A 57,671-nucleotide genomic window follows, 5' to 3' on the forward strand; every position below is an offset into this window, starting at 1 on the left:
AATACAGATGCATGAAATGCATGTGGCCGCGCACCCACCAGCGCGATTCATGGTCGCCGGGAAGCGCGCAGAGCCGGCTTGGCGCGCCATACACGCCGGGCAGTTTCTGCCGCTCGGTGCGGTAGCCGCCGTCGAGATAGCACGACAGCGTGTGATGGCCCGGCCGATCGTAGACGGTCTCGGCCTCGCGCGTTTCCCGGGTCCAGACAGCGGCCGCAAACTGGTCGCCGAGCCAGGCAAAGCGCTCCAGCGTCGCATTGGCCGCGCTCAGCGTGCGGCACACCGAGTGCAGGCCAAAGGGCGTCTCAGTGGGCGAGGGCGTGGGAAGCGACACCTGGGCGTTCATGGTCGGGGCGGCGGCTTGCAAGTCGGTAATCGGGGCGTCGAAGCGGGTTGTCGAGATGGGTTTTCAAAGTATACTCGCGCGCCCCGCTGACTACCGGCCACGGCAGGGCGCAGGCAAGAAATGCGCAATCCTGGACAAGTCCGCGCCGCGCGTGTGCGCCATAGTCGGGGCATCGACTCGATGTTCTTTCCGGCTATGAATCTTCTACTCTACGTACTGACCGTCCTGATCTGGGGCACCACCTGGATCGCGATCAAGTGGCAGCTTGGCGTGGTGCCCGCGCCCGTTTCGATCGCCTGGCGTTTCGGGCTCGCGGCGCTCCTCGTGTTCGCGCTGCTGGCCGCGATGCGCCGCCCGATTTGGCCGCCGCGCGCGGCATGGCGCTATCTCGTCGCCCAGGGGCTGGCGCTTTTCTGCCTCAATTTCCTGTGCTTTTACTATGCCGAGAGCGTCGTGCCGAGCGGGCTCGTCGCCGTGGTGTTCTCGACCGCGCCGCTCCTGAATTCGATCAACGGGCGCATCTTCCTGGGCCGGCCGCTGCAACCCACGGCCGTGGGCGGGGCTGCACTGGGCCTGATCGGGATCGTGTGCCTCTTTCTGCAGCAGATGGCCGGCCATATCGGCGATCAGACGGTATGGCTCGGCCTCGCGGTGGCGTTTCTCGGCACGCTGTGTTTTTCCACGGGCAATTTGCTGTCGAGCCGCATGCAGTCGATGGGGCTCAACCCGCTCGTGACGAATGGCTGGGCCATGCTGATCGGCACCGCGGTGCTCGTGGCCGGCAGCGCCGTGGCCGGATTGCCGTTCAAGCTCGAACTGGATGCGCGCTACCTCGGCGCGCTGGCCTGGCTCGTCGTGGCAGGGTCGGTGATCGGTTTCACGGCCTATCTGACGCTGGTTGGCCGGATCGGTCCCGAGCGCGCGGCGTATTGCACGGTCTTGTTCCCGATCGTGGCGCTGGCGGTTTCGACGGTCTACGAGGGATACCGCTGGTCCTTGCTTGCGGTTGTGGGCCTTCTGCTGGTCGTCTCGGGCAACCTCGTTGCCTTCGACCTGACACGGCGCCTGTTCACGCGGCGCGTGGCGGTATCGTGAGCGGCTTCAGCGGTCGAGGCTAGCCCTCACGGCCCTCGCGTAGCGCCGGTACAGCCAGGAGAAACACGGCGCGGCAAGACAGAGCGAGCTGAAGGCGGCGAGTGCGTTGGCAGTCGTGCCGAACAGTGTCAAGCAGTACGAATCGTATGGCATGCGTGATGAGGAGCGTAAATACGGCGCGCTCCATCCATGCGAACACGCCCAGCGGGACGTAGGTGAGAAGCCTGGCCGCGGCATGCTGTCAGGGCGCAGCGGGTTCACGACGAACGTCGACAGCCACGCGTAGAGCACAAAGTGATCGACTCCATTCGAACCGCTTGCGCGCGTTGAGTGCCGCGCGCGCCTCGACCCGCCAGCCGGTCGTTTATGTGTTTTGCATCATCCAGCACTAGCCCGAGCGGCCGCGTCGGTCGTGACGAGGCGCGCTCAGCGCGCACTTGACTTAATCAACTGAATATCGAATGCCTTCATTTTTATTACAAAAAGGTGGCCGGCATAAATTCAGTAATTGCACTAAAGATTCATCTGAAGGTTGCCGATACCCTCGGATGAGCAGATAAATACGAATGCAAACAAGCGGCGTGCCAGCCGCTTTCGGGGTTACCGCGTCCGCCCGCGCCAGCGGGGATCGAAACGAATGCAAAGCCGATGGCCTGTCTACGCGTGCAGCACGCGCCTGCGCGCGCCGTTCTCCCTCCTGGCGAGCGCGCTCCCCACAGCGCTGTTCAGTTTCGCCGCGGCAATCAAGCCCGATGGCACGGCCACGACTCCAGCGGGTGGATAAGGGTATGGCATGGCAGACACTGCGAAATCCGTCCAGCGCGTCGCGTGATCTGCGCCGGGGACAACGACAAGACAAAGACGGGAGAGGCCAGTAATGAAGGTTCACGCTAGTGCGCTCACGCTGCTGCATTGGCTCGCGCAGCGCGAAAGCGCGTCGGTCAGCGAAATGACCGCGTCGGGCTTGATGAGTTCGCGCGAAGCCTCCGATGTCGTTCGCTACGCCATGCGCAACGGCGCCGCCGAGCGCATCAATACCGGCGCGAGTGCGCGGGGATCGGCGCGCTACCGGTCGACCGGCGTGCCTCTGCCGGAGCCACGGACGTCGCCGGCCGGCGCATCGTTCGAGGGCTTGTTGAGTGCATGGGGAATCACCCAGCAGCCCCCCGAGCTTCCCGCGGTGCGTACGCGCGTGTATCAGATCGAAGATAACGGTCAGGACACTCGCGGCGCGAATCGCCTCGCCAAACAAAAGCTCAATGATTGAAAGTCGCTGAGTGCGATCTGGAAAGAAGACAAATCAATACACCGTGCGGCGGACCGCATGGACCGCGTGGCCTTCCCGTTTGTCCCCGGGGTACTTCGCGTGAAGTGAAGTCCGTTTTTCACCGTTGACGTTCGCAAGAATGGCAACGGCAAACCTGCGCCGAAGAGCGCGATAAAACCAACCATAAAAAGGTTCTCTCCTGATGTCGAATCAGATCATGCGCGCCGCGCTTTGCGCGGCGTTCAGCTGCGCCGCGCTGAGTGCGGCGGCGCCTGCCGCTGCGGCACTCGGCGGCACGCCCACGCCAGCACCGGCGGGGGCTGTCTCCAGTTCGTTCAATCCGGCCGTCGTCCATGCGGCATCGGGCGTGGCCAGCACCGCGAGCGCCGCCTCGTACACGGTGACGCAAACCACGTTCGCCACCGGCACGGTCGTGCGTGAGTACATCTCGGCGGCGGGAACGGTATTTGGCATCGCCTGGAGCGGGCCGATCATGCCGAACCTCTCCGCGCTGCTCGGTACGTACTTCACGGACTATGACGGCGCGCGCGTCGCGCAGCGCACGGCCAATCCGGGCCGTGGTCCGCTGAGTATCGAGCTTCCGGGTCTGGTCGTCCATTCGGGCGGCCATCCGGGTGCGTTCTCGGGGCAGGCCTACCTGCCGCAATCGTTGCCGGCTGGCGTGAGCGCCACCGACATCCAATAACGAACGAGAACGAGGCGAACCATGTTGAGTATCAATGGTAAAACTGCCCGAATGCTGGCGGCATTCGGCTTGGCGGCGTTTGTCGCGCTCGTCGCGGGGTGTGGCGGCGGTGGCGGATCGAGCAATGCCTCTTCGAACACGTCGACCGGCAGCGGCGGGAGCACCGGCGGCACGGGGAGCACCAATGGCACCGCGGTCCTCACTGCGGGCACGCCGGTATCGAGCTTGCCCGCGACGCTGGCGACCAACCAGGTCGCGGTGACGGTGGCGGCGGGCGTGAAAAACGCGCCGAACATTCCGACGGTCAGCGTCACGATCTGCGAACACGGCACGAGCACTTGCCAAACGATCGACAACGTCCAGGTCGATACGGGGTCGTGGGGATTGCGGATCCCGTTGGATGCGCTGAACAGCAACATGCAGAGCGCGTTGCCCGTCGAGACGGCGAGCGGCAAATCCGTTGCCGAGTGCTTCGGTTTCGCCGACGGCAACGCCTGGGGCTCCGTTCGCACGGCGGATGTCACGATCGGCGGTGAAACAGCGACGAGCGTGCCCATCCACGTGATGGGCGACCTGCCGCAGTCGGCAGCGGGCGGCACGAACAACGGCTGCTCGGTCGGCTCGCTCAACGACACGTCGTCGTCAATCGCCGCTCACGGCATTCTCGGCATCGGCCCGGCGAAGTACGACTGCGGCAGCGGTTGCGCGACGACGCCGAACGGCGTCTACTACGGCTGCACGGGGTCGGGCAGTTCGACGAGCTGCACGGACCTGGCGGTAGCGGTCGGGCAGCAAGTGACGAATCCGGTCCGGATGTTCACTACCGACAACACCGGCGTGATCTTGAACATGCCGGCGGTAACGTCGTCGGGATCGACGAACGCGATGGGGTTCCTGACCTTCGGCATTGGCACGCAATCGAACAACGCGTTGCCGACTTCCGGCATTCAGAAGCTCACAACCGACCACTATGGCAACGTGCAAAGTGCTTCGCTGAGCGGTACGAGCGTAACAGGGGCATTCTTCGATACAGGCTCGAACGGGCTGTTCTTCCCCGACAGCTCGTTGACGCCGACGTTGTGCACGCGCGCGATCGGCTTCTACTGCCCCACGACGACGGTCTCGCGCACGCCTAGCGTCACCGGGTTCAACGGCACCACTGTTTCGCCTGCGCTTAGCATCGCCAATGCGCTGAACCTGTTCCTGGACGGTGGCTTCGCCTACTCGAACGTCGGCGGGATCATGACGGGCGTGAGCTTCGACTTCGGCATGCCGTTCTTCTATGGCCGCACGGTGTACGTCAACTACGATCCGAACACCGACGGCAATTCAGGCGTCGCAACGTCGGCCTACGTCGCGTTCTAACGCGTAGCGCCGTATCTGCCACGCATCTGCGAGCGGCCTCACCGCCGCTCGCGGATGTTTCAGAGGCATTGCGGGCCCGCTCGGCCTGCGTCATAGCTCCTGTGCAGCTTGCTAACGCGCCAGCCGCTCCCGGAGAAACTCGATGAAGCGCTGCGTCTTCGCGGGCAGCAGACGCGTTTCCGTCATCGCGTAGACCGGCGTGGGCGCGCCATGCCACTGCGGCAAAATCCGCCGCAACGTCCCACTGGCCACTTCGTCTGCGACGATTTCCTCCGGCAACAGCACGATGCCCATATCGAGGGTGGCAAGGCGGCGGATCATCCCGACGCTGTTGAGCGTGAACCGTCCACCCACTGCAACCGTGGCCGTGCGCTTTGCGTCATGCAAGGTCCACGTGCCTGTCTTCAGGATTCCCAGGCATTCGTGCTGCTCCAGATCAAGCGGTTTGACTGGTTCGCCCGCGCGTTCGAGATAGCCCGGCGAGGCATACAGGTAAGGCGTGAGCGACGCCAGCAGACGCGCAACGAGTTGCGAGCTTTCGGACTCCCCCATGCGGATTGCCACGTCGAACGGGTCGCTCACCAGATCGACACGCCGCGGATTCAGTTCGAAATCGAACGTGATGGCGGGGTACAGAGCGGCGAATTCGGCGATCAAGGGTGCGAGGTAGGTGACGGCGAAATCGACCGGAAACGAGGCCCGCAGCACGCCGCTGGGCTGCGCGACCATGTCGCCCAGGTGCTCGTGCGCGAGGCGGGCTTCATCGACAATGCGCTTGCAGCGCTCGAAGTAGACCTGGCCCGCTTCGGTCAATTCGATCTTGCGCGTCGTGCGGTGCAAGAGGCGCAGGCCGATGGCTTTTTCCAGGCCGCTGATGCGGCGCGAGAGCGTGGAGTTCGGCATGCCCGTCGCCTCGGCGGCACTGCGAAACCCCTTGGCTTTGACGACCTCCACGAACAAGGCCATGTCGTTCAGTAGCTCCACCCTGAGTGCTCCATTTGTGGATCAATGTAATCCAAATTACCATATTTATCCCAATCGTGAAGCAGGCGATGATGCTCGCATCCAAACCAGTCGAGGTGATCATCATGAGCAAGCTTTTCGATTCCGTGCGCGTTGGGCGCTACACGCTGTCAAACCGCCTGGTCATGGCGCCCATGACGCGTTCGCGCGCGCAGGCCGACGGCACGCCCGGCGAACTGGCTGCCGAGTATTACGCACAGCGCGCGAGCGTTGGATTGATCGTGAGTGAAGGCACACAGCCTTCGGAAGACGGGCAGGGCTACCTCACCACCCCTGGCATTTATCACGACGCCCATACAGCCGGGTGGAAAAAGGTCACCTCGGCTGTCCATGCGCGAGGCGGCCATCTCTTCATTCAGTTGATGCACGCCGGCCGCATGTCGCATCCCGACAATACGCGGCATCATCGCGTGGGCGTCGCGCCTTCGGCAATCGCGCCGGGCACGGCCATGTTCACGGCGAGCGGCATGCAGGACATTCCTGTACCGCGTGCCCTGAGCACCGTGGAAATCCGCCAGACGGTGCAGGACTTCCGCGCTGCGGCCCGCCGCGCAGTCGACGCCGGCGCCGACGGCGTCGAAATCCACGGTGCGAACGCTTATCTGGTTCAGCAGTTCTTCGCGCCGAGCGCCAATACGCGCACCGACGAATACGGCGGCTCGATTGAAAACCGGGCCCGTTTTGCGCTCGAGGTCGTGGCCGCCATTGCCGCGGAAATCGGCGCGGACCGCACGGCTATCCGGCTCTCGCCTGGCACGACCCTGTGGGGCATCGACGAAGGCCCGCAGGGCCCCGATCTCAACCGCTATCTGGTCGCCGAACTCGACAAGCTGGGTCTCGCTTATCTGCACATCGCGCATCAGGGCGACGAAGCGTTGCTGGCGGACATTCGCAAGCTGTGGAAGGGCACGTTGATCGTGAACCGGGCTGGCCGCCCGCGCGAGCAGATCGGCGCCGATGTAGCCAGTGGGCTCGCGGATCTGGAGTCCTACGGCCAGATGGTGCTGGCGAATCCGGATTTCGTGACCCGCCTGCAGCGCAACGCGGCGATGAACGCGGCGGATCGCAACGGCTTCTTCGGGGGCGCAGCGCAAGGCTATACGGATTATCCGAGCTTGAGCGAAACGGCTGACGCCTGACGCGGCGAGCAAGGCGGGGGCCAGCGAGTCATTGGCCGTGCCGGCGCGCAACCGCCTCCCTTGTGCGGTCTCGAATGGCTCACGCGAGCGGTCCCGCGAGGGCGCGCCGGTACCACGCATGGAAATGCCGCATGCCGTCCTCAAGCGGCGACTGATACGGCCCGGCGTCGCTGATGCCGCGCCGATTCAGCCGCAGACGTCCTGCGTCCATGCGCTCGGCGATCTCGTCGTCCTCGATCATCGTTTCCAGATACGCGGCGCGCTGCGCCTCGATGAATTCGCGCTCGAAGGCCGCGATCTCCTCGGGGTAGTAAAACTCCACCACGTTGAGCGTTTCCTGCGGGCCCTTCGGATAGAGCGTCGAGACCACGAGCACGTGCGGGTAAAGCTCGATCATCTGAGTGGGGAAATACGCGAGCCAGATGGCGCCGAACTCGGGCGCCGCGCCGCCGCGATACTCGAGCAGCCTGTCGTGCCACGCGCGATAGATCTCGGAACCCGGCTGCGCGAGCGCGGCGTGCACGCCCACGCGCTGCATGCTGTACGTATCGGCGAAATCCCAGTCGAGCGTGTCGCAGGTCACGAAGCGCCCGAGCCCAGGGTGGAACGGCGCAACGTGATAATCCTCCAGATACACTTCGATAAAGGTCTTCCAGTTGTACCGGCAGGTATGCGTTTCGATATGATCGAGCACGTAGCCGGAGAAGTCGAACTCCGGGCGCGCAAATACGCGCGCCATGTCGCGCGCGGGCTCGCGTGGACCCTCATAGAGCAGCCCATGACAATTTCGGAGTTCGAAGCGTTCGAGATTACGGCACGGTTTGCGCTCGAATTCGGGTGCGCCGATCAGCTCGCCGCCAGGGGCGTAGGTCCAGCGATGCAAGGGACACACGATGTTGCCGCCGCTCGCGGCCAGATTGCCTTGAGCAGGGGTGCTGACATTGCCGGCCATCCCGCCCAGCATGAGCGCCTGCCGATGGCGGCACACATTCGAAAGCAATTGCACGCCGTGCTCACCGCGCACCAGCACGCGGCCGCCTTCGTCCTGCGGCAGGTGCCGCCAGTCGCCGCGCTCGGGCACCGACTGTTCGTGGCCCACATATAGCGCCGAATGCGCGAAGATACGCGCCATCTCGCGCTCGAACAGCCCCTCGTCGAAATAGGCGCTCGCGGGCAACTGGTCGTGTGCCGCCTCGGTATCGGGCGGCAGCGCGAGATGCGCGAGGTCACTGATATCGTTCATCGGTCGGTTTTATCCTGTTTCGTGTTGCGCATTCAGGCGCACGATGCGTTCATGCTTGTCCAGCCGCGGACAGGTGCTGCAGAGTTCGCCGTCGCGGCGGCGGTAGTGGTAGCAGCAGGTGCGGCGCTCGAGCGCGAGTGCACGCGCGCCGTTCGTGCGCGAGAACGGGAAATAGCCTGAGTGACCCTCCAGACCGAGCGCCGCGAGCCACTGCCGCCCATGCCTCTCGACTTGCGCGTCGCTCCATTCGGGCTGGGCCTTGCGTGCCGCAAGGAGCGCGGCGAGCACGACGTCGGCTTGCGTGCCGCGCACCGATGCGGGGTTCAGACGGATCACCGGCATCAGTTCGTCGTGCATCTGCTCGCAGCACGAGACGATTTCGCGCGCGGCGTGAGCGATCAACGCATGCGTGTCGCCTTGCGCCGGTTCGTGATCGCGGATGTGGACCGCGCCGGTCCAGCCGTCGGCGATGGGCTGCGCAATGTCTCGCAGTGACAGCGACACGCCCGAAGCATGCACGCCGATCACGCTCAAATAGAGCGGTTGCCAGATCAGAATGCCCCAGCAGCGCGACGACCAGTAAGGGCGGCCCGCCTCGGGGTAGGTGCCCGACCAGTAGTCAAGCATCGCTTCGAGGGCGGTGCGATTAGACTCGATGCCGCCCGACGCCGGGCGCGTATGCACGATCGCCTCTGCAGGGCGCGTTGCCACCACGCCCTGCAACCCCGGCACGAGCCGCGCGGCGCGATGCAGCATGTCGTCGAGCGCGCGGTTCGCCACCATGCTTACGCCGCGACCGCTTCGGCGCTCATGCCGTTGAGCTGTGCGGCGCTTTGCAGCGCGCCACGCCTGCCCGCGAGCGGATTGCGCAGATTGCCCGCCATCTTCAGGTTGCCCGCGGGATCGGCGAGATTGACCATCTGCAGGTTGTTGCCCAGTTGCAGACGGTTCAGGCACGAGTGGAGGAACTCGGGCGCGAAGAGGTCGTATTCGGCGTATTTCCCTGCCAGTTGCGGGTGCGCTTCCTGATAGCGCGCGACGCAGCGCGCCACCGTGTCCCAGAACACATCTTCCGTGCAGCAACCGTGCTCGACGAGTACCTGGTTCACATAGCGGAAAAAGCCGTCGAACACGTCGATGAAGATCGCGAGCAGCTTGACGCGTTCGGGCACGTCCACGGCGAGGCGCTTGACGTTTTCCGGCAGCTGCGCGTCCTTGTTGAGGATAGCCGACTCTTCGGCGATGTCCTTCATGATCGCGCGCACGGGCACATGGTTTTCGAGCACGAGGATGAGATTTTCGCCGTGCGGCATGAACACGAGATCGTGCGCGTAGAAGCAGTGAACGAGCGGCGCGAGATACGCCTCCATATATCGCTCGAGCCACGCCTGCGCCGAGAGCCCCGAAGCCTCGATCAGCGCGGGCAGCAGCGCCACGCCGTGGCGGTCCGTATGCAGCAGCGCGGCCATGGTCATGAGCCGCTGGCTTTCTCCGGCGAGGTTCAGCGGATTCTCGCGCCAGAGCGCCGAGAACATCTTCTTGTAGGGGCTATCCGCCTGCACGGCCGCTTCGTAATAACGATTTCGAAAGCCGATGGATGCGACTTCCCGCAGGATAGTGAACCCTTGGTCCTGCAGATACGGGTCGCGCGCCACCAGGCCCTTGATGTAGTCGTTGATGGCGGGCGTGCCCGACATGTAGTACGGCGAGAGGCCGCGCATGAAGCCCATGTTGAGAATCGAGAGTGACGTTTTCACATAGCGCTTCGAACGATCCGAGAGATTGAAAAACGTGCGGATCGACTGCTGGGCCGAATAACGGTCGTCGCCGTAGCCGAGGCAAATGATGCGATGGGTCGCGACATAGCTTGCGAACGCGATCGAAAGCTTGTTGAACCACTGCCACGGGTGCGCCGGCATCAGCCGATAGTCGGCGAAGTCCACGCCGCGCGCTTCGACCGTCGCGCGAAAGCGCGCGATGGTTTCCGTGCCCAGTTCTTCTTCCATCAGCTGTTCGTAATCGAGGTCGGCGGCGCTGTGGAACGCGGCGTTCTCTTTGTGCACGGCGAGCCAGACGACCTGGACCGGCGAGCCTGCCTCGGGAGCGAACGCGCGATAGTCGCCTGCGTCGAAGCCGAGCCGGCCGTTATTGGCGACGAAGCCCGGATGGCCCTCGCTCATGGCGGTTTCGATCACCTGGAAGTCGGCGTTCAGGAGATCGGGCGTGTTCGGGCCATCCTTCTCGGCTTTGTAGGCCGCGCCATACAGCGTGCTGCTGATTTCATCAAGGTAGATGGGCAGCATTTCCTCTTTGATGCCAAGCCGCGCTTTCACGTCGAGAATGAAGGCGAGCGCGTCGAGCGGTTGAGGCGTGCCGTCCTGCGAACACACGATCGTTTCGGCGCGAATGCTCCAGTGGCGCAGCGCGAGCAGGCGCGCGTCGAACGTGTAGACGCGCGTGCCGTCGTCGGATTCGAGCGCATAGCGGGCGTAGTGCTCGCCGGGGGCGTCGCCTACGCGCTGCGGCTCGACGATCAACTCGTGCGCATACTCGGCCATGGCCTTGCGCACCAGCATGCGGTTTGCACGCTGCCAGACTTCGGGGGTGAGGTGGGCGGCGGCCTCGTGGGGCGTGAGGAGAATGTGCTGCATGGAAGCCTGAGCTGCGACGTGATTCATGATGCGATGTCCTTATTGAATTTAGTGATCCTGCATAATGGCTGCGTAAAAATCAGCGCGCGTGCAAAACGCGAGCGAGGCGATCTTTTCGCGGAACGCGACGTCCTTCGTGTAGACGAAGCCCATCGCACGATTCAGGGCGTGGATGCGTGCGTTGCGCGCATCGGGCTCGACAACGACGCGTTGGGCGTGAAGGCGTTCGAACAGAAACGCCATGAGCGTTTCGAACACGTGGCGCGTATAACCGGATCTGCGTATGGCGGCGGGCCCGACGAACAGGTGCATGCCGAGATCGCCCGTACGCACGTCGTAGTGACCGCCAATCTCTTCGTGCGCCGGGTCGTAGCTTTCGAACAGGAAGGCGGGCGCGCCATCGTGCAGCCCGAGCCAGGCGCGTGCGTGCCCCGAGTCCTCGATAGCCTGATAGAACGCGGCCACGTCCGCCACGCTCTTGTCGCGCATGTTCCAGAATGCCGCGCGTTCTTCGACGAACCAGCGGTGCAGCGTGGGCGCGTCGCGTTGCGCGTCGAGCGCCCGGATATGAAAGGCCTCTGGCCTGGCGATGCGTGCAGCCGCGACATGACGCAACGCGACTTCGTCGGCAACGATTTCAGTTCGCACGAGCGGTGACTCCTGTTTCGGCAATCGGGTTGGAGAGGGCGGCGCCTTGGGTGCGTGGCCGGGCGAGCAGCCAGACGCTCGCGAGCGCCGTGACAACGAGGCCTGCGGAGGCCACGAAGAACGGTGCGCGCAAGCCGGCTTCATCGACAATGGCGCCGGCCGCGAACGAGGCCAGCAGCACACCAAGGTTCTGGAAGAAGTTGATGACGCTGTAGTCGGCGGCATAGGAGGCGGGCGTGCTCAGTGCGAACATCGTCACGTCGAGCTTCACGACGATCTGGAACAGTGCCCAGCCGAACATCACGCGGCCCACGACGATCCACAGCGGCGCTTCCACGCCTTGCAGCAGCATGCCGGCGGTGCAGAGCAGCAGGTTCGCGAGCATGTGGTCGGGCACGCGCTTGCCCTGCGCGGCGAGCCGCCTGTTCAGGCGCAGCGCAACGAGCGCAACCATGCCGGGAATGGCGAACACGAGCCCCGGAACCAGCTCGCCGGGTGCATGGGTGACCGCCTGCCAGTACGACGCCATGAACGGGCGGATGAGATAGACACAGAAGTCGAAGGCGAGCATGAGCAGGGCGAGGCGCAGGATCGGCATGCGCGCACGCAGGCCCGGCTTTGACTGGGCATCAGCGGATTCGCCGGCAAACCGGCAGCGCCGCGCAATGCCATGCGTGCGGATCAGCGCAAGGCAGATCGCCATCTGCACGAAGTCGCCTGCGGCCATCGCGAAGATGCAGTGATGCGCGTCCCAGACCTGCATGACGAAGCCGCCCGCCACTGCACCCGCAATCGCGCCGAAATGTACGACCACGGAAAGCACGCCGATGGTATGCGCGTGCGATTCTTTCGCTTCGAGCCGCATCATGTACGGGTACATCAGCAGATAGCTGCTTTTGCACATGAACATGGCAAGCGAGAGCACCCAGAAGAGCGCCACCGTGGGCGCGAAATAGCTGGCCACCGAGAGCACGCCCGCGGCACATTGCGTGTAGACGAGCAGATGCATGGCGTCGAGCCGTTTCGCAATGCGCGCCCAGAGCGGCAGCGTGAGCATCACGACGATCGAGATGAACGCCACGTAAGCGCCCGCGTGCACTGGGCTCGTCACGCCATAGCGCGCCGCGAAGAATTGCGGGTAGAACGGAATCAGGATTGCGTCGCTGATAACGGCAAAGGTCGTCATCAGGATGATCGTGCTGCGCAGCTTCATTGCGCCTCCAGCGGCACTTTCACGAACGCTTCCGTGTCGGGCACCGAGAAGTCCTGCAGCGCGATGCGCCGCTCGATCTTGTAGTGTTCGACACCGGTTAGCTCGCGAAGAATGCAGGAGTTGCGATAGCAGCTCATGCCAAGGTCGGGGTTGGTCAGCCCGTGGCTGTAGAGCCCCGCGTTTTGCACGAAGATCTCGCGCCCGCTCACGTCGATCGCATAGTTGCGCGAGAGGCGGTAGCGCCCTTTGTCGTCCCAGCGAATGCGGGCGCGAATGCCGTCGATGAAGCCGGGCACATTTTGCCCATAGCCGGTCGCGAAGATCGCACCGTCGGTGACATGCGTGTATTGCACACCCTCGTCGCGCTGGACGAAGCGCAGGTGAAAGCGGTCGTCTACGCGGTCGTAGTGGCACGCGCTCAGCTCGGAATTGGTGATGAGGCGCGCGCTGTTGCTGCCGCGGCTGCGCCGGTCGTCGAGCAGGTCGTAGATCTGGTTGATGAGCGAGGCGTTGACGCCTTTGTAGAGACTGTCCTGCTTGGCGATGATGTTTTCGCGCACACCGACCGGCAGGTTGTAGAAGTAGTCGATGTAGTCGGGCGAGATCATTTCCAGCGTAAGCTTCGTGTTCTCCATCTGGAAGAAGCGTGGCGAGCGTGTGATCCACGTGAGCGAGTAGTCGTGCTCGTCGCTCTCCTTGAGCAGGTCGTAGAAGATCTCGGCGGCGCTCTGGCCGCTGCCGATCACGGCGATCGAACGCTTTTGCTGCAACTCGGTTTTGCGCGTGACGTAATGTGCGCTATGGATGCAGCGCTCGTGCAGCTCGCCGCAGCACGGCGGCAATTGCGGCACCGAGCCCACGCCGATCACGAGACGCAACGCGCGATGCGTGAACGGCTGCCCGGTGCGAGTGTGCCGCCCGCTCACCACGTAGTAGCCGTGCTGGGCATCGTATTCAACGTGCTCCACACTCGAGCCGAACGCGATGCTCGAAAGCTGGCTGATGGCCCATTTGCAGTAACGGTTATATTCGGCGCGGCTCAGATAAAAGCGCTCGCGAATGTAATACGCATAGAGCTTGCCTTCCTGCTTGCAGTAGTTGAGAAAACTGAACTTGCTTTTGGGGTCGGCGAGACTCACGAGGTCGGCGAGAAACGGGTTTTGCAGCGTGGTGTCGTCGATCAGCATGCCCGGATGCCAGTCGAAATCCTCGTTGCGTTCGAGGAACAGGCCGCGCAGATCGCGGATCGGGTCGGCCAGGCAGGCGAGGCTCAGGTTGAACGGCCCGAGGCCGATCGCCACGAAGTCGAGCACGCGCGAGGACGGACCCGGCTGGATATTAGTTGTACTCATGATTGAACTTTCACCTGGTGCGGAAAGGACCATGTCGAGTTACCTCATCGAAGGACGAATACGGCGAGAAAGCTCACGAGACGCAACCGCGCAACCGTTTGCGCGGGCGGGTGGTGTTCCGGTGCGAATGAGAGTGATTCGCGTTTGAGGATCATAGGAAAGTCGCCGCCCAATGGCAAGCGCGAAACGCATCCGGTCAGGATTCCAAACTATCGTGTCTGCCCAATACGCATCGCGGCCGGCCTGTGCGATCGGCGGCAAAGTCAGGCTGCACCGAGGCGCGCGCCGAATCGGCTGCGGTAAGGAAAGCGTAGGCTTCGCCGCTCCGGCGCCCCATTTTTGGCGTCAAATCATCCTGCGAAAGACCCTGTGCGTTGCAGGGGTTACATGCGCGCGGGGAATATTTCGGCTCTAATCGCGCGCGATTCGCCTGTGCGAGGCCACGAGCTTTGGGAAATCGTGATGCGATGATCTCAAACGTCCACGTGCGCTACGCGCTCACGCAGGTTTGCGCGGCGGCGGGCTATGCCGTGCGAGGAATCGATCGAGCTGCCCGGCGAACGTCTTGCTATCACGCGCGCTGAACGGCGCCGGACCGCCCGTTTCAATGCCTGCATTGCGCAGTTGATCCATCACGTCGCGCATCGTCAGCCGTTCCTGAATATTTTCGCGTGTGAACCAGTTGCCGCGCGGATCGAGTGCCTGTGCGCTTTTGTCGAGCACGGCGGCGGCAAGCGGTATGTCCGCCGTGATCACGAGGTCGCCCGGCTCGACCAGTTCGACAATGCGGGCATCGGCCGCGTCGAATCCCGCCGGCACCTGAACCGACTTGATGAAGGGCGACGGCGGTGTGCGCAGATATTGGTTTGCAACCAGCGTTACCTGGACTTCGGCACGCCGCGCGGCCCGAAACAGCATGTCCTTGATGACGGCGGGGCAGGCGTCAGCGTCGACCAGCACTTGCATAGAGGGATTCCCGGCATAGTAAAGCGCGATCATATCGCACTGCGGGAGATGCGCCGCGCATTGCGCGACGTGTCCGGTAGCTTCGTGCGGCACTGCGTTTTCCTTGCAATTGCCTGCGTTCGTGCCAACAATGAGTTCGCAATGGAGCCGCATGCCCCGACCTGATACTGCGAAGACGGAGCGGATATGAGCGACGCTGCCCACGGATTCGATGCCGCTGGGGAACACAGGGACTCAAACGGGCTGCGGCTGGGCGCGCTTGTTGCCCTCGTCGTGGGGTCGATGATCGGCGGCGGCATATTTTCGTTGCCGCAGAATATGGCCGCTTCCGCAGGGGTGGGCGCCGTTCTGATTGGCTGGGTCATTACCGCCTTCGGCATGCTGGCGCTCGCGCTCGTGTTCCAGACACTCGCCAACCGCAAGCCGAATCTCGACGGCGGCGTCTACGCTTACGCCAAGGCCGGATTCGGCAATTACATGGGCTTCGCCTCGGCCTGGGGCTACTGGATCAGCGCGTGGCTTGGCAACGTTGGCTACTACGTGCTGCTCTTCAGTACGCTCGGGTATTTTTTCCCCGTATTCGGCGAGGGCAATACGCTGCCCGCTATCGCCTGCTCTTCAGTGCTGCTGTGGAGCGTGCATTTTCTGGTGCTGCGCGGCATCAAGGAAGCGAGTTTCATCAATCAGATCACGACGATTGCGAAGATCGTTCCGCTCGTTCTGTTCATTCTCATTTGCCTGCTTGCGTTCAGGCTGGATGTCTTTTCGGCAGATATCTGGGCGAGCACGAATCCGTCACTGGGCAGCGTGCTGGATCAGGTCCGCAACATGATGCTCGTCACGGTGTGGGTGTTCGTCGGCATAGAAGGGGCGACCGTTTTCTCGGCGCGCGCGGCGGACCGCAAGAGCGTTGGCAAGGCGACCGTCATCGGCTTTTTCATCGTTCTTCTTGTGCTGGTGCTCGTCAACGTGCTGGCACTCGGCATCATGAACCAGCGTCAACTCGCGGGACTGAAGAATCCGTCGATGGCAGGCGTGCTCGAACACGTTATCGGACATTGGGGCGTGGTGCTGGTGAGCGTGGGGCTGGCCATTTCGCTGGCCGGCGCGTTGCTGTCGTGGGTCATGCTGTGCGCGGAGATTTTGTTCTCGGCCGCGCGGGACCGCACGATGCCTGCGTTCCTGCGCAAGGAAAACGCGAGCCAGGTGCCGGCAAACGCGTTATGGCTCACCAACGGCATGGTGCAGGTGTTTTTGCTCATTACGCTGGTGTCGAAAGGCACGTACCTCTCGCTGATCTATCTCGCGACCTCGATGATTCTCGTGCCTTACTTCTGGTCGGCGATCTATGCGTTACTGCTCGCCATTCGTGGCGAGACCTACGAGCTGTCAAACAAGGACCGCCGCAGGGATTTGTTGATTGCCGCGGTTTCCGTGCTGTACGCGGCCTGGCTGCTGTATGCAGGCGGCGTGAAATACCTTCTGCTTTCGTCGCTGCTTTATGCGCCGAGCGTCATCTTGTTCGCCAAGGCGAGGCGCGAAGCCGGACAGCCAGTGTTTACTCATCTGGAGAAAGTCGTCTTTGCAGCCGTGCTCGTTGCCGCCGCCGTGGCCGGCTACGGTTTGTATCGCGGGCTGCTGAGTCTTTGATTGCCCGGCCGATAGCCGATACGCGCTTATACCGCTTACACCAGAAGACACCACAGCGCAAAGAGCGGGGTGGCCCCCGAACGCATGGCGTGCAGGCTGTTGGGTGTGTTGTGCAGGCCGCCGCCGATGCCCGGATCGAACCAGTCTCCTTCTCGTTGGCGGAATTCCCCCGCGCTGAGCAGCACATAGGCTTCTTCAGGGGGATGCCGATGATCGGGGTATCGCGTGTGAGGCGCGAGCAGCGAAAAGCCTAGCTGGACGTCGTAACGGCTCTCCATGCCACTCGGGCCGCAAATCATGCCGTGCACGTGTTTCTCGACATAGTCTTCGCTGCCATTCGATCCGGAAGTGCGCCGCTGCCAACCCATAGCGGGTTCGAGCAGCTTGATCGCGCGAGCCGCGTCGCCGAGTCCAGTGGTGTCGTCAAGCAGCGGCGCGAGCGCGGAGTCGAGGAGGGCACACGCGGGATAGCGTGTGCTGTTGCACCTGCCGTCGTCGGACGGCTGTTCAAGGCGCTCGAATACTTTCACGGCCAACTGGCGGCCCGCTTCCGGCAACGCTGCTGACTGAAACAGCGTTCGGGCGATGCGAATGAATTGCTCGAGGTTCTCATGTCGCTGATACACGGGGGCTCCTGTAATCTATCGATAGTGCTTACAAGGTCAGCGCGGCGCCGGGTCGCCTCGCAGCCACTCAATGAGCTGCATGATGACCGGCGTGATGGTCCGGCCGTGAGGCACCACGACGAACCAGGCATCGCTGGGGCGCAATGTTGCGACGTCGATGCGGACCAGCTCTCCGGAACGAAGCAGATCGTCGACGAGGCGGTTCCAGCCCAGTGTAATGCCCTGTCCATAGCGCACTGCCTGAATCGCGTCGGTGTAGAGGCTGCACCGCAGCACCGTATTCAAACGCGTGGGCCGATACCCGACGGCGCGAAACCATTCGCTCCACACCATCCATCCTTCGGACGTTGCATCCGACTCCACGAGCGCCATCTTCGCCAGTTCGTCGAGCGAGCGGGGCATGCCGTACTCCTGAAGAAACTGCGGCGAGCAAACCGGAAAGACTTCTGCATCGAACAGCAAGGTCGAGGTCCCGTCCGGCCAGTTGCCGTCACCATAGCGCACGGCGACGTCGACCTCGACATGCCGAAGGTCGGCCGTAAACATCTCGGTCGACAACCGCAGCTGCAACGGGGGATCGAGATTCTTCAGCTTTGCGAGCCGAGGCAAGAGCCGCAATTGCGAAAATGCGGCGGTCGATGCCAGCACCAGTTCTCTTTGCTCGGTTCCGCTCACCAGCCGATCGAACACGCCTGCGATCTTTTGCATGGACTCCGCGACGACCCGGTAGAGCGCTTCGCCTTCGCTCGTCAGATCGATCGAACGGTGCAGCCGGTGAAAGAGCGGCACGCCCAGTGTTGCTTCGAGGAACTTGACCTGTCTGCTCACGGCGGACTGCGTGACGCCCAGTTCGCTTGCCGCATAGGTGAAGCTCCCGAGCCGCGCTACGGCTTCGAACTCGACAAGGGCGGTCAGCGAGGGAACGATGCGGCGATAGCCTTTCGTAGCTTTGGTGGTTTTCATCCGCTCTCACATCTGTCGACGGGTAATCCTGGTCTGACAATTCGTGCCAAACGGCCCGCGAGGCGCATTGCGGGCACCTCGTTCCGGGCGCATTTTCGCATGATTTAAATGAATGTGAAGCAGCTTATAAAGCGCGTTGACGGTGGAATTCGGCGGTCCAATACTTCACGCCATACCAGCGTCCCACGCGCTACGAAGCGCGCTCATCATGAGGCTCACCATGTCCGAGGTTCAAGTTCAAACGCACCGTGAACTACTCAATAGCCGCAAGAAAGGGCACGGCATGCCCGGTGAATTGTTCGGGCGGCAGGACGTCTTCGAAACGGATGTCGAGGTGTTCTTTCACAAGCTGTGGATTCTGGTTGGCGTGACGGCCGACGTGCCGGAGCCGGGCGATGTTCACACGGTGGATATCGGCCGGGCGTCGATCATCATCGTGCGCGACGACGACGAGAACGTACGTGCTTATCGCAACGTGTGCCGCCATCGCGGCTCGCGCATCATGAAGAAGGCGGGCAAGGCGAGCGTGGGTAGGCTCGTGTGTCCGTACCATCAGTGGACGTACGATCTCGACGGGAGCCTCATGCATTCGACGCACATGGGCAAGGACTTCGACTCAGGCTGTCACAGCCTGATTCCGGTCCATGTGAAGACGGTCGGCGCGCATGTTTTCGTTTGCCTCGCCGACGTGCCACCCGCCGACTTCGAAAAGCTCGAAGCGGTCATGACGCCGCGCTTCGCGCCGTACGACCTCACGCGCACGAAGATCGCCCATGAAATGGAGATCGTGGAAAACGGCAACTGGAAGCTCGTCATGGAAAACAACCGCGAGTGCTATCACTGTGCGGGCACGCATCCGGAATTGACGAACTCGTTTCTTGCGGAGGACTTCGGCTTTTGCCCGGACGGCCAGAGCGACGAATCGCTGCAGGCCTATGACGGTTACCTGAAGCGCAATTCGGCATGCCAGGAGAACTGGGAAAAGGCCGGCTATGTTTGCGGCACGGTCGAAGCGCTCGACGAAAGCGTGGATACCAATTTCCGGACTCAGCGCCTCGTCATCTCGGGCGCAAACGAATCGCAGACGCTCGACACGAAAGTCGCCTGCACGAAGCTGCTCGGTGAGGTGCAACGGCGCGATCTCGGCGACGTGCACATGTGGGGCCATCATTCGTGGACGCACGTGATGAGCGACCATGCCGTGATTGCCTATGGCTTGCCGCTTGCGCCCGACAAGACGCTCGTGCGCACGGTCTGGTTAGTCCACGCCGACGCGGTTGAAGGCGTGGACTACGACCTGAAAAGGCTCACCGAAGTGTGGGTCGCAACGACGACCCAGGACGCCGAGCTCGTAGGGAACACGCATGCCGGAACGCAGGATCCTGCCTATATTCCGGGGCCTTTCTCGAACTTTACCGAGGCAGCGTTGGACCAGTTTTCGCGCTGGTACGACGCGAAGCTGAAGGCCCACGGAATTTGAGGTCGCCATGAGCGTAGCAGCAGATACCTGTTTCATCGCGCGGGGCGGGCAAATGGCCGATCGCTTTTGCAGTGCGAGCACGTGGGAGCGCGCAGACTCGCAGTGGCCGAGTCACGAGCGACGCACGCTCGCGTGCGCGCGTGTGTCAGCCGAGACCCATGACGTGCGCACGTTCGTGTTCGGCACACAGGATGGCCGGCTTTTCAGCTTCGAGCCGGGGCAATTCATTACCGTGTCCGCCGAGATCGACGGCAAGGAGGTCAGCCGTTGCTACACGATCTCTTCGCCGCCTACACGGCCCTATACGCTTTCCATCACGGTCAAGCGGGTACCGGGCGGCGTCATGTCGAACTGGCTGCACGAGAACATGAGAGAGGGCGTCGAATTGAAGGCGTTCGGGCCGTCTGGCGTATTCACGCCTGCTTCGGGGCCGGCTGCCAGGAGTCTTTATCTTTCTGCGGGGTCGGGTGTCACGCCGTTGATGTCGATGACGCGAGCCGCGCTCGACCTGGGACTGAACCGCGACATCGTGTTCATTCATAGCGCGCGAACACCGGAGGACATTATCTTCCGCCACGAGCTTGCGCATTTGTGCGCGCTCTCGGACAAGCTGCGGGTCGTCCACGTGTGCGAGGCGCACGGGGGCGAGCCGGCCTGGTCGGGTCCTGTGGGGCGTCTCAGTCTCGATCTGCTGATCGACCATGTGCCGGACTACCATGACCGCGAGGTGTTTGTCTGCGGCCCCGCCGGTTATATGGAAGCTTCCAGAAAGATGCTCGCGGAGGGTGGCCACGACCCCTCGCGCTACCACCAGGAAAGCTTCAACTTCGCGCAGACGGTGGAGTGCACTCAGGAGCCGGTTGCCGATCCGGCCGCTCAATCCGGCTTTACGGTGCAACTGGCGCGCTCGGGCCGCTCGTTCACCATGGACGCCTCGCAAACCGTGCTCGCCGCAGCGCGCAAGGCCGGCGTGCCCTTGCCGTCGTCATGCAGCCAGGGCATATGCGGGACCTGCAAGACGAAAGTGCTCGAAGGTGCCGTGGACATGAAACACTATGGCGGCATTCGCCCGCGCGAAATCGAGAAGGGTATGCGGTTAATGTGCTGCAGCCGCCCGACTTCAAACCTGGTTCTCGATTTGTAGCAGAAAGAGCGCGGTCTGAGCTGTTTCGACGGCTGCTTAGCCTGACCTGAAATGATCCTGTGCCCCGTAATGGGGCAATTCCTTTTTTGTCGTCTGAACTGTCGCCCCTTCCTCGCGGTTTTCGCGCATTTTCCTGGTAATTTCCCTGACTGAATCCCGCCAGGGCTTTCCCTTGTTCGACACGGTGGGCCCCGTCTGGCGAGGACTGGCCGGACGGCGCCGTTTCCGGCACTCAATTTCCTGCAAAGCCCCGGCCTATATGGCGAATGCGCACTACGTGCGTATTCGCTAAACATTTCATCGCCTTCTGCGTGCCTCGCACGCATTACCAAAGGTATGGGAAAGGGTCGAAAAAATGTAGCTGGAGCGCGCAATTTGGATTGCTACGCTGCAATCACTGCATCAGCGACTGCGCCGGAACCGGAATCAACAAAGAATTGGATTCGACGCCAGGCAGACGTTAATGCGAGCTGAATCGCCGCGCTAGAACTTCTGGTCGCAACGGAGTTCGCCAGCATCAATTTTCTGAACCAGCCAGTTGGGATGACAAATGGCCCCTCATCTGACGTTCGCACCGGGCGACGCAATGCCGCCAGGCGCAATCAACACAGCGGGTACGCCTTCGGTGGCCCGGCCCATTGCCCTATCAGGCACTGACATTCTCACGGTCAAGAACCTGTCGAAGATCTTCGGTCCGAAGCCCGAGATTGCCGCGCAACTGGTCAAGCAGGGGCTGGGCCGCGATGAAGTCTTCAAGCGCACCGGCAACATGGTGGCGGTCAACAACGTCAGCCTCAACGTGAAGGCCGGCGAGATCTTCGTCATCATGGGCCTCTCGGGTTCCGGTAAATCGACGCTTGTGCGCCTGCTTAACCGGCTCATTGAACCGACGTCCGGCCAGGTCGTGCTCGAAGGCCGCGATATCGCGCCCATGTCCACGCCGGAGCTGCGTGAAGTGCGCCGCAAGAAGATGGCGATGGTGTTCCAGTCGTTTGCGCTGCTGCCGAACCGCACGGTGCTCGACAACATTGCGTATGGCCTCGAAGTCGCGGGCATGAAAAAGTCCGAGCGCTATGCAATCGCTCGCGCCGCGCTCACGCGCGTGGGTCTTGGCTCGTACGAAAAGCTTTTGCCCGGCGAACTCTCGGGCGGTATGCAGCAACGGGTCGGTCTTGCGCGCGCCCTCGCGGTCAATCCTGCCGTGCTGCTGATGGACGAAGCTTTCTCGGCACTCGATCCGCTCATCCGCTTCGAAATGCAAAGCGAATTGCTGCGGCTTCAGAAGGAAGAGCAGCGAACCATCGTCTTCATTTCGCACGATATCGAAGAGGCCATCAAGATCGGAGGCCGTATCGGCATCATGAAAGACGGCTGCCTGATCCAGGTCGGCACGCCGGCTGAACTCATTCAGTCGCCGGCAGACGACTACGTGCGGGACTTTTTCCGTCACGTCGACGTTTCGCGCTTCCTCAAGGCCGACCGCCTGATGACCCGCGTCGAGCGTGGACTCATTGCCGGCGACGTCGGTGCGCCGGCCGAGCGTTACCTCAATCAACTGATCGACAGCGGCGCCGAGTGTGGCTATGTGTGCGATCAAGCCGGCCGCTACCAGGGCTGCGTCACGCCCGCTTCGCTGCACAAGGCGGGCGCCCAACCGCTGCGCGAAGCGCTGCTCAAGGACCTGAGCACGGTCTCGCTGGACACCGACCTGCACGAACTCAGCGCGATCGCATTGAGCCAGCAACACGACGTGCCGGTCACGGACGCGGCAGGCAAGCTCGCGGGCGTCGTGTCGTGCCGAACGATACTCAAACAGGTTATGGAGCGGAGGGCAGCATGAATTCGTCAGGCATCGGCAAGTTCGCAGAGAACGCCGTCAATTTTCTCTTCAATCACTTCCAGGGCGGGTTCAACGCGTTTTCCGCGGCGCTCGGCGCTGTCGTCAAACTGCTCGAGGACGGTCTGGGCGCCATCCCATTCCTCGCGATGCTGGTGTTTCTTGTGGCGTTTGCGTTGTGGCGCCGTGGCATCGCGTTCGCGGTGTTCGTCGGCGTCGCGCTGATGCTCATTCACTACATGGGGCTGTGGCCGCAAACCGTTGCGACGCTCGCGCTCGTCGTGGCCGCGACGGTGTTCAGTCTGATTGTCGGCGTGCCGCTCGGCATCTGGGGCGCGCGAAACAAGCGCGTGGAAATGATCCTGCGCTCACTGCTCGATTTCATGCAGACCATGCCGGCGTTCGTTTATCTGATCCCTGCCGTGATCCTGTTCGGGCTGGGCCGCGTGCCTGCCGTGATCGCAACGGTCGTGTTCGCCATGCCGCCTGTCGTGCGACTCACGACGCTCGGCATTCGCCAGGTGCGCGAGGAACTGCTGGAAGCGGGCCGCTCGTTCGGCAGCACGGACGCGCAACTGCTCTGGAAAATCCAGCTGCCGAATGCATTGCCGTCCATCATGGCCGGTGTGAACCAGACCATCATGATGTCGCTTTCGATGGTCGTGATCGCCTCGATGATCGGCGCGGGCGGCCTGGGTGAGTATGTGTTGAGCGGCATTCAGCGCCTCGACATCGGCATCGGCTTCGAAGGCGGGCTCGGTGTCGTGCTGCTCGCCATCGTGCTGGACCGCCTGACGGAGACGTTTGGCGCGAAGGCGAAGAAGAGGAGATCTGTCGCGAAAGTGAGCAAGGGCAGCACCACCGAAGCCGCGCATAGCTGACCAGCCGGTTACCTGCAAGTCACAGGCAGGTAACCGTGAAGGAACGGGTAGTTTCCACATCAATACGGAGTACTAACATGATTAGCGATGTTTTCAAATCACTCGTGACGAAGGTTGCGCTATCGACGGTTCTCGCCATCAGTGTCGGCGTCGGGTCTGCCGTGGCCGCGGAGCCGATCAAGATGGCGGTCACGGACTGGGCGGATGTACTCGCCACGGCCAATGTCGCCAAATACGTGCTCGAGACCAAACTGAACCAGCCGGTCAAGTTCGTCAATGCCGATATCGGCATTCAGTTTCAGGGCGTGGCGCGCGGCGATCTGGACATCATGGTGGGCGGCTGGCTGCCGGTGACGCACGCCGTGTACTACGCGAAGTACAAGAACGATCTGGACGATGTCGGCGTGATCTACACGGGCGGCAGAAACGGCTGGGCCGTGCCTGCATACGTGCCGGAGTCCCAGGTTTCGTCGATTTCCGATCTGAACAAGCCGGAAGTCAAGAGCAAGCTCGACGGCACGATTCAGGGCATTGGTCCGGGTGCGGGCCTGATGCAAGCCTCGCAGAAGTCGGTTGAGGCATACAACCTGAACGGCTACAACCTCCAGTCATCGAGCGAAGCCGGCATGCTCGCCGCCGTGTCGCGTGCGTATCAAACGAAGCAATGGGTCGTGGCCACGGTCTGGAGCCCGCACTGGCTTTGGCAGAAATGGCAGATGCGCTATTTGAAGGACCCTAAGGGCACGCTGGGCGGCGAAGAGCAGATTCACGCGTTCGCGTCCAAACAGTTCGCCACGAAGTTTCCCCGCGCCGATGTGTTCTTCAAGCATTTCAAGCTGACGCTGGCGGATGTCGAAGCGATCGAGCTCGAAGGCAACAGCACGAACGACTACGCGAGCGCTGCGAAGAAGTTCGTCGACGCCCACCCGGACAAGCTGAAAGCCTGGCTGCAGCAGTAAGCCGGCGATCCGTATTCAAGGGGCAGGAAGGGCCCGCTGCCCCAGCGATTTTCAAGTTCCAGCAGGGCCTGCAAGACACGATTACTTCCTGGAGTGACCCGTGAGCGAAAACTCGTGCTTCTTTTCTGAAACGCTCCAAAGCCGTGACCCGGTCATCGCATCCGAGATCGCGCTCGAATTGCGCCGCCAGCAAACGCAGATCGAATTGATCGCCTCCGAGAATATCGTTTCGGCGGCGGTGATGGAAGCGCAAGGGACGGTGCTGACCAACAAGTATGCCGAGGGCTACCCGTCGAAGCGCTATTACGGCGGCTGCGAACACGTGGACCGCGTCGAGGCGCTCGCCATCGACCGCGTGAAGGCGCTGTTCGACGCCGAGTACGCCAATGTGCAGCCGCATTCCGGCGCGCAGGCAAACGGTGCGGTCATGCTCGCCCTGGTGAAGCCCGGCGACACGGTGATGGGCATGTCGCTCGACGCGGGCGGCCACCTCACTCACGGCGCGCGACCGGCGCTTTCCGGCAAGTGGTTCAACGCGGTGCAGTATGGCGTGAGCCCGCAGACGTACCGTATCGACTACGACGCGGTGCGCAGGCAGGCGCAGGAGCACCGCCCGAAGCTCATGATCGCGGGCTATTCCGCGTATCCGCGCGCGCTCGACTTTGCGGCTTTCCGTGAAATCGCCGATAGCGTCGGTGCGCTGCTCATGGTCGACATGGCGCATATCGCGGGCATTGTCGCGGCCGGACGGCACGACAACCCGATCAAGTACGCGGACGTGGTGACGTCGACCACGCACAAGACGCTTCGTGGTCCGCGCGGCGGCTTCATCCTCACCAACAACCCCGACATCGCGAAGAAGATCAACTCCGCCGTGTTCCCCGGCCTGCAGGGTGGTCCGCTCATGCACGTCATTGCGGGCAAGGCGGTGGCGTTCGGCGAAGCGCTGCGTCCGGAGTTCGCGAGCTACATCGACCGCGTGCTGCGCAACGCCGCGGCGCTGGGCAACGTGCTGCAATCGGGCGGGCTTTCGCTCGTCACGGGCGGCACCGACAACCATCTGCTGCTCGTCGATCTTCGTTCCAAACGCATCACGGGCACGCAGGCCGAAAAAGCGCTCGAGCGCGCGGGCATCACCTGCAACAAGAACGGCATTCCGTTCGACACGGAGAACCCGACCGTGACCTCCGGCATCCGGCTCGGCACGCCTGCCGGCACGACACGCGGATTCGGCACGGCCCAGTTCGAGCAGATTGGCGAAATGATTCTTGAAGTGTTGGCGGGACTGGAGAGCGAGCCCGGCGGCGACGAGCAGGTCGAGCGCGCCGTGCGCAGCCGCGTGAGAGACCTGTGCCACCAGTTCCCGATTTATTCGCACGCCGACGCCCTGGCGTAAGCCAGGCGCTCAGGGCCGCGAATGCAGTAAATATCCGATTATCTGTTTGAAGATTATTGAAGAGAGGAATCAAAATGAGCTTCGAGGGCGTACATACTCCGCTGGTCACGCCGTTTAAAGAGGACGGTGAAATCGACCACGCTTTGCTCGGCAAGCATGCAGCGAATCTTGCAGGCCGCGTAGCGGGCCTTGGAATCGGCGGCACCACGGGCGAATACTATGCGTTGAGCTTCGAGGAACGCGTCAAGACGTTCAACACCGTTGCGGAGGCGGCGGGCGGCAAAACGTATCTGACCGCGGGCATCAACGCGACCACGACGAAGGAGGTGATTCGCCTGGGCCTGGAGGCGAAGCGCGCTGGTCTGTCGTCGCTGCTGGTTGCCGCGCCTTACTACGCGCAGCCGACGCAGGAGGAACTGCTCAGCCACATGCTGAAGGTGGACGACGCGCTCGACATGCCGATCATGCTGTACAACTTTCCGGCCCGCACGGGAACGGAGATCAGCGACGGCGTGCTGGCAACGCTGCTGGAGCGTCCGAACTTTATCGCCATGAAGGAAAGCACCGGCGATATTTCACATCTGCATCATCTCGTCACGCACTTCAAGGACCGCTTGGTGCTCAGTTGCGGCATGGACGACCAGGCGCTCGAATTCTTTGCGTGGGGCGCGAAGAGTTGGGTTGGCGGCGCATCGAACTTCCTGCCGGAAGCGCACACGGCGCTTTTCGACGCGTGCGTCAAACACAACGACTTCGTGCTGGGCCGCCAACTGATGTCGCAATTGCTGCCGGTGCTCGAACTGCTCGAGCGCAGCGGAAAATTCATCCAGTACGTGCGCTATGGTTGCGAACTGGTGGGGCTGCCGGTTGGCGTGGCGCGTGCACCGCTCGGTTCGCTCACGCAAGAGGAACGCAGCGCATTTGCGCAGCTTGTGAAACCGCTCATTCGCAACGCCCAGTAACAACAGAAAATGGTCTCGAACCTGGAATTCGCGCGCTTTCCTGCGCCAGACGGCGTCAACGGGTGGTGGGAAAGTCTCCCGCCAGCGCGGCCTGCCAAAACGGTGTCGGCTGAGCTTCGATACGACTGGGTCGTTGTGGGCGGCGGGATCACCGGGCTTTGTGCCGCGCGGCGGCTTGCCGAGTTGTCGCCCGATGCGTCGATCGCGCTGGTCGAGGCCGATCGCATTGGGCGCACGACGGCCGGACGCAATTCCGGATTCTTCGTCGATTTGCCGCACGACATCAGCAGTGAAAGCTATTCGCGCAGCGTCGCGGAGGACAAGGCCGACGTGCGTTTCCAGCGGCACGGCATCGACTACGTGCGCTCGATCGTACGCGCGCACAACATCGACTGCGATTGGCGCGACGACGGTAAATTCCACGCCAGCGTCAACAAGAAAGGGCTCGACGCGCTAAAGCATTTTGCGCAGGGGCTGACGCGCATTGACGAAGCATTCGAATGGCTCGATCAACCCGCCATTCGTGCGGTGACCGGCACGGACTTTTACCAGGGCGCGCTATTCACGCCGGGATGCAGCACGGTGCAGCCGGCGGCGCTCATGCGAGGACTGGCGGCTACGCAGCCGGAAAACGTCAAGGTGTTCGAAATGAGCGCGGTGACGCAGGTCGAGCAGCGCGGCAACGAGAAAGTCCTGCATTTCGCCCGGGGAAAGATCGTCGCCAAACAGGTGATTCTCTGCACGAACGCGTACGCGGCGACGTTCGGTATTCACCCCAATGGCTTGCTGCCCGTGTACACGTTTGCGTCGATGACTCGCGTCATGAATGCCGCTGAGGTTGAAAAGCTGGGCGGCACGCGATCGTGGTCGCTGATTCCGGCGGACCCCATGGGCACGACGGTGCGCCGTCTGGCCACGGACCGTATTTGCGTGCGCAACCATTTCGCGTTCAGGCCCGGGTTGCAGGTCTCGGAATCCGATCTCACGAAGGCGAAAGCGCTGCATCAACGCTCGTTCGACCGCCGGTTCCCCATGCTCAAGGGTGTCGAACTCGAGTACACGTGGGGCGGTCCGTTGTGTCTTTCGGCGAACAACGGCGCGCTATTCGGTCGCCGCGACGACGGCATCCTGGAAGCGGTGGGATGCAATGGCCTCGGGCTGAGCAGAGGCTCTTCGTCGGGCAAGCTGATCGCCGAATACGCGCTAGGCCAGACCAACGATCTGATCCAGCAGCTTCTGAAGCAGCCGCACCCGCGTTCGCTGCCGGTTCGGCCGATCGTCGACATGGCGGTGTCGGCGACGATCTGGGCGAAGGAAATGTCGGCGGGAGCCGAGCTTTAATTAACCAAGGACACGAGATGACGACGCATCAAGAGTGGAAGCAGAAAGCAGCGGCACTATCGCTCGACGGACGGGCATTCATTGCTGGAGAGCGGTGTGGATCGGCATCGAGCGAAACGTTCGCCACGCTCAATCCCGCATCGGGCCAGGTGCTCGCGGAAGTGGCGAAATGCGGCGAAAAGGATGTGGACCATGCTGTCGCGGCCGCGCGCAATGCATTCGAATCCGGCGTGTGGTCGAAGGCCGCGCCGGCGCATCGCAAGGCGGTGCTGCTTCGCCTCGCGCAACTGATCGAATCGCATACGGACGAACTGGCGCTGCTCGAAGCGCTGGAAGCGGGCAAGCCGATCAGCGAATGTCTCGCGCTTGATATTCCCGAGTCGGCAGCTTGTATTCGTTGGCATGCCGAAGTGACGGACAAGCGTTACGACGCGCTGTCGCCTTCCGGCGCGGATGTCGTCAGCATGATTACGCGCGAGCCGATAGGCGTAGTGGGCGCGGTGCTGCCGTGGAATTTCCCCGCGCTGATGCTGGCCTGGAAAATCGGGCCGGCTTTGTCGGTCGGCAATAGCGTGATCGTGAAGCCGGCGGAGCAAACGTCACTCTCTACGCTGCGCATTGCCGATCTCGCTCTCGAAGCGGGCGTGCCCGCGGGCGTATTCAGCGTCGTCACGGGCTTTGGGGAAAGCGCGGGACAGGCGCTGGGCCGCCATCCCGATGTTGACCTCGTTGCGTTCACCGGGTCGACGGCGACCGGCAAGCGCTTTCTGCATTATTCCGCGGATACCAATCTGAAGCGGGTGCTGCTCGAATGCGGCGGGAAGAACCCCCAGGTGATTCTGCCCGATGTCGCGAATCTCGATGCGGTCGCCGAACAGGCTGTTGCCGCGGCATTCTGGAACATGGGGGAAAACTGCAGCGCCGGCTCGCGCATTCTCGTGCCTTCGAGCAAGCGGGCGGAACTGGTGGAGAAAGTCCAGGCCGTACTGGCGGGCTGGAGGACCGGCGATCCGCTCGACCCCGACGTGAAGCTTGGCGCGCTGATCGAGCAGAAGCACTACGAGAAAGTGCTCGCGCACATCGAGAAAGCGAAGGAGCAGGGCGCGCGCGCGGTGTGCGGCGGGCGTGCCGCGCTAACCGAAACGGGCGGATGGTTCGTCGAGCCCACGATCTTCGATCAGGTCACGCCGGACATGGCCATCGCGCGGGAAGAAGTGTTCGGGCCTGTCGTGTGCTTTATCGAATACGACGACGTGGAAGACGCCATTCGCATCGCGAACGACACGTGCTACGGTCTGGCCGCTTCGTTGTGGACGGATAACGTGAACAGTGCGCATAAGGTCGCTTCGCGTATCCGCGCAGGCACGGTCACGGTAAACTGTTTCGGCGAAGGTGACCTTTCGACGCCATTCGGCGGATTCAAGCAATCGGGCTTTGGTGGGCGCGACAAGTCTGTCTATGCACACGACCAGTATTGCGAGCTAAAGACCACCTGGCTGAAGCTGGCGTGAATGGGTAGCGATAAAGCGGGAGAGCGGGCCGTCAGGCCCGTGCACACACGATGAAGGGGGAGCAGGTTGTTGGCGGAACGTAAGCCACGGTATGAACCACATCACTTGCCACCGGGAATACGGACTCGCACACTATTCTCATCCGAATCCCTTTATGGTTCGTGGCGCGCTTGAACGCGCCATGCGGGCACCCGTTTAAAGAGCGCAAGCCATGTTAAAGAAGCAGCTATTCGCAGACAGACTCCTCGCCCAGATGCCGTCGCTGCGGGCGCTCCGGTGCTTCGTGACCGCGGCGCGCTACGAAAGCTTCACCCAGGCGGCGGAGGTGCTTTGCGTCACGCAGGCCGCAATCAGCAGACAAATCAAGGAGCTGGAAGATTCGCTCGATGTCGCGCTGTTCGAGCGCACCGGCCGGCATATCGCGCTGACCGATGCGGGACGCATCCTGTACAACGCGTCGTACCTCTCCATCATGAATATCGCCGAGGCGGCGGAGGCAGTGCGCCGCACGGACCGGCACGCGTTGACGATTTGCGTCTCCCATACGTTCTCGGCCCTGTGGCTGTCGCAGCGCCTGCCGGCGTTTCGCGAGCGCTTTCCAGAGATCCAGCTGAATGTGATGGTCACCGAGCACTTCATGGAGTTGGACGAACTCATGGAGCCCGACATCATCATCACGAAGAATCCACCGCGTGAGCCGGAATACGAGGTGGAGCCGTTATTTCATGATGTCGTCTACCCGGTTTGCAGCCCGACGTTTTACGACCGGCATTTTCGCGGCAAGAAACTCAAGCCGCTCGATCTGCTTTCGCAACCCACGTTGAATCTTTCGTTGCTCGGGCGCGCCCAGGTTTGTGAACACGTGGACTGGCGCGTGTGGCGCAACTGGTTTCAGCAGGGCGACGGCACGGACATGCTGACTGAAAACAGACATCTGGAGAGCAACGACTATCGGCTTCTGGTCGCGCAGGCGGAAGCCGGCGAAGGCACGCTGCTGGGCTGGCACCACTTACTCCACCACCAGGTCGAGCAAGGCCGGCTGATACGGCCAGTGCCCGATGCGCTCGTCTTTAGAGACCGCTACCACTATTTGATTACGCACCGGAACGCGCGGCCACGCACCGAGTATCTGCAGTTTCGAAACTGGCTGACGGAAGAAGCCGGCACAATGATGCGCGACTGGCTCGACGCCGGCGTTGCGGTCACAGGCTAACGGGTAGCGGATAACAGGTTTCGACCGTATCGATTGTTTGATATGTATTTGCACAGGCGGCCCCATGGTTCACCCCACGATTGACAGCGAAGCCACGGCCACAAGGCGGCTGCGTTTCGGGATCGTGCTATTGCCCAACTTCACGTTGACCGCCTTTTCCGGCTTCGTCGACCTGCTCAGGCTCGCAAGCGACGAAGGCGACATGAGCCGGCCGGTGCGGTGCTCATGGACCATCGTCGGAGAAAATCTCGTGCCGGTTCGCGCGAGCTGCGGCATCCAGATCACGCCGTGGACGACTTTCGAGGAGGCCGAGCCGTTCGACTATGTCGTGATCGTCGGCGGCCTGCTGCATTCGGGGCCGCCTGCCAGCGACGCGACACTCGCCTTCATTCGCGCCATGGCCGAGACGCCGGCCACGCTCGTCGGACTCTGCACCGGGGCATTCGCGCTCGCGAGAGCCGGCGTGATGAACGGATATCGCATATGCGTGAGCTGGTTCCACTACTGGGATTTCGTGGAGCGCTTCCCGCAAGTCGATGAGCGTGACCTCGTTGCCGACCGGCTCTTTGTGATCGACAGAAGACGCATTACGTGTTCGGGCGGCCGTGCGTCGATCGACGTTGCCGCGGCTATTCTGCTGCGCCATGTCGAGGCCACCATCGTGCGCAAGGCGCTGCGTATTCTGCTCGTGGACGATGCGCAAAAAGGCAATGCGCCGCAACCGCATCCTCCGGGTCTCGAGCCCGCTACGCATCCCAAGGTCAGGCGCGCGATTCTGCTGATGGAGCAGCACGTGGGCCAGCCGCTGAGTCTGCCGGATCTGGCCCATCGGCTCGATGTTTCGGTGCGCCAGCTCGAACGCCTTTTCACGACGGAGACCGGCAAATCTCCGGGCGCATACGCGCGGCAGATTCGCCTGCGCATGGCGTCGTGGCTGTTGACGAGTTCGGACCGCACCGTTGCGGATATTGCGTCGTCATGCGGTTTTTCCGACGCTTCGCACCTCGGCCGCGAGTTCCGCAAGGAGTTTGGCGCGTCGCCCAACGAATATCGCACGACGCGGCTGCCGAGTTCGCATGAGGCGCTACTGGGCACGCCGGAGCCGGATACGCCGTTGCCTGCTGACTATGTCGAGGCACCCGCTCAGCAACTGGGCGCGCCGTAACAAGCGCGACGTGCGGCGCTGAATGCCGCACGTCGGGCCGGGCCCGCGTCAAGCCAACGCTTTGGCGTGATACGCCATATGCTCGCCGATAAAGCTGGCGATGAAGTAGTAGCTGTGGTCGTAGCCTTCGCGAACGTTGAGATGCAGCGGATGTCCCGCTTTCTCGCAGGCCGCCTGCAGCAGTTCCGGCCGCAACTGCGTGCTCAGGAAATCGTCGCCGCCGCCTTGCTCCACGAGCAGCGGCAGCTTTTCGCTCGCGCTTTTGCCCCCGTTAGCGACCAGATCCACGGCGTCATACTGCTGCCACGTTGCGCGGTCGTCGCCAAGATAGGCGGCAAGCGCCTTTTGTCCCCACGGCACCTGGCTTGGCGCGACGATTGGCGAGAACGCGGAGACGCTGCGATAACGGCCCGGATTGCGCAGCGCAACGACCAGTGCGCCGTGCCCGCCCATCGAGTGCCCGCTGATCGAGCGTGCGTCGCTTGCCGCAAACCCGGCCTCGACAACGGCCGGCAATTCGGTGACCACGTAGTCGTACATGCGGAAGTGCTTCGCCCACGGTTCGCGCGTGGCGTTCACGTAGAAGCCTGCACCCTGGCCGAGATCGTAGTCGGGTGAATCGGCCACGTCGCTGCCGCGCGGACTCGTATCTGGCGCGACGACGATGATCCCGTGTTGCGCCGCGTAACGTTGCACGCCGGCCTTGGTGATGAAGTTTTGTTCGGTGCAGGTGAGGCCCGAAAGCCAGTACAGCACGGGGCATTTCTGCCCGCGCAACGCGGCCTCGGGCAGATAGATACCAAACTTCATTTCGCCGCCGACGGTGGAGGAGGCGTGCTTCCACACCTCCTGGCTGCCGCCGTGGCTGACGTGTTTTTCAATGCGCTCCATAAGCGTTTCAGGCCTCCCGGTAAGTGCCTTTGGCCTTCGCGGCCTGGGTGGAGAGAAGATCCATGAGCGTGGGGCTCAGGCAGTCGTACGGCTCGAGGCCCTTGTCGCGCAGCGTTTGGCGCACGTCGGCCATGGCCGAAGGCGGCGTGCCGCTCTCGATGATCGAGGAGACGAAGGCCGCAAAGCCGGGGCCGTCCCAGCCCGCTTCCTTCGACAGCTCGGTGTGAATGAAGTCGAGCCCGTAGAACGCGTGGTCCTTGTTCTCGATGCGGCCATACAGATGCGTGCCGCAGCCGGTACAGGCATGGCGCCGGATCGTGGCCTTCTCGTCGACGACCTTCAGCTTTTCCCCGTGCGCCGTGACCGTCAACTTGTCGCGCGGCACGACGCCGACGACGGAAAACAGCGCGCCTGCGGGCTTCCAGCACTGGGTGCAGCCGCAGGCATGGTTGAACAGGACCTGCGAGTCAATGCGGACTTCGACCGGGTCTTGTGCGCACTGGCAGCGCAGCGTGCCGCCTGCGAAATTCTCGGCGCCTTTCTGAATGCCGCGATCAACCGTTGGGTGAATAGCTGAGGCCATGGTCTCTCTCCTTCCTTGCGTGTCAGTAATGAACGACGGTCCGGATCGATTTGCCCTCGTGCATCAAGTCGAACGCTTCGTTGATGCCCGAAAGCGGCTTTGTGTGCGTGACGAACGGCGCGAGCTGGATCTTGCCTGCCATCGCGTCTTCGACCATGCCCGGCAACTGCGAGCGGCCTTTCACGCCGCCAAAGGCCGTGCCCAGCCAGCGGCGGCCGGTCACGAGCTGGAACGGGCGCGTGGAGATCTCCTGACCCGCGCCCGCCACGCCGATCACGACCGACTGGCCCCAGCCGCGGTGCGCGCATTCGAGCGCCGCGCGCATGACGTTGACGTTGCCGATACATTCGAAGCTGTGATCCACGCCCCAGCCCGTCATGTCGACGATCACCTGCTGAATGGGCTTTTCGTGATCCTTGGGGTTCACGCAGTCGGTGGCGCCAAAGGCGCGCGCCAGATCGAATTTGCCCGGATTGGTGTCGACGGCGATGATGCGGCCGGCCTTGGCGAGCTTCGCGCCCTGGATAACCGCCAGTCCGATGCCGCCCAGACCGAATACGGCGACGGTATCGCCTTCCTGCACCTTGGCGGTGTTCTTCACCGCGCCCAAACCCGTGGTCACGCCGCAGCCGAGCAGGCACACCTGCTCGGGATTGGCTTGCGGGTTGATCTTGGCGAGCGACACTTCGGCCACCACGGTGTACTCGCTGAACGTGGAGCAGCCCATGTAGTGGTAGAGGGGCTGGCCGTTGTAGCTGAACCGGCTCGTGCCGTCGGGCATCACGCCCTTGCCCTGGGTCGCGCGCACGGACACGCACAGATTGGTCTTGCCGCTCTTGCAGAAGAGACACTCGCCGCATTCGGCGGTGTAGAGCGGGATCACGTGGTCGCCGGGCTTCACGCTGGTCACGCCTTCGCCCACTTCCACGACGATGCCGGCGCCCTCGTGGCCGAGCACGACGGGGAAGAGGCCTTCGGGGTCGTCGCCCGAGAGCGTGAAGGCGTCGGTGTGACAAACGCCGGTATGCGTGATCTTCACCAGCACCTCGCCCTTGCGGGGCGGTTCGACGTCGATCTCGACGATCTCGAGGGGCTTGCCCGGCGCAAACGCTACTGCAGCACGCGATTTCATAGTAGTCCTGTAAAAAAAGGGTTCAGCCAAATCGGGGCGGGAAAACCCGCGGTGAGTTAGCGTAAGTAGGTTCGAACGAGGGTCACGACGTCGTCGATCGATCCCGGAGATTCCGCTGATCCTGCAAGGTGGGTGAACTCTTCGCGCAGGTGGCTTTCGAGCACACCGGCCATCACGCCATTGATCGCGCCGCGAATCGCCGCCAGTTGCTGGAGCACGGGCGCGCAGTCGGCGCCTTCCTCCAGCGCGCGCTCGAGCGCGTCCAGCTGGCCGCGAACCCGGCGCACGCGCGTGAGCACGCGCTTCTTTTCTTCGGGGGAATGAGGCATGACCGCATCGATAATGGGGATACTGTGGGGCAGTATAGGGCAATACTGCTGGGGAGTATACGTTTGCATCGATTTTGCTGCTGGAATGCCGGTTGAATAGCGGGGCTGTTCCCGCAGGGCATGCGGCGCATAATGGACGCGCGTACCGCCCGAGGAGGCGACTCATGGCGACGAAGCGAACAAGAAGCCAGAAAAGAGAGCACGACCCTGCGGCGCCCAGGCAGATCGCGCTGGCGTTGCAGGGCGGCGGGATGCACGGCGCGTTCACATGGGGTGTGCTCGACCGCCTGCTCGAAGACGAACGGCTCGCGATCGAAGGCGTGAGCGCGACCAGCGCCGGCGCCATGAACGGCGCGGTGCTTGCGTATGGGCTCATGAAGGGCGGTGTGGGCGGCGCGCGCGAGGCGCTCGATCGCTTCTGGCATGCGGTTGCCGAGTCGGCCGAACGCTACAACCCGTTGCGCTGGGTGCCGTGGCTCAAGGGCTCGCACAGCTTTGGGCTCGATCATTCGCCGCTCTATGCGGTTGCCGACATGATGCTGCGCGTGTTTTCGCCTTATCAGTTCAATCCGGGCAACCTGAACCCGTTGCGCGAGGTGCTGGAAAGCCAGGTCGACTTTGCCGCGCTGCGCAAGGCCTGCCCCATTTTGCTGTACCTGTGCGCGACCAACGTGGAGACAGGCAAGATACGCCTCTTCACGGGTGAGGATATCTGCGCGGACGCCGTGCTCGCCTCCGCATGCGTGCCAACGCTGTTCCATGCCGTCACGGTCGCGGGCGAGCACTACTGGGACGGCGGCTATATGGGCAACCCGGCCATTTATCCGCTGATCTATCACTGCAAGACGCGCGACGTGGTGATCGTCCACATCAACCCGCTCGTGCGGCCAGGTGTGCCGGTCACGGCGGCGGACATTCTGAACCGCATCAGCGAAATCAGTTTCAACTCGTCGCTCATGCGCGAAATGCGTGCCATTGCCTTCGTGACGGAGTTGATCCAGCAACACAAACTCGCTCAGGACGAGATGAAGGAAATGCTGATCCATTCGATCCGCTCCGACGCCGCCATGTGTGCGCTCAGCGTGTCGAGCAAATACAACGCGGATTGGGATTTTCTGTGCGAGCTGCGCGACAACGGCCGCAAGGAAGCCGACGCGTGGCTCACGCAGCATTATGCGGATATCGGTCAGCGCTCGAGCATCGACATTCGCAAGGAATTTCTCTGAAAATCGCGCAGTGCGCAAAGGAGCAGCGGTGAACAGCACGCAGGAACGCTTCGTCGCGTTATGGTCGCGCAGTGGGGGCGCGAACGCGGAGCGCGTCTGCGCCGATCTCGTGCGCCGCTATGGGGAACCGGGGCGCCACTATCACACGTTGCAGCACGTGCGCCGTTGCCTGCGCGATTTCGATCTGGCGCGCGAGGTCATTGCGCATGGCGATCTCGTGGAACTCGCGTTGTGGTGCCACGATGTGATCTATGTTCCGGGCGCGAGAGATAACGAACAGCGCAGTGCGGACTGGCTTCGGCGCTGCGCCGCCAATCGCATTGCGGCATGCGAGCGCATTTGCGAGGCGATTCTCGCGACCTGCCATCACCGCGTTCCCGATGATCTCGATGCGTGCTTCGTTTGCGACATCGATCTCGCTTCACTCGGCGCGCCGCGCCGCCAGTTTTGCGACAACGGTGTGCGCTTGAGAGCCGAGCGCCCGGACCTCGACGAGCACGCGTACGCCATGCAGGAGCGAAAGTTGTTGCAAGGCCTGCTTGCGCGGCCGCGCATTTACCTGACCGATTACTTTCATTCACAGTGCGAGGCGGCGGCACGCGAGAATCTCACGTGGCGCCTCGCGCAGCCTCTGCCGGGCGCTGCGTTATGAAGTCAGGTACGCAATTCAGGATTTCCTGACCCAAAATTCAGCAAACCCCCGCGCCAATTTACGGCTTAATCGCATTTAGACGTGCCGCACCCATGCCGTTATGTCAGTCATGATGCAAACGAGCGAGAGCACCGTATGCGTATCCATCCTGCGAACCTGGAACACGTGTGATCATGACCGGTAGCAAAGACATGCTGAGCGTGCTCAGGTCGCAAGTGGCGGAAACGACCATCAAGATCTCGCAGCTCGCGGCCAGGTCGCTGGTCATGCAAAAATTCATCGAGCTGGCGTTGCCGAAACTGACACCGGCGCAATGCGGCGAGATCCAGGGGGCGCTCAGGCAAGTGCTCGAAGACGTCATGTCGGTGATGGACGATGTCGCGCTTCCCGGCGCCTATCACGCCGCGTTTCTCGACAAGACCAACGAGATGCTGCGTGCGCTCGAAAAGCGCCAGGCAGATGAGCCATAGCTACCTGAGTTCGTTGTCGGCGGGCAGGTCGCGGCTAACGACATCTTGCGTTTCGCTGAATACGATACGAACCCTCGAACCCGTTCCGTCCCGGCTTTCGATATGAAACTGCGCGCCGATCATTCGCGCGCGCTCCCGCATGCCCTGCAGCCCATACGAATTGCCGCGGATCGCGTTCGCCACATCGAACCCGTTTCCGTCGTCGTGAACCTCGAGTTCGAAATGATGGTGGGTGCAACGCAGGACGACTTCGGCACGCGAGGCCTGCGCGTGCCGGCTGACGTTGGTGAGCGCCTCCTGCACGATGCGGAAAACAGCGGTGGCGCGGTCGTCGCTCACGGAAGGTTCGCGGCCTTCGAGCCGGAACGTGCAAACCGTTGCATTGTGGCGGGTGAAGTCCTGAACGAGCCATTCGAGCGCGGAAAGGAGTCCGAAGTTCAGTGCGGCCGGCCGCAGGTGACTCGCGACGTTGCGCACGATGTCGATGGTCCGCTCGGCCAGGCTTCCGATATCGCCGACCTTTTGTTTCCACTCGGCGCCCTGACTCAGCGCGAGCTTGAGCAAAGCAACGTTGATCTTGATGGCGGTGAGCAATTGCCCCAGTTCGTCGTGGATGGTCATGGCGATCTGCCGCCGCTCTTCTTCGCGGATCGATTCCTGATGGGACGAGAGCTGCCGCAGCTGTTCGCGCGAATGCCGCAGCAACTGCTCGGTTCGCGTGCGTTCGCGAACTTCCTCCTCGAGTTGATCGCGATGGCGCGTGAGTATCTCCATTGCGTGCTTGCGCCCGGAGATATCGGTCAGCTGCCCTTCGAGGCATTGTGGTCCCGCTCCGTCGTAGCGTATGCCGCGGGCGTTGAGCTGGCACCACACCGTGGTGCCGTCGGCGCGAGTCAGTTCGATTTCCATCCCCGCGATCTTGCCGGCGATTTGCAGCATGGCGAACAGTTGCGTCGTGTTTTCGCCGGAGAATGACGACGGGGCATGCACCGCGCACGCGTTATCGCCAAGCGCTGCCTTCATGCCCTGAACGTCGCGATAGCCGAGCAGTTGAGCCATCGCGGGATTGGCGTCGCGCAGCTTGCCATGGCGATCGAGTACGAAGAAGCCTTCGAGTGAGTGCTCAATGATGCTGCGGTATTTGCGCTCGCTCTCTCTGAGCGATGCGGTCGAATCGCTCAGGCGTTCGGCCATCACGTTCACGCGCGCCGCCAGCCGGCCAAGTTCGGCACTGGATTCGATTGCGCACCGGCTGTCCAGATCGCCGCTTGCGATGCGGTCGACCATGTCCTCCAGGCGCCGGATGGGTTCGCGCACCAGGTGCTTGATCAGCAGAAAGGTCGTGGCGTACACCACGGCGAGCACGAGCGCGAGGGTGCCCAGCACCGCCGCGCGTGCGGTCGCGAATCCCCGGTCGGCAGCGGCTCTCGTCAATACCACGCGCACTTCGCCGATCTTTTCGGGCGGCGCGTTGCCGGGCGGCGTGAATTCGATCGGCCGCACGCGAACCACGCGCGCCCGCGGGTCGGGCATCGGCGCGTTGCTCGCGTCGGCGAGCACGCCATAATTGATCGCGGTAACGGTGAAGCTCACCACCTCGGGATTCGGTTTCAGCACGTTCAGTTGCCGCGCAATCGCCTCGCGATCGACATTCCATAGCGGCTGCGCAAGCGATTGACTCAGCAGATCGGCAATGCGGTTCGCGCGATCGTCGAGTTCCGCAATCCGGCGTTCGCGCGCATGCTCGAGCAGGAAGAAAGCCGACGTGCCCGCCACCAGCGTACAGAGCACCAGCAGCGAGAGCACGAGTTGCGCGTGCAGGCTGCGTGGAAAGCGTAATCGGGAAAGGGCCTGCAAAGGGGCTTGAAGCGGGGTTTGCAACATCAGGCGGCCTTTGAAGCGGAATTGAGCAGGGCGTCGAGATCGAACGTGTAGGCGCCTGTGCGCCGACTTTGAAGGCGTGAAAAGCCGCTGAAATCGAGGGCCGTGCGGCCTTGAAATGCAATCTCGGCATAACGCTGCGCGTCGCTGCCGTCTAGCACTTTCAGATAGTCGAGCCGCTGACGCGGTCCGCCGACTTGCGCAAAGTCCGCGCCGTAGTGGTAGTCGTGAAGGAGGACCATCGCGCAGGCGCCGATGAACTGGTCCCCCGCCACGATCGCCGCCAGCTCGCCGCGCACGACCGACGCCACAGCTTCGGGCAGTGCGCCCAGGCCACCAACGATGGTCGAAAGATGCCGTTCCTGCACCGCGCTCAATGCGCCAAGCGTCATCGAATCGTTGGCAGCCCAGAGGATGTTGGCGTCCGGATAGCGCGAGAGCAGCACACGTGCCTTGTCGCGCCCGTCGGAAAAACTCCAGTCGCCATAGACAAGCTGGTCGATACGGTCCTGCGGCCGGCGCGCCAGCGCGGCTTGCACGCCCGCGGCGCGCTGCGCCGAAACAGGCGTGGCGGGGTCGCCCGTAATGCCGATCACGCGCGCTGGCGCGCTGCCGTTCAAACGGCTCAGATAGTCCATGAGCCGAAAGCTTCCGCGCTCGGCATCGGCGGTGACGGTGCCGATCCAGTTCGCGATCCGGCCGCGCTCGTTGCCCGTTTGCGCGCGCTGGGCCTCGGTCAGATCGTTGTGGATCAGCAGCACCCTGGCTCGCGAGCGCGCCAGCGTTTGCAGCATCTGGGGCGCGGCCATCTTCTCGTTGACGATCACCACATAGTCGGGGGCGGCCGAACGCGCGGCCACCGCTTCGGCCTGGCGCAGCATCAGCAGATGATCGCGCTGGGCGTAAAGCACTTCCAGCTGCATGCCGAAACGTCTTGCCGTCGTGGCCATGAAGCGCGACACGAGTTGCCAGTGCTGGCCTGTATCGTGTTCCACGCTTTCGCCCGGATTCAGAAATACGACGCTTGCGGGCGGGCGGTTGACTGGCAACGCCATGGTCGAGCGCATCGTCATGAGGCTCGCGCCTATGCCGACGCATTGCGCGATCATCTGTCTTCTGTTCATACGAAATCAGCGTATGCCATGCGCGGCATTGTGTGGAACGGAAGGGGCGGTCGCGCGCAGCATAGCGCGACGTAATCTCGCCGACAATCCGCTTTACTTCGGGCGAGCGTCATAATCGAACGCGGAGATTCAAGGGCGCGATTGGCGATCGCAGCCTGATGTTCAGGATTTCCTGACACGAAATTCAGCATTCCCCTTGGCCGTTTGCAGTCGTGGACGACTGCACGCGATCATTGGCGGGCTCATCATGACGTCAGCACATTTCGAAGCGGCAGAGGCGACGCGCGATGATTTCCGAGTGGGGCGACGGTCTGGCGCGCGTTCAGGACGTGAACACGATCTGCACGCGGCTGTTCGATACGTGGTGCGAATCGCGCAATCTCACACCGTTGGCTTATCTGATGCACTGCTGGCCGCTGCTGGACAGCCGCGCCGGCACGCTACGTCGTTTGCAGGAAAGCATGAAAGACTTGCGCCGCAATCATGCGGACAAACTCGATCTGTATGCGTTGTCCGCGCTTGGCGAACTCGCTCGCAGTCTCGATGAACTGATCGACCGTGCGGAAACCTCCATGCGTCAGTCGTTCGCCACGTAGCGCACGCAGGGTTAGCGGGGGCTGGGCGACGTATTACCTGCATACGTGAGAAAGGGTTGCCGAAGGGCCATGGCTTCGGCAGCGAGGACAATACAAAGGAACCAGGGCCGGAGCGACCGTGGGCATGATGACTGATTCGCAGGCCACGACAGCGAGCCTCTGCACGATTCTGGTTGCAGGCGCTACGCCGAACGAGACCCGTTTGATCGCCGATCATCTCGTATGGGAAGGCTTTCAGGTGCTCGCGGCGAACAACGGCCTCGAAGTGCTGGAGCGCGCGTGCATGTCCCAGCCTCAACTGATTTTGCTCGATGCAGAGGCCGCCTGCGTGAGCGCCCTGGCCACCTGCCGCAGCCTGAAGTCGGACGAGCGCACGCGCGATATTCCGGTGGTGCTCATGATGCCGGCAAGCAATCATCGAGACCTGGCCGATGGGTTCTGGGCCGGCGCAGCCGACCATGTACGCAAGCCCGTGCACGTCGAAGCACTGATGGCCAGCGTGCGCACGCATATCGCGTTGCGCTCGGCCCACCAGCGGATCGCAATACAGCAGCGCCGCCTGCAGGCGTGCGAAACGCGCTTTCGCGCCATCGTCGAATCGGGCCCGGTGGCGATGGGCATCACCTCGATGCCCGACGGCCATCTGCTCTATTCGAACGCGCGGTTTCGCGAGTTGTTTCGCGTGGATGAAGCGGCGTGCGCGACCGTCAATATTGTCGACTTCTACGTCGATCCGAAGGATCGCGACCGGCTGGTGCGCTGTCTCGCCGCGCAAGGCAGCTTCGGCGACGCGGAGGTGAGACTGCGCCGTCCGGACGGGACGCAGTTCTGGGCCATGGCCACAGCTCGGTTGTCCAACTACGACGGCGCGCCCGCCATTTACGTGGGCCTGCATGACATTTCCGGCCGCAAGTGCGTGGAGGACGAACTCGTGCGCGCGCGCGAGCAGCAGCGCGCACTGTCGGCCTATCTGGAAGGGATGCGCGAAGACGAACGCAAGCGCAGCGCGCGGGAGATCCAGGACGAACTGGGCCAGTTGCTCACCGCGCTGAAAATGGATGTCTCGCTGTTGAGGATGCGGCTCACCGACGATCCCGAGGCGATCGGCCGGGCTGACGACATGCGCGAACTGGTCGAAGGCACGATCTGGATGGTCCGCAACGTGGCCAGCCACCTGCGGCCCGCCGCGCTCAATTTCGGCCTTGTTTCGGCGCTCGAATGGCTGACCGGTCAATGGAGCCGGCACAACGCCATGCCTTGCGAACTGCACACTTCGAGTGGCGAGCCCGCGTTGCCGGACACTCAGGCCACGGCGCTCTTTCGCATCGTGGAGGCCGCATTGACGAACGTCGCGCGCCACGCGGCGGCGCAGCGCGTCGAGGTCACGCTCATCGCAGGGCCCGGTTCGCTCGACTTGCGTGTTCGCGACGATGGCCGTGGATTCGACGTAGCGGCCGCGTATGCCAAGTATGCTTACGGTCTGCTTGGCATGACCGAGCGTGCGAGGCTGATTGGTGGTACGTTGAGAATCGACAGTCAGCCTTGCAAAGATCCCACCATTGGCATTGCGTCCGGCACCACGATTTCGATTCATGTTCCGCTCGAAAACAACCATGATCAGGATACTTATCGCCGATGACCATGCCATCGTGCGTGGCGGACTCAAGCAGATCCTCGCGACGACTGCCGACATGGTCGTGACGGCGGAGGCCGGGCAGGGTTCGGAGGTGATCGAAAAGCTGCGGACCTGTGAGATCGACCTGTTGCTGCTGGACATGACGATGCCGGGCATCAGCGGCGTCGATCTCATCCGCCGCGTGCGCGCCGAGGAGCCCGCGTTGCCGGTGCTCGTGCTCAGCATCCATAACGAAGCGCAGGTCGCGTCGCGCGCGCTGCGGGCGGGCGCGACGGGCTATGTGACGAAGGACAGCGATCCCGACGTGCTGCTGGCCGCGATTCGCAAGCTCGCAGACGGCGGGCGCTTTATCGACCCGAAGCTCGTCGACGCCATGGTGTTCGAGAAGCACTCGGGCGACGTGCCTCCACACGAGGTGCTCTCCGACCGCGAATTCCAGGTGCTGCAAATGCTCGCGTCGGGCAAGAGCATCAACGACATTGCCGACGCGTGCGCACTCAGCGCCAAGACGATCAGCACGCACAAGATGCGGCTCATGCAAAAGCTCGGCCTGGGCAATAACGCCGAGGTGATCCGCTATGCAATCCGGCACGGTCTGGTTGGCGAGTAGACGGCGGCCATGCGCGTCGAGAAGGAAATCCTGACAAGCGAACCAGCCATTCCCGAGGGAACTATCTACCCGTCCCGATGGCGGCCGGTTTAGCGGCTGCCTACGATGATCTCACGTGAAGCGTGGGGGGAAAGCGATGGCGGTGCGGCAGTCGTTAGGGGCAGCGGTCGTGAAGTGGCTGAACCCCACCAGCAGACAGACAGTGCGGGTCGTGACGGTGCATCGCGCGCCGTCCGGGCGGATTGCGAGCGTGTTCATCGAGGCGCAGACAACGGACGGGCCACGCGCGCTGTTTTTCTTCCGCCATCCCGACCGTGGGTGGCAAGTGTTTCCCCCCGACGTCCTGCGTCCTTCGATGGGGTGGCGCGCGGAGTGACAGGAAATTGGCGGCAGTTGAGCCGCGAGCGGAGATTGCGCATGGAAGAGATCGCGCCGGACGAATTGCCGTCCCAATACGAAACGAAACTCCGCGACTGGATGAGCAAGTGGTACGACCACGCTGTAGCGCAAGGGCTCGTGCGTCCGCCGTTCCTGCTCGACGACGCCAAGGCCGAGCGCCTCGAAGGCTATTTCGTTGCCGGGCTGACACCCTCGGAGGGTGCGCAGGCCTTCTTTGGTCCTGCGCACTGACGCCTTTGTGATGTGGCGTTGCGCTCAAGCGCCTGCGTGCAGACGCTCGTCGTTGAGCCGATCCAGCAAGTGCCGAAGGCGGCAGGCCTGGGCGGGCATGATCTCCGGCGTGGACGCGATTCGCTGGACGCGCGCGAGCCAATAGCGGCGGCCGAACACGGCGATGTTGTCATCGACGGTGATGGCGGTTTCCAGGTGCGTGATGGCCGCATCGAGGTTTTTCGCCGTATAGGCACTTTGTCCCCGAGCCCCGCTTTTAGCGTCCTCGCGTGTCGTCACGCCTGTCACATCTGGATTGACGGACTGTGGTCGCTGGAATGTTTCTGGTTCAATTGCAATTATCATTATTTTGCCTTGCCGTCGAATATCTCTGCCGTGCGCGCGAATTACGTTTTGCGATTTGCATCGCGACCCCGTCGTGATTTCGATGCGCGCGTGTTGCCGTTCATTCCGGTCCCGAATACCGGAAGTAAGCAACGATCGCGCCAACGTTGCGCAGCCCCATGGCGAAGGGCTCCGGCAGCGAGTGAGAGGGTGGCGCAGGACGATTTCGTCCGCAGAGATGGCCGGGAGTGGACGATTTCGTCCAGGTCCCGGCGTGACTGTGGAGCGTGTTTTATCGGGGGGACTTAACTGGGTGACTTATCGGGGTGACTTAGCCGCCCGCGGCAGTTCCCTGGTCGCTCGCTTCGCGAGACGCTTCGTGGCGCAGTTCGGCCAGCAACGCCATGGCGAGCGCAATACGGCTGGTGGAATCCGCCGTCTGGTCCCGCAGCCCGCGAGCGAGCGTGTCGACTGCTTCGGCGCGGCGGCCGGTGGCGCGCAAGAGGTCGGCCAGATAGTGCGCGGCCTCCACACGCGCGGGCACCGACCCGAACGCGAGCGCCGTAGAAAGGGCGGTGCGCAATCCCTGCTCGGCGGACGTGAGATCGCCTAGCGCCCACTGCGCCCGCGCGCGCGTGACCAGCAGCTCGCCAAGATGGGCGCGCTCCTGGCGCGCGAGGGTTTCGTCGACTGCGGCGGCCAGCATCGTTTCGCATTGCTGAGCACGGCCGGAACGCAGCAGCAGTTCGCCGTGCCGCCACATCTTGAAGGAATAGAACAGCGCGCCGCCGTTGCAGACCATGTGGTTGTCGTAGCCGTCGAGCATGACGGCTTCGGCTTCCGTGTTCATGCCTAGCTCGCTGAGATGGCAGCCACGGAGTATCTGCCCCATGCCGCGATAGAACGTGAAGCCGTTGGCGATCGACACCGACTCGAGTTCGCTTGCGAGCGGCCCGCGCCGCGCCTGATCGTCGAAAAGGCACGCGAGCCACGCGGCGCCCTGCAGATTGACGGCATGCGCCAAGGCGTGCGTACCCGGCTCGCTTGCGCGCAGGATCAGCATTTCCATCGCGCGCCGCGCTTGCGCGAACTCGCCGATCTGGTAGGCGGCCAGCCCCTCGAAGGTCAGCGCGAGGCTTGCCAGATCGATGCCCTGCGAGCCCGTGCGCACATCGTCTCGCGTTACGCCGAGCAGATGGCCTCGTGCGAGGCAGGCCAGTGCTTCTTCGCTGTCGCCGAGCCAGTACAGGGTGTTGGCCATCGCAACGTGTGCTTCGTCGAGCGACACGCGCTCCCCGCTGTTCTGGGCGCGCTGCAGCATCTCCTGTGCGCTCGCGCGCGCCTGCTTGAGTTGAAGCGTGGTCAACTGGGTGGTCCACACGCCGAATTGGATGGCGGCGATTTCGCCAGGTTCGCAGATCCCTTCGCCGATCTCGAGCGCCGCGGCATAACAGGCTGTCGCTTCCGCGTACAGCCAGCCGTGCACGCTGCGCAGGCTCATGCCGAGCAGCCGGTAGGCGTCGAACTGGGCGCGCCGCGTGGCGGCCTCGTCGCGGCTTGTCTGCAGCACATCGAGGCAACGCCGCAAATGCGCAATGGCTTCGGAAAAGCGCGATGCTTCGATCAGCGCGCGTGCATGTTCGAGACTCTTGTGTGCTTCGCGATGGTCTTCCTCGCGCGACTTGAGGCGCCGCTCGACCGTCTTGCGCCCGACACCGAGCAAGCTGGCGGCGGCGCTCTTGTTCCCCGCGGTTCGCTCCAGCGCGCGGTCGATGAGGAGGTCTTCGGCGGCGGCGAGCTTGTCGCGTCCCTCGAGTTGCAGCAGCATGTCGGCGAGCGCCGCGCGCGAAACCGCTCCGGCCGTTTCGCTGAGAAGAAACGGCTCCAGCGTGTCTTCATCGATCAGTGGCTTTTCGGCGAGCACGCTTAGCTGACTGATCAAATTACGCAATTGCCGGATATGGCCCGGCCACGCATGCCGGCCGAGCCGCCTGAGGGCGGCCGGCGAAAACTCGATGCGGCGCGCTTGTTGCGCGGCGAAATGGGCGACGAGCGCAGGAATGTCCTCGACGCGCTGGTCGAGCCCGGGCACGGCCAGCACGAACACCGCGAGCCGGTAAAACAGGTCCTCGCGAAACAGCCCCTGGTGCGCGAGTTCGCGCAGATCCCGGTGAGTCGATGCGACTACTCGGCCCTCGAAACGCAGGCTCGACGAGCCGCCGACCGGGCGGAACGTCCGCGTTTCGAGTGCGCGCAGGAGCTTGGGCTGCAGCGCGAGCGGCAACTCGCCGATCTCGTCGAGCAGCAGCGTGCCTTTGCCGACCTGCTGCAAGAGCCCCGGGCGCGTCTCGCCGGCGCCGGTAAACGCGCCTTTGACATGCCCGAACAGTTCCGCTTCGACGAGATGCTCGGGAATCGCACCGCAGTTGATGTCGACGAACGGTTGATCGTGGCGCGCGCTGCGCGTGTGCACGCGGCGCGCGACCCCTTCCTTGCCCGACCCGGTGGGCCCGATGATGAGCAAGGCGTGATCGGTGGGCGCGACGCGGTCGATCATCCTGACCAGCTGACGAAACGCCGGCGCCTCGCCAATGAACGCATCGTCGCTGGCCTTTTCTCCGGAAAGCGGAACGAAGGGGAAGGTACTCATTGCCTCGTGGGCTCCCGATAAACGCGTGGCATTTTTTTGTGTTTGTCCCGGAGATAACGATCGGTGACGGCGCATCGATCCCGCGCGCGCACCCGCCCTCCGGCTATCGATTCGAACGCGGACAGCGCAATCACAGTGTGTCTGAAAAACCCAACTAGAACCGGCAGTTTTCGAATTTGTAGCGCGAAGGAGACTTGCCGCTGTTCTCGAGAAAGAAACGCGAGAACGCGGAAGGAGAGGAAAAGCCGAGAAGATCGCTCACTGCCGCAACCGAATAATCGGCCAGCGGCAGCAGGCGCCTCGCTTCCTCGAGCCGCGCATGGGAGAGGATCGCCTGGAAGTTCGTTCCTTCACCCTGCAAGCGCCGGTGCAGGGTTGAGCGTGAAATGCCAAGCCGGCCGCAGACTTCCTCCATCGGGTTCGAAAATGGCAGGCCGGCATGCGCCTCGCGAATCATCTTCGTCACGAAATCTTCGATCCGCGAAGAAAAGGAATGGCCGATAAGAAAGCGCCGGATATCGGCATCGGCCTGAGCGCAGAGAATATTTTCCGTGATCTCGTTGTACTTTCGATACGGCATGTCCGCCGCCCCGGTTTTCATCAGCATGCGGTTGCGGCTTTGCCTGAATTTCACCGTCGCGCCGCTCAGGTGCGATAGCTGGGAAACCGGCGCAAATGCGTCGCCAGTCAGCTCGATCTGGGTGGGGTACGGTTCGTCGTCGTTGTACTGTTCGGCCAGGCGGGTGAGCAGCAGAAAATTGTAGAAGGCGCTCGACGAACTCTTGCGCGCGCCGTCCTGCACGTATTCGAATTCGAAAGTCAGGCCAGCGCGCTTGACTTTCACGGTATCGACATTTCCGATCAGGACCCGGTAACGCAGGAACTGCTCAAAGGCCTTTGTGAGTGTCGGGCTATTCGTGACGATGGCCAATAACGTGCTAATGGGCGCGCGAAAGGAGTAACTGGAAAAAATTTCGAGCCGCTCCGAAGCCTGGTAGCCAGGCTCAAGCAGATTGAGCATCGCAATGTGCTTGTGCGCCGGTATGCGTCCGTCGGGATGCGCGAGTTCGGCCTCCGTGATGCCAGTTAGGCGCGTGAAATCGTGCGGCGACATGCCGTGTTCAACTGCGGATTTGAGCGAAAGTTGGGCAAGGACGTTTGAAACGGTCTTTTGATCGGTCGTCATGGGAGACACCATGGAACGGGGAAACGTCGCCTCGGCTAACCGCTGGTAGCTGCTGACTTTAGCATCCTTGTTTCAAACCTCAAATGGCCTCATGCGCCCGCGTTTTGAGCGGGCATGATTCGATTCGCATGGGCCGTGAGCCTGCGCGACAAAACCGTAATCTGCCTGCAAGGTAGCGGCGAATTGGCCGATGACGCAGGGTTAAGGCAAACCCTGATCTCGCGACGCAAGGTTAAGTTCCGCGACGGCACGATAAGCGCAAACGTTTCTCCGGGTGATATCGTCATCACGCTACGTAGGGTAATTCAACACAAAACAAGAAGAAAAATGTAGTCCGATTACGGCCCCGCAATCCTGCGGGTCATCGCTCATACAATCGGCAAATCTGGAGAGACACTGTGAGGAATGCGAAGCAAATAGCGATTGCGGTCGCCGGCACATTGTGCGCCGGCTCCGTGGCATACGCGGATCAAGCCGCCACCGGCAACACCTGGGGCGCCAACCCATTTTCGATTGTGTCGCAGTTCTTTTCCCAGGCTTCAGGTGCGGCACAGCCGGCCGCCGAATGGAAAGAAAAGGGCGATATTGCCGACCGGCGCGCGGCAGTGCTGGTCTCCCAACTGACGCTCGACGAGAAAATCCAGTTGGTGCACGGAACGGGTATTCCCACCGTCGGTCTCGGTGGCCCGTTTCCTTCGTGGGTGCAGGGCGCCGGTTACATTCCCGGCGTGAGCCGTCTGGGCATTCCTGCGTTGGCTACCGCCGATTCGGCTGGCGGCGTGAACGTGCAGAACGCGCATACCACGGCCTTTCCTGCGCCGATCGGGCTTGCCTCGAGCTGGGACGTGGCGCTCGCGGGAGCCTACGGTGCGCGTATTGCGCGCGAGCTGCGCGTGCTCGGCTATGCGGAGGGATTAGGGGGCGGCGTCAATCTCGCACGTGAGCCGCGTGACGGCCGCACGTTCGAGTACATGGGCGAAGATCCGGTCCTGAGCGGCACGATGAGCGCCGCCCGCACCATGGGGACGCAGTCGCAGAACGTGATCGCGACGGTGAAGCACTACGCGATGAACGACCAGGAAACGAACCGGATGACGAGTAACTCCGTGGTCGATGAACGGACGATGCGGGAAACGGAGCTGCTGGCATTCGAAATTGCCGTGCGCGAGGGGCATCCCGGCAACGTGATGTGCTCGTACAACCTGATCAACGGCGTGTATGCGTGCCAGAACCCGGAACTCCTCACGACCATCCTGAAGACCGAGTGGGGATTCAAGGGCAAGGTTCAATCGGACTGGACGGCCAACCATACTACCGTCGCGTCCGCGCTGGCGGGTCTCGATGAAGAACAGCCCGGCGACCTTGGCGCGGCAGGGGCGGGCTTTGGCATTCAGTCCTATTTCAGCAGCGCACTCAAGGCCGCGGTCCAGGCCGGTAGCGTTCCGGTTTCCCGCCTGAACGACATGGTCTTTCGCAAGCTTCGCACCATGATCGCCCTTGGCGTCATGGACAATCCGCCGACCCCCGGCGGCTCGGTCGACCAGACGGCAGGCAACCGTGACGCTTTGGCCGTGGCGCACGAGTCAATCGTTCTACTGAAGAATGGCGCGGCAGCGGGCAGCAATCAGCCGGTCCTTCCGCTCGCCGCTGGCGGCCTGCACTCGATCGTCGTCATTGGCGGGCATGCCGACGTTGGCGTGCTGTCCGGTGGCGGGTCGGGCGGCGTGCCCGCGGCAGACGGCAATGCGGTAGCGGGGTGTCAGTCCGGCAATCCGCTGCTATCGAGTTGTGCGACCTGGTATAAGTCCTCGCCGTACAACGCGATCAAGGCCAAGGCGCCGCAGGCTACTGTCACGTTCTTCGACGGCACGAATGCTGCGGCAGCGGCGAGCGCAGCGGCCAGCGCCGACGTGGCGATCGTGTTCGCCACGCAGTGGGAGAGCGAGGGCACGGACCTGGCCAGCTTGTCCTTGCCGGACAACAAGGTGGACCCGAGCAATCAGCTTTACGACCAGAACGCGCTGATCAACGCAGTGGCCGCGAAGGCCAAGCGGATCATCGTCGTGCTGGAGAACGGGAGTCCGGTCACGATGCCATGGCTCGCCAGCGTTCACGGCGTAGTGGAATCGTGGTATCCGGGCGTGCAAGGCGGTCAGGCGATTGCGGACATCCTGTTCGGTGACGTGAATCCGTCCGCCAAGCTTCCGGTCACGTTCCCGCGGCAGGAAGCCGATCTGCCGCAGCCGACGATCGACCCCAACAATCTCAACGTCGTTTATAGCGAAGGACTGCTGATGGGATACCGCTGGTACGATGCGAAAAACATCGACCCCTTGTTCCCATTCGGCTACGGCCTCTCCTATACGACATATTCGTACTCTGGGCTCAGAACGCGTACCGATCATGGCGGCAACGTGATCGCCACGTTCACCGTTGCCAACACGGGCTCGCGTGCCGGGGCGGAAGTGGCCCAGGTGTATGCAACGCTGCCGCCGGGGTTGGGCGAGCCGCCGCAGCGCCTCGTGGGCTGGGCGAAGGTCGCTTTGCGGCCTGGGCAGTCGCAACAGGTGAGTGTGGTCATTCCGGCGCGGCGCCTTGCGACATGGAATGCCACGACGCACGCGTGGCAGGTGCATGGCGGAAGCTATGAGATCCGGGCCGCGTCGTCGTCGCGTGACACGAATGCGCTGTCCGACCGCGTGAGCGTTGGAGACATGCACTAAGGTGGGGGCGGCCTGGGCAGCGCAAGCGCCCAGGCCTGCTGCACGCGCTATGGCGTTGAGCCAAATGACTGTTGCAGCGAAATCAGATTGACGGGAACGACACGAATCAGTCCACCGCGCGGACTATCGATATCGGCAATCAGCGACAACGAAAGCGCGACGGTAATAGGCAGTGCGAACAGCAACACACGCCGCCCCGTGCTGCCACGCGAGCCATATCCCTGCATGAGATTGCTGAAGAAAGCGATCGCCATCATCAATCCCCAGGCAGAAAGCGGAATGCGGTTTAGCCACGCCGCCTGCGTATAGCCCTGGGAATTCAGCACGTCGTTCATGCCGGACACCACGAGCGCCGAGATCGGCGTGGGCCGCGCGATAGCCGGGTCACGCACACTTGCCCACAACTGCCCCTGAAGGCTGGACGTTGCGTTGTTGAGCGTTTCGAGTTCGTTTGTGTCGCGCGTCTTGTAGTAGGCAATGCGCAGCGCGACATATTTCGCGAGCAGTGCTCTGACCTTCGGCGCATCGGCTTCGCCGAGCAGGTCTGCGCGCAGATATTGCGTGCCGATCGCGTTGGCTTCCTCTTCCTCGTAGTTCTTGCGCTGGTCGTACCGGCTCACGGCCATGGACAGCGTAAAACCAATCAACAGCGCGAGCAGCGTGAGGGTGGCGCCCTGTATGACGTTGTAGTTGTCCCGTGAGTCGTCCGCGAGCGGAAAGACACGTTGCAAGACAAGCGCGCCGAGCGCGGCAGCGACGCAGAGCAGCACGATCAGCAGGACAAACAAATAGACGGGGTGGTGGACCAGCTGTGCCATCTCAACTCCTCAAACGTTGTTGTGTAGTCAGGGGTCGGACCGCATTGATTCTAAGGCACGTGGCAAGCATTGGCACTCCGGATGACAGAAAGGAAAAAACTACGGAGTCCATGGTTTGACTCGACAACGTTCCGGAATCCGCGCCGCATCATCCCGCCTTGTCGCCAGCGATTGCCCCATCGGGCAACGGATTTGCCCTTAATCCCTATGGCAGCGTTGCGTCGAATTACCAAAACTTACACAACGCGCTACTGGGATCGATGATTCGAACCCGGCAACCGGATGCGGACTGCCACGGCGAGCGGGTTGGCGTGCGGCTCGTCATGGGTCTCGCCTGCATCCGCTGCTGCGTTGTCTGGTCCGGTACCACGCTGAGGATGGGCGATGCCATGAATCACATCTACCAGTTGTGCTGGAACCGGTCGCTCAGGCAATGGGTCGTCGTTTCGGAACTCGCGTGCCGGCGTGCGGGCAGCGGCGCTTGTCGAACCCGCAACGGTGTCCGCCGCCTTGTCGCGATCATGCTCGCGGGCGCGCAGCTTCTGTGGGTGGGCGCGGCGTACGCAGCAGGCGGACCGAGCGGCGGCCAGATCATTTCGGGCGCCGGTTCGATCCAGCAGTCGGGCTCGACGACCACGATCCAGCAAACCAGCCAGACGCTGCAGCTGAACTGGCGCAGCTTCAATGTGGGTGCGGGCCAGACGGTCGACTTCGTTCAGCCTGGCAGCAGTTCGCTCGCGGTCAACCGTATCCTCGGCAGCACACCGAGCGCCGTTCTCGGCAATCTCAACGCGAACGGCCAGGTCTGGCTCATCAATCCCAACGGCGTATTGTTCGGCCCGTCTGCGCGCGTGAACGTTGGCGGCATCGTGGCCTCCGCGCTCGACGTCGACCCCGCCAGCCTCGGCAGCAACAACCGCCGCTTCAGCGGCAGCGGGCAGGGCAGCGTCGTCAATCAGGGCACGATTACGGCAGCCGACGGGGGATATGTCGCACTCCTTGGCAACCACGTATCGAACCAGGGCGTCATCAGCGCGCGGCTCGGCACGGTCGCCCTCGCGGGGGGAAGCGCGGCAACCCTCACGTTCGACGGTTCACGCCTCGTCCACATTCAGGTCGATGCGAGCACACTCGACAATCTGGCCGAGAACCGCCAACTCATCGTGGCCGACGGCGGTCAGGTCATCATGACCGCTGGCGCAAAAGACGCGCTTCTCGCCAGCGCAGTCAACAACACCGGCAAGATTCGCGCCCAGACGGTGGTGGATCAAGAGGGCAAGATCGTCCTGCTGGGCGGCATGACAGCGGGGCAGGTCAACGTTGGCGGCACGCTGGATGCGAGCGCACCGAACGGCGGCGATGGGGGCTCGATCGAAACATCGGCGGCGCATTTCAACATTGCGCGCGACGCGCACATCACGGCGGCGGCGCCGTTCGGGCGGGCCGGCACCTGGCTCGTCGACCCGACGGACCTGACCATCGACGCCAATGCGGCCAGCCAGATTTCGAGCACGCTGAACGGCGGCACGAACGTCGTGGAGCAGACAACGGCAACGGGCACCTCGGGCGCCGGCGTGCAATCGCCCGGCGCGGGCGACATCAACGTCAACGCGGCCATCAGCTGGACCAACGCAGCCGCGAGCCTGACGCTCGAGGCGCTCAACGCGATCTTCGTGAACGCGCCCGTGACCGGCGCGGGCGCCGTCAACATGCAGGCGGGCACGGGCAACCTGACGATCGCCGCGGGCGGCGCGGTGACGGGCGGCGCTGGCGTCGTGCTGGCGACGAAAGCGAATTTCGTGAACAACGCGGGCAGCGCGGCCGTGAGCACGGGCACCTCGGCGCCCTGGCTGATCTACTCGAGCGACCCGCGGCTCGACACGACCGGCGGTCTCGCGCCTTCGTACATCCAGTACAACGCGCCCTATGGCACGACGCCTGCGGCCTCCGGCAACGGCTTTCTCTATAGCCTCGCGCCGACGATCACGCTGACCGGCCTCACGGGCAGCGTGACCAAGGTCTACGACGGCACGACCACGGCGAACCTGACCAACGCGAATCTGCAAACCACGGGGCTCGTGAACGGCGATGTCGTCGCGAGCGCCACGGGCACCTATGCGACCTCCAACGCGGGCACGAACATCACCGTGAACTCGCCGACGACGTTCGCGGGCGTCGTCATCAACACGTCGAGCGGCATTCCGGCTTACGGCTACCAGGCCAGAGGCACGGCCTCGGCCGATATCGGCACGATCACGCCCGCGCCGCTCACGGTCAGTATCGTCAACAACCCGACCAAGGTGTACGACGGCACGGCCTCGGCGCCGCTCACGGCCAGCAACTACAGCTTCACGGGCTTCGTGGCCGGGCAGGGCGCGAGCGTGAACCAGGCCAGTTCCGTTTCGTACGCGAGCGTGGATGCCGGCACGGGCATTGCGGTCAACGCGAGCTTCACATCGACCAATTTCGCGGCGAACACCGGCACGAACCTTGCCAACTACACGCTGCCGACCTCGGCGACGGGCACGGGCACCATCACGCCCGCGCCGCTCAACGTGACCGGGCTCATCGCCAGCAACAAGGTGTACGACGGCACGCGAGCCGCCACGGTCGACGCGAGCGGTGCCGCGCTCTTCGGTCTCGTCAGTTCGGACAGCGGGCAGGTCTCGCTCGACGCGAGCAACGCGGCTGGCCTGTTCGCCACGCCCAATGTGGGCAATGCGATTTCCGTGGTCCCCACGGGTCTCACGCTGACCGGCGCCAAGGCCGGCGACTATACGATCTCGGTGCCGGCCTACCTCAACGCCAACATCACGCCGAAACTCCTGACCGTTACGGGCGTGAGCGCGAACGACAAGGTGTACGACGCCACGACCACTGCGACGCTGAACGTCGGCGGCGCGGCGGTCTCGGGGATCATTGCCTCCGACGCAGGCAACGTCACGCTTTCGTCGAGCACGTCCACGGGTACGTTCAGCCAGTCCAACGTGGGCAACAATCTCACTGTCTCGGTCGGCGGCCTGACGCTGTCCGGCACGGCGGCGGGCAACTATTCCATTGCGCCGATCACGGGCCTCACCGCGAACATCACCCCGGCGCCACTGACGATCACCTTCCTCGGCTCGCCGACCAAGGTCTACGACGGCACCACAGCGGTCCAGCTGAACCAGTCGAACTACACCATTTCGGGCTTCGTGGGCGGCCAGAGCGCGACCATCGGCCAGGTGTCGGGAGGGTATGCGACGCAGCATGCGGGCACCAACATCCCGATTGACGCGGCGCTCACCGCTTCCGATTTCGTGCCGGCGGCCGGCACGTCGATGTCGAACTACACGTTCCCGGCCACCGTGACCAGCACGAGCGGTGTCATCACGCCCGCACCGGTCGAAGTAAGCATCATCAACAACCCGACCAAGGTGTACGACGGCACCGCGACCGCCTCGCTCAGCAGCAACAACTACCAGGTGAGCGGCGCCATTCCCGGCGAGTTCATCACCCTGAATCCCTACCCGCCGACGGGCACCTACGCGACGCCCAACGTCGGTTACCAGGGCGTAAGCGCGACCATACCGGGCAGCGCCTACCAGGCCGGGCCGAACACGCTCCTCTCCGACTATGCGTTGCCGACCACCGCGACGGGCATGGGCACGATCGTGAAGCGGCCGATCAGCGGCGAGGTGACGGCGCAGATCACGGACAACCCGTCGAAGACCTACGACGGCAACACGATCGCCACGATTCCGGCGAGCGATTTCACGTTCACCGGGTTCGTTGGGACCGACAGCGCGACGGTCAATCAAACCATTACCGGGAACTATGCAACGAAGAACGCAGGGTCCCAGGCGGTTACGGCAAGCCTTACGCAGTCCGAACTGACACCCGGCGCCGGCACCAACCTCAACAACTATTCGTTCCCGATCTCTGCCTACGGCACGGGCACGATTCTGCCCGCCCCGCTCACGGTCGCGATCATCGGCTTGCCCAGGAAGGTCTATAACGGGACGACGCTCGCGCCGGTCGGCAGCAGCAACCTGCAGATCATCGGCATGGTGAGCGGCGAGGGCGCCACGATTACACCGACCACGCAGTTCAATTACGCGAGCGCGAACGCGGGCAACTGGATCGTCAGCGGATCGCTCGTGCCGGGCAACTACACCGCCAACAGCGGCACGCTGCTCAGCAATTACCTGTTGCCCACCACGGCCTCGGGCCCGGGGATCATCACGCCTGCGCCGCTGTACGTCATCAACGCGCACGCGACCAACAAGGTCTACGACACGACGACCGCCGACACGCTCGACGTGAGCAGCGCGGCGCTCTCGGGTCTGGTGCCCTCCGACGCCGGCAACGTCACGCTCACCACGTCCACCTCGGGCACCTTCGCCCAGTCCAACGTCGGCAACGGCATTGCCGTGACGGCAAACGGTTTCAGCATTTCCGGCAGCGCGGCCAGCAATTACACGCTGCAGACCATCACCGGGCTGAGCGCGAATATCACGCCCGCGCCGCTCACCATCAACGGTGCGGTGGCGAACAACAAGGTGTACGACAGCACGACGGCCGCAACGATCAACACCGGCAACGTCACGCTCGCGGGCGTGCTCGGCACCGACCAGGTCACGCTCTCGTCGGGCAGCGCAACGGGGCAGTTCAGTACGCCGAACGTGGGCACCAACCTGGCGGTGAGCGCGACCGGCTTCACCCTGAGCGGCGCGCAGGCGGGCAACTACAGCGTGTCGCAGCCGTCGAACCTGTTCGCGAACATCACGCCGGCGCCGCTCACGGTGACCATCACCGGCAACCCCATCAAGCAGTACGACGGTACGACGTCGGTCACGCTCGGCGCGTCGGACTTCACCATTACGGGCTTCGTGGGCAACCAGAGCGCGACGATTACGCAGACTGCGGCGAGCGGCTACTTCTCGCCAAATGTGGGTACGCATGTGGGCGTGAGCGCGACGCTCGAGCCATCGGACTATACGTCGCCGGTCGGCACGAACCTCTCGAACTACAGCCTGCCGACCCAGGCCACCGGCACGCTTGGCGAGATCACGGCGAAGATCATCAACCTCACCGGCACGCGCGTGTACGACGCCACGACGGGCGCCAACGCGAATCTGTTCTCGAGCGCGGGCGTGATCGACGGCGTCAATGGCGAGACACTCACGCTCACGGGCACCGGTACGTTGACCAGCAAGAACGTGGGCACCCAGGTGCCGTTTTCGAATCTCGGCACGCTGGCGCTTGCCAACGGCACGGGCCTTGCGAGCAACTACACGCTCGCAGGCGGCACCGACTGGGTGACCATCACGCCCGCCATGCTCACGGTGCTCAATACGACCGCGCTCGACAAGGTCTACGACGGCACGCGAACGGCGACCTTGCAGAACGCCCTGCTGAGCGGGGTGATCGGCAGCGACACCGTCGTGCTCGGCAACGACGCGACGGGGCTGTTCAATACCAAGGACGTCGGTACCAACAAGCCGGTTTCCACCCAGATGACGATTTCGGGCACGGACGCCGGCAACTACACGCTGATCCAGCCGACCGGCATTTTCGCGAGCATCACGCCATTGGGCGTGACGATCACGGCCACCGGCATCAACAAGCAGTACGACGGCACGACCACGGCACAGGTCAATCTGTCCAGCGCCGCCGTGGTGGCGGGCGACCAGGTGACGTTCAGCGACCAGGCGGCCAACTTTTCCCAGTCTGACGTGGGCAACAACCTCGCGGTGCACGTGACCGGCATTTCGGCGAGCGGCGCCGACGCGGCCAACTACACGTTCGCCAACACTACCGCGGACACCACGGCCAACATCACGCCACGCGTATTGAACTTGCAGGGCACGCGGGTGTACGACACCACGGCCACTGCCGCTGCGACCCTGTTCGGCACCAACGGCGTGCTGCAAGGGCAGAATGGCGAGACGCTCACACTCACCGGCACCGGCCAGCTGGTGGACAAGAACGTGGGCAACCAGAAGCCATTCGCGACGAACGGCCTGAGCGGCTACACGTTGACCGCCGACGGCGCGGCGAAGACGAGCAACTACACGCTCGTCGGC

Annotated in this window: 47 protein-coding genes (2 of these 47 cut by a window edge); 26 read left to right on the forward strand and 21 right to left on the reverse strand. The window is 63.0% G+C overall.

Annotated features, from left to right (window positions below):
* Positions 1 to 346: the 5' portion of an AraC family transcriptional regulator gene (locus U5A65_RS33695; protein WP_321937991.1), read on the reverse strand. The gene continues 572 nt to the left of window position 1, outside the view; only the first 346 of its 918 coding nucleotides appear in the window; the start codon lies at positions 344 to 346; its stop codon lies off the left edge, out of view.
* A gap of 195 nt (positions 347 to 541) precedes the next feature.
* Between U5A65_RS33695 and U5A65_RS33700 the strand changes: the two genes are divergently transcribed.
* The 4 genes from U5A65_RS33700 to U5A65_RS33715 all read left to right on the forward strand — a co-directional run bounded on the left by U5A65_RS33700 (position 542) and on the right by U5A65_RS33715 (position 4,779).
* A complete protein-coding gene (locus tag U5A65_RS33700; RefSeq protein WP_321913615.1) occupies positions 542 to 1,441 on the forward strand; it encodes a DMT family transporter in 900 nt (299 codons plus the stop codon).
* Positions 1,442 to 2,318: 877 nt separating this feature from the next.
* Positions 2,319 to 2,708 (forward strand): hypothetical protein, encoded by a 390-nt coding sequence (locus U5A65_RS33705; protein WP_321913614.1) that lies wholly within the window; start codon positions 2,319 to 2,321, stop codon positions 2,706 to 2,708.
* A 199-nt stretch (positions 2,709 to 2,907) separates the two neighbouring features.
* Positions 2,908 to 3,414 carry a DUF2844 domain-containing protein gene (locus tag U5A65_RS33710; RefSeq protein WP_321913661.1) on the forward strand — a complete coding sequence of 169 codons (507 nt, stop codon included), beginning with the start codon at positions 2,908 to 2,910 and terminating at the stop codon, positions 3,412 to 3,414.
* A gap of 21 nt (positions 3,415 to 3,435) precedes the next feature.
* Positions 3,436 to 4,779, forward strand: a complete 1,344-nt coding sequence (locus U5A65_RS33715; RefSeq protein ID WP_321949010.1) for a DUF3443 family protein — start codon at positions 3,436 to 3,438, stop codon at positions 4,777 to 4,779.
* A gap of 111 nt (positions 4,780 to 4,890) precedes the next feature.
* Here the strand turns inward: U5A65_RS33715 and U5A65_RS33720 are convergent, their stop codons facing one another.
* On the reverse strand, positions 4,891 to 5,763 hold the full coding sequence (locus U5A65_RS33720; protein ID WP_321913612.1) for a LysR family transcriptional regulator: 873 nt from the start codon (positions 5,761 to 5,763) through the stop codon (positions 4,891 to 4,893).
* Positions 5,764 to 5,867: 104 nt separating this feature from the next.
* Between U5A65_RS33720 and U5A65_RS33725 the strand changes: the two genes are divergently transcribed.
* Entirely contained in the window at positions 5,868 to 6,941 is a 1,074-nt protein-coding gene (locus tag U5A65_RS33725) for an alkene reductase (RefSeq protein ID WP_321949011.1), read from the forward strand.
* Positions 6,942 to 7,020: 79 nt separating this feature from the next.
* Here the strand turns inward: U5A65_RS33725 and U5A65_RS33730 are convergent, their stop codons facing one another.
* The 7 genes from U5A65_RS33730 to U5A65_RS33760 all read right to left on the reverse strand — a co-directional run bounded on the left by U5A65_RS33730 (position 7,021) and on the right by U5A65_RS33760 (position 15,014).
* Positions 7,021 to 8,184, reverse strand: a complete 1,164-nt coding sequence (locus tag U5A65_RS33730) for an aromatic ring-hydroxylating dioxygenase subunit alpha (protein ID WP_321949012.1) — start codon at positions 8,182 to 8,184, stop codon at positions 7,021 to 7,023.
* A 9-nt stretch (positions 8,185 to 8,193) separates the two neighbouring features.
* On the reverse strand, positions 8,194 to 8,967 hold the full coding sequence (locus U5A65_RS33735; protein ID WP_321949013.1) for a siderophore ferric iron reductase: 774 nt from the start codon (positions 8,965 to 8,967) through the stop codon (positions 8,194 to 8,196).
* Positions 8,968 to 8,969: 2 nt separating this feature from the next.
* Positions 8,970 to 10,862, reverse strand: coding sequence for an IucA/IucC family protein (locus tag U5A65_RS33740; protein WP_415766091.1), 1,893 nt, complete (start codon positions 10,860 to 10,862; stop codon positions 8,970 to 8,972).
* Positions 10,863 to 10,883: 21 nt separating this feature from the next.
* Positions 10,884 to 11,483: a GNAT family N-acetyltransferase gene (locus U5A65_RS33745; protein WP_321949014.1), complete on the reverse strand. Its 600-nt coding sequence runs from the start codon at positions 11,481 to 11,483 to the stop codon at positions 10,884 to 10,886.
* Complete coding sequence (locus U5A65_RS33750; protein ID WP_321949015.1) at positions 11,473 to 12,696, reverse strand: MFS transporter; 1,224 nt, start codon at positions 12,694 to 12,696, stop codon at positions 11,473 to 11,475. The genes U5A65_RS33745 and U5A65_RS33750 overlap by 11 nt, the downstream gene beginning before the upstream one ends.
* Positions 12,693 to 14,048 (reverse strand): lysine N(6)-hydroxylase/L-ornithine N(5)-oxygenase family protein, encoded by a 1,356-nt coding sequence (locus U5A65_RS33755; RefSeq protein WP_321949016.1) that lies wholly within the window; start codon positions 14,046 to 14,048, stop codon positions 12,693 to 12,695. The genes U5A65_RS33750 and U5A65_RS33755 overlap by 4 nt, the downstream gene beginning before the upstream one ends.
* A gap of 498 nt (positions 14,049 to 14,546) precedes the next feature.
* Positions 14,547 to 15,014 carry a YaiI/YqxD family protein gene (locus U5A65_RS33760; RefSeq protein ID WP_321937930.1) on the reverse strand — a complete coding sequence of 156 codons (468 nt, stop codon included), beginning with the start codon at positions 15,012 to 15,014 and terminating at the stop codon, positions 14,547 to 14,549.
* Positions 15,015 to 15,200: 186 nt separating this feature from the next.
* Here U5A65_RS33760 and arcD point away from each other — a divergent pair, with 186 nt between their 5' ends.
* Positions 15,201 to 16,664 (forward strand): arginine-ornithine antiporter, encoded by a 1,464-nt coding sequence (gene arcD / locus U5A65_RS33765; RefSeq protein ID WP_321913501.1) that lies wholly within the window; start codon positions 15,201 to 15,203, stop codon positions 16,662 to 16,664.
* Positions 16,665 to 16,699: 35 nt separating this feature from the next.
* Here the strand turns inward: arcD and U5A65_RS33770 are convergent, their stop codons facing one another.
* On the reverse strand, positions 16,700 to 17,290 hold the full coding sequence (locus tag U5A65_RS33770; RefSeq protein WP_321913500.1) for a dimethylsulfonioproprionate lyase family protein: 591 nt from the start codon (positions 17,288 to 17,290) through the stop codon (positions 16,700 to 16,702).
* A gap of 36 nt (positions 17,291 to 17,326) precedes the next feature.
* Positions 17,327 to 18,253, reverse strand: a complete 927-nt coding sequence (locus U5A65_RS33775; protein WP_321949017.1) for a LysR substrate-binding domain-containing protein — start codon at positions 18,251 to 18,253, stop codon at positions 17,327 to 17,329.
* A 220-nt stretch (positions 18,254 to 18,473) separates the two neighbouring features.
* Between U5A65_RS33775 and U5A65_RS33780 the strand changes: the two genes are divergently transcribed.
* The 11 genes from U5A65_RS33780 to U5A65_RS33830 all read left to right on the forward strand — a co-directional run bounded on the left by U5A65_RS33780 (position 18,474) and on the right by U5A65_RS33830 (position 32,142).
* On the forward strand, positions 18,474 to 19,733 hold the full coding sequence (locus tag U5A65_RS33780) for an aromatic ring-hydroxylating dioxygenase subunit alpha (RefSeq protein WP_321913498.1): 1,260 nt from the start codon (positions 18,474 to 18,476) through the stop codon (positions 19,731 to 19,733).
* 52 nt (positions 19,734 to 19,785) lie between these two features.
* The gene (locus U5A65_RS33785) at positions 19,786 to 20,877 is read left to right on the forward strand and encodes a 2Fe-2S iron-sulfur cluster-binding protein (RefSeq protein WP_415766109.1); all 1,092 of its coding nucleotides are present in this window, start codon (positions 19,786 to 19,788) and stop codon (positions 20,875 to 20,877) included.
* A 550-nt stretch (positions 20,878 to 21,427) separates the two neighbouring features.
* Positions 21,428 to 22,717: a glycine betaine/L-proline ABC transporter ATP-binding protein gene (locus tag U5A65_RS33790; protein ID WP_321913496.1), complete on the forward strand. Its 1,290-nt coding sequence runs from the start codon at positions 21,428 to 21,430 to the stop codon at positions 22,715 to 22,717.
* A complete protein-coding gene (locus tag U5A65_RS33795; protein WP_321913495.1) occupies positions 22,714 to 23,595 on the forward strand; it encodes a proline/glycine betaine ABC transporter permease in 882 nt (293 codons plus the stop codon). Before U5A65_RS33790 ends, U5A65_RS33795 begins: the two co-directional genes overlap by 4 nt.
* A 77-nt stretch (positions 23,596 to 23,672) precedes the next feature.
* Positions 23,673 to 24,554 (forward strand): glycine betaine ABC transporter substrate-binding protein, encoded by an 882-nt coding sequence (locus tag U5A65_RS33800; RefSeq protein WP_321949019.1) that lies wholly within the window; start codon positions 23,673 to 23,675, stop codon positions 24,552 to 24,554.
* A gap of 100 nt (positions 24,555 to 24,654) precedes the next feature.
* Entirely contained in the window at positions 24,655 to 25,950 is a 1,296-nt protein-coding gene (gene glyA, locus U5A65_RS33805) for a serine hydroxymethyltransferase (RefSeq protein WP_321949020.1), read from the forward strand.
* A gap of 74 nt (positions 25,951 to 26,024) precedes the next feature.
* Positions 26,025 to 26,912 (forward strand): dihydrodipicolinate synthase family protein, encoded by an 888-nt coding sequence (locus tag U5A65_RS33810; RefSeq protein WP_321913492.1) that lies wholly within the window; start codon positions 26,025 to 26,027, stop codon positions 26,910 to 26,912.
* A 9-nt stretch (positions 26,913 to 26,921) separates the two neighbouring features.
* Positions 26,922 to 28,253, forward strand: coding sequence for an FAD-binding oxidoreductase (locus U5A65_RS33815; protein WP_321949021.1), 1,332 nt, complete (start codon positions 26,922 to 26,924; stop codon positions 28,251 to 28,253).
* A gap of 17 nt (positions 28,254 to 28,270) precedes the next feature.
* A complete protein-coding gene (locus U5A65_RS33820; protein WP_321937918.1) occupies positions 28,271 to 29,764 on the forward strand; it encodes an aldehyde dehydrogenase in 1,494 nt (497 codons plus the stop codon).
* 211 nt (positions 29,765 to 29,975) lie between these two features.
* Positions 29,976 to 30,977 carry a LysR substrate-binding domain-containing protein gene (locus U5A65_RS33825; protein ID WP_321913489.1) on the forward strand — a complete coding sequence of 334 codons (1,002 nt, stop codon included), beginning with the start codon at positions 29,976 to 29,978 and terminating at the stop codon, positions 30,975 to 30,977.
* 64 nt (positions 30,978 to 31,041) lie between these two features.
* Positions 31,042 to 32,142, forward strand: coding sequence for a GlxA family transcriptional regulator (locus U5A65_RS33830; protein ID WP_321949022.1), 1,101 nt, complete (start codon positions 31,042 to 31,044; stop codon positions 32,140 to 32,142).
* Positions 32,143 to 32,190: 48 nt separating this feature from the next.
* On the opposite strand, the gene fghA is transcribed toward U5A65_RS33830, so the two are convergent.
* The 4 genes from fghA to frmR are packed head-to-tail and all read right to left on the reverse strand — an operon-like array spanning position 32,191 to position 35,077.
* Entirely contained in the window at positions 32,191 to 33,033 is an 843-nt protein-coding gene (gene fghA, locus U5A65_RS33835) for an S-formylglutathione hydrolase (RefSeq protein WP_321913487.1), read from the reverse strand.
* 7 nt (positions 33,034 to 33,040) lie between these two features.
* A complete protein-coding gene (gene gfa, locus U5A65_RS33840; protein ID WP_321913486.1) occupies positions 33,041 to 33,616 on the reverse strand; it encodes an S-(hydroxymethyl)glutathione synthase in 576 nt (191 codons plus the stop codon).
* Between the two features lie 22 nt (positions 33,617 to 33,638).
* Positions 33,639 to 34,748: an S-(hydroxymethyl)glutathione dehydrogenase/class III alcohol dehydrogenase gene (locus U5A65_RS33845; RefSeq protein ID WP_233888494.1), complete on the reverse strand. Its 1,110-nt coding sequence runs from the start codon at positions 34,746 to 34,748 to the stop codon at positions 33,639 to 33,641.
* A gap of 56 nt (positions 34,749 to 34,804) precedes the next feature.
* Complete coding sequence (frmR, locus tag U5A65_RS33850; RefSeq protein WP_028221606.1) at positions 34,805 to 35,077, reverse strand: formaldehyde-responsive transcriptional repressor FrmR; 273 nt, start codon at positions 35,075 to 35,077, stop codon at positions 34,805 to 34,807.
* Positions 35,078 to 35,241: 164 nt separating this feature from the next.
* Here frmR and U5A65_RS33855 point away from each other — a divergent pair, with 164 nt between their 5' ends.
* The 3 genes from U5A65_RS33855 to U5A65_RS33865 all read left to right on the forward strand — a co-directional run bounded on the left by U5A65_RS33855 (position 35,242) and on the right by U5A65_RS33865 (position 37,425).
* Positions 35,242 to 36,303, forward strand: a complete 1,062-nt coding sequence (locus U5A65_RS33855) for a patatin-like phospholipase family protein (protein ID WP_321913485.1) — start codon at positions 35,242 to 35,244, stop codon at positions 36,301 to 36,303.
* 28 nt (positions 36,304 to 36,331) lie between these two features.
* Entirely contained in the window at positions 36,332 to 36,955 is a 624-nt protein-coding gene (locus U5A65_RS33860) for a hypothetical protein (protein WP_321949023.1), read from the forward strand.
* 173 nt (positions 36,956 to 37,128) lie between these two features.
* Positions 37,129 to 37,425 carry a hypothetical protein gene (locus tag U5A65_RS33865; RefSeq protein WP_321913483.1) on the forward strand — a complete coding sequence of 99 codons (297 nt, stop codon included), beginning with the start codon at positions 37,129 to 37,131 and terminating at the stop codon, positions 37,423 to 37,425.
* On the opposite strand, the gene U5A65_RS33870 is transcribed toward U5A65_RS33865, so the two are convergent.
* Positions 37,426 to 39,309, reverse strand: a complete 1,884-nt coding sequence (locus U5A65_RS33870; RefSeq protein ID WP_321913482.1) for a PAS domain S-box protein — start codon at positions 39,307 to 39,309, stop codon at positions 37,426 to 37,428.
* Positions 39,309 to 40,430: an ABC transporter substrate-binding protein gene (locus tag U5A65_RS33875; protein WP_321937907.1), complete on the reverse strand. Its 1,122-nt coding sequence runs from the start codon at positions 40,428 to 40,430 to the stop codon at positions 39,309 to 39,311. The genes U5A65_RS33870 and U5A65_RS33875 overlap by 1 nt, the downstream gene beginning before the upstream one ends.
* A 287-nt stretch (positions 40,431 to 40,717) precedes the next feature.
* Here U5A65_RS33875 and U5A65_RS33880 point away from each other — a divergent pair, with 287 nt between their 5' ends.
* From U5A65_RS33880 to U5A65_RS33895, 4 genes are all read left to right on the forward strand, one after another.
* Positions 40,718 to 41,026 carry a hypothetical protein gene (locus U5A65_RS33880; RefSeq protein ID WP_321913480.1) on the forward strand — a complete coding sequence of 103 codons (309 nt, stop codon included), beginning with the start codon at positions 40,718 to 40,720 and terminating at the stop codon, positions 41,024 to 41,026.
* 124 nt (positions 41,027 to 41,150) lie between these two features.
* The gene (locus U5A65_RS33885) at positions 41,151 to 42,665 is read left to right on the forward strand and encodes a histidine kinase (RefSeq protein ID WP_321949024.1); all 1,515 of its coding nucleotides are present in this window, start codon (positions 41,151 to 41,153) and stop codon (positions 42,663 to 42,665) included.
* On the forward strand, positions 42,640 to 43,272 hold the full coding sequence (locus U5A65_RS33890) for a response regulator transcription factor (protein WP_321913478.1): 633 nt from the start codon (positions 42,640 to 42,642) through the stop codon (positions 43,270 to 43,272). Before U5A65_RS33885 ends, U5A65_RS33890 begins: the two co-directional genes overlap by 26 nt.
* A gap of 417 nt (positions 43,273 to 43,689) precedes the next feature.
* Positions 43,690 to 43,902: a hypothetical protein gene (locus tag U5A65_RS33895; RefSeq protein WP_321913476.1), complete on the forward strand. Its 213-nt coding sequence runs from the start codon at positions 43,690 to 43,692 to the stop codon at positions 43,900 to 43,902.
* A 24-nt stretch (positions 43,903 to 43,926) separates the two neighbouring features.
* Here U5A65_RS33895 and U5A65_RS33900 read toward each other — a convergent pair whose 3' ends face one another.
* The 3 genes from U5A65_RS33900 to U5A65_RS33910 all read right to left on the reverse strand — a co-directional run bounded on the left by U5A65_RS33900 (position 43,927) and on the right by U5A65_RS33910 (position 48,074).
* A complete protein-coding gene (locus U5A65_RS33900) occupies positions 43,927 to 44,247 on the reverse strand; it encodes a hypothetical protein (protein ID WP_321949025.1) in 321 nt (106 codons plus the stop codon).
* A 310-nt stretch (positions 44,248 to 44,557) separates the two neighbouring features.
* A complete protein-coding gene (locus U5A65_RS33905) occupies positions 44,558 to 46,876 on the reverse strand; it encodes a sigma-54 dependent transcriptional regulator (RefSeq protein ID WP_321913474.1) in 2,319 nt (772 codons plus the stop codon).
* A gap of 154 nt (positions 46,877 to 47,030) precedes the next feature.
* Positions 47,031 to 48,074 (reverse strand): AraC family transcriptional regulator, encoded by a 1,044-nt coding sequence (locus tag U5A65_RS33910; RefSeq protein ID WP_321949026.1) that lies wholly within the window; start codon positions 48,072 to 48,074, stop codon positions 47,031 to 47,033.
* Positions 48,075 to 48,646: 572 nt separating this feature from the next.
* Between U5A65_RS33910 and U5A65_RS33915 the strand changes: the two genes are divergently transcribed.
* Positions 48,647 to 50,785: a beta-glucosidase family protein gene (locus U5A65_RS33915; RefSeq protein ID WP_321913657.1), complete on the forward strand. Its 2,139-nt coding sequence runs from the start codon at positions 48,647 to 48,649 to the stop codon at positions 50,783 to 50,785.
* A 47-nt stretch (positions 50,786 to 50,832) separates the two neighbouring features.
* Here U5A65_RS33915 and U5A65_RS33920 read toward each other — a convergent pair whose 3' ends face one another.
* A complete protein-coding gene (locus U5A65_RS33920) occupies positions 50,833 to 51,603 on the reverse strand; it encodes a hypothetical protein (protein WP_321913471.1) in 771 nt (256 codons plus the stop codon).
* 389 nt (positions 51,604 to 51,992) lie between these two features.
* On the opposite strand from U5A65_RS33920, the gene U5A65_RS33925 reads away from it, so the two are divergent.
* Positions 51,993 to 57,671 carry the 5' portion of a YDG domain-containing protein gene (locus tag U5A65_RS33925; protein WP_321949027.1) on the forward strand. It continues 3,891 nt past the right edge of the window, so 5,679 of the gene's 9,570 nt are visible here — the first part of the coding sequence; the start codon lies at positions 51,993 to 51,995; its stop codon lies beyond the right edge, outside the window.

This window comes from Paraburkholderia sp. J10-1 (assembly GCF_905220165.1).
GTDB lineage: Bacteria > Pseudomonadota > Gammaproteobacteria > Burkholderiales > Burkholderiaceae > Paraburkholderia.

Bases quoted from the DNA above. Each gene is read 5' to 3' on its own strand.
- U5A65_RS33715 (WP_321949010.1), top strand. From the start codon at position 3,436: ATGTTGAGTATCAATGGTAAAACTGCCCGAATGCTGGCGGCATTCGGC.
- U5A65_RS33785 (WP_415766109.1), top strand. From the start codon at position 19,786: ATGGCCGATCGCTTTTGCAGTGCGAGCACGTGGGAGCGCGCAGACTCG.
- U5A65_RS33705 (WP_321913614.1), top strand. From the start codon at position 2,319: ATGAAGGTTCACGCTAGTGCGCTCACGCTGCTGCATTGGCTCGCGCAG.
- U5A65_RS33875 (WP_321937907.1), bottom strand. From the start codon at position 40,430: ATGAACAGAAGACAGATGATCGCGCAATGCGTCGGCATAGGCGCGAGC.
- U5A65_RS33845 (WP_233888494.1), bottom strand. From the start codon at position 34,748: ATGAAATCGCGTGCTGCAGTAGCGTTTGCGCCGGGCAAGCCCCTCGAG.
- U5A65_RS33825 (WP_321913489.1), top strand. From the start codon at position 29,976: ATGTTAAAGAAGCAGCTATTCGCAGACAGACTCCTCGCCCAGATGCCG.
- U5A65_RS33700 (WP_321913615.1), top strand. From the start codon at position 542: ATGAATCTTCTACTCTACGTACTGACCGTCCTGATCTGGGGCACCACC.
- U5A65_RS33800 (WP_321949019.1), top strand. From the start codon at position 23,673: ATGATTAGCGATGTTTTCAAATCACTCGTGACGAAGGTTGCGCTATCG.
- U5A65_RS33910 (WP_321949026.1), bottom strand. From the start codon at position 48,074: ATGGTGTCTCCCATGACGACCGATCAAAAGACCGTTTCAAACGTCCTT.
- frmR (WP_028221606.1), bottom strand. From the start codon at position 35,077: ATGCCTCATTCCCCCGAAGAAAAGAAGCGCGTGCTCACGCGCGTGCGC.
- U5A65_RS33885 (WP_321949024.1), top strand. From the start codon at position 41,151: ATGATGACTGATTCGCAGGCCACGACAGCGAGCCTCTGCACGATTCTG.
- U5A65_RS33740 (WP_415766091.1), bottom strand. From the start codon at position 10,862: ATGAATCACGTCGCAGCTCAGGCTTCCATGCAGCACATTCTCCTCACG.
- U5A65_RS33815 (WP_321949021.1), top strand. From the start codon at position 26,922: ATGGTCTCGAACCTGGAATTCGCGCGCTTTCCTGCGCCAGACGGCGTC.
- U5A65_RS33790 (WP_321913496.1), top strand. From the start codon at position 21,428: ATGGCCCCTCATCTGACGTTCGCACCGGGCGACGCAATGCCGCCAGGC.
- U5A65_RS33795 (WP_321913495.1), top strand. From the start codon at position 22,714: ATGAATTCGTCAGGCATCGGCAAGTTCGCAGAGAACGCCGTCAATTTT.
- U5A65_RS33820 (WP_321937918.1), top strand. From the start codon at position 28,271: ATGACGACGCATCAAGAGTGGAAGCAGAAAGCAGCGGCACTATCGCTC.
- U5A65_RS33905 (WP_321913474.1), bottom strand. From the start codon at position 46,876: ATGAGTACCTTCCCCTTCGTTCCGCTTTCCGGAGAAAAGGCCAGCGAC.
- gfa (WP_321913486.1), bottom strand. From the start codon at position 33,616: ATGGCCTCAGCTATTCACCCAACGGTTGATCGCGGCATTCAGAAAGGC.
- U5A65_RS33755 (WP_321949016.1), bottom strand. From the start codon at position 14,048: ATGAGTACAACTAATATCCAGCCGGGTCCGTCCTCGCGCGTGCTCGAC.
- U5A65_RS33855 (WP_321913485.1), top strand. From the start codon at position 35,242: ATGGCGACGAAGCGAACAAGAAGCCAGAAAAGAGAGCACGACCCTGCG.
- fghA (WP_321913487.1), bottom strand. From the start codon at position 33,033: ATGGAGCGCATTGAAAAACACGTCAGCCACGGCGGCAGCCAGGAGGTG.
- U5A65_RS33900 (WP_321949025.1), bottom strand. From the start codon at position 44,247: ATGATAATTGCAATTGAACCAGAAACATTCCAGCGACCACAGTCCGTC.
- U5A65_RS33735 (WP_321949013.1), bottom strand. From the start codon at position 8,967: ATGGTGGCGAACCGCGCGCTCGACGACATGCTGCATCGCGCCGCGCGG.
- U5A65_RS33895 (WP_321913476.1), top strand. From the start codon at position 43,690: ATGGAAGAGATCGCGCCGGACGAATTGCCGTCCCAATACGAAACGAAA.
- U5A65_RS33725 (WP_321949011.1), top strand. From the start codon at position 5,868: ATGAGCAAGCTTTTCGATTCCGTGCGCGTTGGGCGCTACACGCTGTCA.
- U5A65_RS33890 (WP_321913478.1), top strand. From the start codon at position 42,640: ATGATCAGGATACTTATCGCCGATGACCATGCCATCGTGCGTGGCGGA.
- U5A65_RS33870 (WP_321913482.1), bottom strand. From the start codon at position 39,309: ATGTTGCAAACCCCGCTTCAAGCCCCTTTGCAGGCCCTTTCCCGATTA.
- U5A65_RS33775 (WP_321949017.1), bottom strand. From the start codon at position 18,253: ATGAAAACCACCAAAGCTACGAAAGGCTATCGCCGCATCGTTCCCTCG.
- U5A65_RS33920 (WP_321913471.1), bottom strand. From the start codon at position 51,603: ATGGCACAGCTGGTCCACCACCCCGTCTATTTGTTTGTCCTGCTGATC.
- U5A65_RS33830 (WP_321949022.1), top strand. From the start codon at position 31,042: ATGGTTCACCCCACGATTGACAGCGAAGCCACGGCCACAAGGCGGCTG.
- U5A65_RS33750 (WP_321949015.1), bottom strand. From the start codon at position 12,696: ATGAAGCTGCGCAGCACGATCATCCTGATGACGACCTTTGCCGTTATC.
- U5A65_RS33810 (WP_321913492.1), top strand. From the start codon at position 26,025: ATGAGCTTCGAGGGCGTACATACTCCGCTGGTCACGCCGTTTAAAGAG.
- U5A65_RS33760 (WP_321937930.1), bottom strand. From the start codon at position 15,014: ATGCAAGTGCTGGTCGACGCTGACGCCTGCCCCGCCGTCATCAAGGAC.
- U5A65_RS33780 (WP_321913498.1), top strand. From the start codon at position 18,474: ATGTCCGAGGTTCAAGTTCAAACGCACCGTGAACTACTCAATAGCCGC.
- arcD (WP_321913501.1), top strand. From the start codon at position 15,201: ATGAGCGACGCTGCCCACGGATTCGATGCCGCTGGGGAACACAGGGAC.
- U5A65_RS33880 (WP_321913480.1), top strand. From the start codon at position 40,718: ATGATTTCCGAGTGGGGCGACGGTCTGGCGCGCGTTCAGGACGTGAAC.
- U5A65_RS33865 (WP_321913483.1), top strand. From the start codon at position 37,129: ATGACCGGTAGCAAAGACATGCTGAGCGTGCTCAGGTCGCAAGTGGCG.
- U5A65_RS33730 (WP_321949012.1), bottom strand. From the start codon at position 8,184: ATGAACGATATCAGTGACCTCGCGCATCTCGCGCTGCCGCCCGATACC.